Here is a 57,167-nt window from a genome sequence, read left to right on the forward strand (position 1 = left end):
CCAGCGCCTACAGCGAGAAGATCCACGGCGTGAAGACCGAGCCGGGCTTCTTCCTCTCCGGCTGGGGCGCCGACTGGCCGTCCGGCGGCCCCTTCCTGGCGCCGATCTTCGACGGCCGGCAGATCGTCGAGGACGGCTACAACTACAACAGCGCCCAGCTCGACGACCCGGCCGTGAACAAGGAGATCGACGAGATCAACAAGCTCACCGACCTCAAGGCCGCCGCCGCACGCTGGGGCGCCCTGGACAAGAAGATCGGTGAGCAGGCGCTGACCGTGCCGCTGGCGTACCCCGTCTACAAGCGCCTGTACGGCAAGGACGTCAAGAACGTCGTCATCAGCGACTGGACCGGCGTCCTCGACGTCTCGCAGGTCGCGGTCAAGTGACCACCACCGACGTGCTCGCCGCGCCCGGCAGCTCTGGCGGCGGCTGCGCGCCCAGCGCGCCGCCCTCGCCGGCGTCGCCGTGATCGCCCTGCTCGTCCTGGTGGCCGTCGCCGCCCCGCTGCTCGCCGCGCTGGAGGGCCAGGACCCGGACGCGTACCACGCCTCGGCCGTCGACTCCGCCCTCGGCGGCGTCCCGCTCGGCTCCTTCGGAGGCGTGAGCGCCGACCACTGGCTCGGTGTCGAACCCGGTACCGGACGCGACCTGTTCGCCCGGCTGGTGTACGGCGCGCGCATCTCGCTCGGCATCGGCGTCGCCGCCACCGTCGTGCAGATCGCCGTCGGTGTCGCCGTCGGCCTCGCCGCCGGGCTCGGCAACCGCTTCCTGGACAACCTGCTCAGCCGGACCACCGACGTCATGCTGGCGCTGCCCACCCTGGTCTTCTCCATCGCCCTGCTGGCGATCGTGCCGGCCGGCTTCCCCCGTCCGGTGCTGCTGGTCCTCGTCCTCGGCCTGCTGGGCTGGGGCGGCACCTCCCGTATCGTCCGGGCCCAGACGCTGAGCCTGAAGTCCCTCGACTACGTCGCCGCCGCCCGGCTCGGCGGCGCCGGCTGGTGGCGGATCGCCCGCCGCGAACTGCTGCCGTCGCTGGCCGCGCCCGTGGTGACGTACAGCGCGCTGCTGGTGCCCTCCAACATCGCCTCGGAGGCCGGACTGTCCTTCCTCGGCATCGGCGTCAAGCCCCCCACGCCCTCCTGGGGTCAGATGCTCTCCTCCGCGACCACCTGGTACCAGGCCGATCCGACGTACGTGCTGCTGCCCGCAGGCCTGATCTTCGTCACCGTCCTCGCCTTCACCGCGCTCGGCGACGGGGTGCGCACCGCCCTCGACCCGCGGGCGGGCAGTCGCCTGCGGGCCGTGGTGCGCCGCCGGAAGGAGGCGCGGTCGTGACGCTCCTCGCCCGTTTCGCCCTCCGCCGGCTGCTCGCGGCCGCGCTGGTCCTGCTCGTGCTCAGCGTCGCGGTCTACGCGCTCTTCTACGTCCTGCCCGGCGACCCGGCACAACTGGCCTGCGGGCCCAAGTGCACCCCGGACCAGGTCGCCCAGGTCCGCACCCAGCTCGGCCTCGACGACCCCGCCTTCGCGCAGTACGCGCACTTCCTGCACGGCCTGTTCGCCGGTTCCGACATCAGCACCGGCGTCGGCACCGAGCACTGCGGCGCCCCGTGCCTGGGTTTCTCGTACCAGAGCGGCGAGCAGGTCACCGCGCTGCTCGCGCAGCGCCTGCCGGCCACCGCCTCGCTCTCCCTGGGCGCGATGGTGCTGTGGCTGGTCATCGGCGTCGGTACCGGCGTGCTCTCGGCGCTGCGCCACGGCGGGCTCACCGAGCGCCTGCTGACCGCGCTCACCCTCGCCGGCAACGCCGTGCCCGTCTTCATCATCGGCATCCTGCTGATGCTGCTGTTCGTCTCGGTGCTGGGCTGGCTGCCCTTCCCGTCCTACGTCCCGCTGACCGAGGACCCCGAGCAGTGGGCGTGGAACCTGGTGCTGCCCTGGCTCGCCCTCGCCATCCTGGAGAGCGCCAAGTACTCCCGGCTCACCCGCAGCTCGATGCTGGACACGCTCTCCGAGGACCACGTGCGCACCTTCCGTGCCTACGGCGTCAGCGAGCGGTCCATCGTCGGCCGGCACGCGCTGCGCGGCGCCCTGCCGCCGGTCATCGCGCTGACCGCGCTGGACCTGGGGACGATGTTCGGCGGTGCGGTGCTCACCGAGTCGCTCTTCGGCATCCCCGGGCTCGGCAAGAGCCTGGTGGACGCGGTGAAGACCGAGGACCTGCCGGTCGTCGTCGGGCTCGTGCTCGTCACCGGCTTCTTCGTGGTCCTCGCCAACGCCCTCGCGGACGTCCTGTACGCGGTGGCCGACCGACGGGTGGTGCTGGCATGACGTCACCGCTGATCGAGGTCGAGGACCTCACGATCGACTTCCCCACCGGCACGGGCACCGTCCGCGCCGTGGACGGGCTCTCCTTCTCCGTGGCGCGGGGCGGGGCGCTCGGCATCGTCGGCGAGTCCGGCAGCGGCAAGAGCGCCACCGCCTTCACCCTGCTGGGACTGCACCGCGGCAGCGGCGCGCGGATCGGCGGCTCGGTGCGCGTGGCCGGCGTCGACGTCCTGACCGCGGGGGAGAAGGAACTGCGCGGGCTGCGCGGCGGGCTGGCGGCGATGGTGTTCCAGGACCCGCTGTCCTCGCTCGACCCCTACTACGCGATCGGCGACCAGATCGCCGAGGTGTACCGGGTGCACCACCCGCAGGCGTCCCGGCGGGCGGCCCGCGAGCGGGCGGTCGCGGTACTCGACCGGGTCGGCATCGCCGACGCCCCGCGACGGGCCCGCCTGCGGCCGCACGAGTTCAGCGGCGGCATGCGCCAGCGGGCGCTCATCGCCATGGCGCTCGCCTGCGAACCGCGGCTGCTCGTCGCGGACGAACCGACGACGGCGCTGGACGTCACCGTCCAGGCCCAGATCCTCGACCTGCTCGGCGACCTGCGGCAGGAGACCGGGATGGGGCTGCTGCTGGTCACCCACGACCTGGGCGTGGTGGCCGGGAGCGTCGAGGAGGTGCTGGTGATGAAGGACGGCCGCGCCGTGGAGCGCGGACCGGTCGGCAGCGTGCTGGGCGCGCCCCGGCAGACGTACACGCGGGACCTGGTGGCCGCCGTCCCGCGGGTGGGGACGGCGAAGCCGCGTGCCGCCGCCGCGGGCGAGGTGCTGCTCGAAGCCGTCGACGTGCGGCGCGAGTTCGGCCGGCGCGGCGCCAAGGTCGCGGCGGTCGACGGCGTCTCGCTGACCGTGCGCGCGGGCGAGACGCTCGGCGTCGTCGGGGAGAGCGGCAGCGGCAAGACCACGCTGGGGCGGATGCTCGTGGGGCTGCTGGAGCCCACGGGCGGCGAGCTGCGGCGGCCGGGCGCGCGCCCCGGCGCGCCGGGGCTGCAGATGGTGTTCCAGGACCCGGTGTCCTCGCTCAACCCGCGACGCAGCATCGGCGAGTCCATCGCGGACCCGCTGCGCACGGCCGGGGTGCTCGACGACGCCGCGATCGTCGCCCGGGTGCGGGAACTGCTGGAACGGGTCGGGCTCGACCCCGGCTGGTACCACCGCTACCCGCACGAGTTCAGCGGCGGACAGCGCCAGCGGGTCGGCATCGCCCGGGCGCTGGCGCCCGAGCCGCGGCTGATCGTCTGCGACGAGCCGGTGTCCGCACTCGACGTCACGACGCAGGCCCAGGTCATCGCGCTGCTGGGCGACCTGCAGCGGGAACTGGGACTCGCGCTGGTCTTCATCGCCCACGACCTGGCCGTGGTGCGCCAGGTCAGCGACAACGTCGCGGTGATGCGGGCGGGCCGGGTCGTGGAGTACGGGCCCGCCGGGCAGGTCTACGAGGCGCCGGAGCACGAGTACACCAAGGGGCTGCTCGCGGCGGTCCCGGTGCTCGACCCGGAGGAAGCCGCCGCCCGCCGCGCCGCCCGCGGCGCCCTGGCGGCCACTGCCTGAGGCGGCCGGGGCGCGCCCGGCCCGGTCGGACGGGCGCACCCCTGTGCCCCGCCTCGCGCGAGGTCAGGCGGCGTCCTCCGGCTCGGGCCACAGCTCGACGCCGTGCACGTCCACGGCCGCGCGGACGCGCTCCGTTCCCTTGGGGACCATCCGGCGAACGTCTACTCGGTCCCAACGCGCAACGCCGGGGAAAGTCACGTCTCTTCACCCCTTTCGGTGGCACGGCGGACAACCGTCCGTCGTGCCCCCACTTCGCCGGAATACGGTCATCGCGCCCGAACAGACCGGTGCCGAGAGGGGGCAGACGTGCGTATCGCATTACTCGCGGAGGGTGGTTATCCGTACGCCCGGGGTGAGGGGGGCGCCTGGGTCGACCGGCTCGTGCGCGGGCTCACCGGGCACGAGTTCGCGGTGTACGCGCTCGGCCGGAGCGAACGGGCCGAGGCGGCGGGGATGCTGCCGTTGCCGCCCCAGGTACGGCACGTACGCACGCTGCCGTTGTGGGGCCAGGGGCCAGGGCCCGGGGCCGGGCCCGGCAAGGCCCGCCGACGGCGGGCGCAGGCGCTGGAGCGGTACCGGGACCTCGTCGGGGTGCTGGCGGGGGACGCCGGGGCCAATGGTGCGGAGGACCGTTTCGCCTCCGCGCTGTACGGCCTCGCCGAACTCGCCCGCGAGGACGGCGGCGTCCCGGCGCTGCTGCGCTCCGAGCACGCGGTGCGCGTGCTGGAGGAGGTCTGCCGGGCGCCCGGCGCGCGACCCGTGGCCGGGGAGGCCGGCGTGGGCGACCTCCTGCTCGCCGCCGATCAGTTGGAGCGCGTGCTGCGGCCGCTCTCCGCGCCCTGGTACGACGATTTCGGCGACGCCCTCGCCACCTCCGACCTCTGCCACGCCGTGACGGGCGGCACCGCGTTGCTGCCCGCCCTCCTGGCCAAACGGTTCTTCGGCACACCGCTGCTGGTGACCGAGTACGGCGTGCGGCTGCGCGAGACCCTGCTGCTGCACCGCGCCGCGGGCGTGTCCGCCCCCGTACGCGCCCTGCTCGCCGCCTTCCACCGCCACCTCGCCGGCGAGGCGTACCGCCTGGCCGCCCTCGTGACCCCGGGCAACGCCCACGCGCGCCGCTGGCAGGAGCACTGCGGCGCGCACCGGGACCGCGTCCGTACGGTCTACCCCGGCTACCAGGGGTCCGTGCCCGAGCCCCCGGCCGATGCCGAGGGCGACGACCCGGCGCTGGTGTGGGTCGGCCGGGCCGACCCGGGCAAGGACCTGGTCGGGCTGCTGCACGCCTTCGGGGAGGTGCGCAAGAAGGAGCCCGGAGCACGGCTGCGCGTCGTCCTCGCCGGTGAGGGTGACCCCGCGTACCTGGAGCAGTGCCGTTCCCTGGCGGCGCAGCTCTTCCCCGACGAGGCGGCCGACGCCGTCACCGCGGGGGAGAACCCGGTCACCTTCGAGGAGCTCGGCTCGCCGGGCGCCCCGGCGCTGCCCGACGCGTACGCGGCCGGGGACGTGGTGGTCCTCTCCAGCGTCGTCGAGGGATTCCCGGTCACCCTGGTCGAGGCCATGTTCTGCGGCCGGGCGACCGTCTCGACGGACGTCGGCGCCGTACGGGAGGTCATCGGCGGGACCGGTCTGGTCGTGCCGCCGCGCAACCCGAAGGCGCTCGCCGAGGCCTGCGTCGCCCTGCTGTGCGACCCCGAACGCCGGCAGCGGCTCGGCGCCGCCGCCCGCGAACGCGCCCTGGAGCTCTTCACCGTCGAGCGGAACCTGGCGGCGTTCCGCGAGATCTACCTCGACCTGGTCGCCCACGCGCCCGGCCGGCACGCCCCGCTGCGCGATCCCGACGGCATCCCCGTCCCCTTCGGAAGGCCCGCCGAATCCCACGTCCCCGGCCGCTGGACGGCCGCGCCGGCCTGGGCGCTCGCCGCGCGCGAGCCCGCGTACGCCGGAGCCGAGAGGCGGGAGCGCACATGAGCGACGTGCAGGAGACCGAAGCCGGCGCCCGTAGGAGCGGCCCCCGCAAACGCGGCCCCGCCGACCCCGTCCGGGCTCTGATGCACCGTCACCAGGAGTTGTGCGCCGAGGCGGTGGACCCGCTGGAGATCGTGGCGGGACTGGAGGCGCAGGGCGTCACCGACCGCGTCGCGGGGGGCTTCCGGCACCGCGACGTCTTCACCCTCGCCGAGGAGCTCTACGCCCGGGTGCCCCGCGCCATCGCCCCGCCGGCCACGGGTCTGCCCGTGGACCGCCCCGGCCTGCTGCTCACCCTCGCCCCGGGCGCCGTCTGCGCCGCCGCGAGCGGGGCGCTGCGCGTGCTGCCACCGGTCACCGTCGTCGCCGTGGCCGTGCCGCTGCTCCTGCTCGCGCTGCTCGCCGCCCTGCGCCGCGGACCGCTGCGGGCGCCGTACGGCACGGGCCCTGGCGGCGTGGTGTGGAGCTGCTGGCTGGTGGGGTTCGGGCTGTTCGGGCCGCGCGCCGTCGACGGCTTCGCCGGGGGTGTTCTGCCCGCCGCGGACGCCGCGGAGCTGACCGCGCTCGCGCTCTCCCTCGCACCGGCCGTCTGGTGCGCCCACCGCTTCGCGGTGCGTTCCCGCGGGCATCTGCTGCACAGCCGCACCCTGGAGGAGTTCGGCGGCGCCGTGCGGCCGCTGCTGGCGGGCACGCTCGCGCTCTTCCTCGCCTGCGTACTCGTGCTGCTGTGCGCCGCCCGCGCGGTGACAGGCGCCTCGTTCACGGCCGCCGCACTGGCCGCGCCCGCGGCGCTCGCGCTGCTGCTGTTCACCGCCCGCCTGCTCGCGGTGCACGGCCACCCCGACCCGGCCGCCATCGGCACCGGGCTCGCCTGCGCCACCGAGGCCGTGGCCCTCGCCACCGCCCTGCTGGACCGGTTCCCCCTGCCGCCGGCGGCCGTCCCCGCCCTGGCCTGTGCGGCCGCCGCCCTGGCGCTGGCGGCCCACGCCCTGACCACGCTCTCGCGCGCCTCGGCGCACACGGCCGCGGCGGCGCCGCGATGAGCGGGCGGCGGCCGGGTCGGCCCGGCACACCCCGCAGTTCCGAAGAAGAAGCCAAGGAGCGACCCACGATGACCCACCCGCACCCCCGGCCACGGCACGCGCAGCGGAGGCGCTCGCTATGAGAGTCCTCCTCCTGGGCGCCAACGGATTCGTCGGCCGCCACGTGGCCGAGCGACTGCTGGCCGACCCCGCGGTGCAGCTGACCGCGCTCGGCCGCAGCGACGACGCCGACGTGCGCTTCGACCTGTCGTCCGGCAGCCCCGGCGCACTGGCGCGCTTCATGGACGCCGTCCACCCCGGGGTCGTCGTCAACTGCGCGGGCGCCACACGCGGCGGGGCACGCGAACTCACCCGGCACAACACGATCGCCGTCGCCTCCGTGTGCGAGGCCATGCGCCGCAGCGCCACCTCGGCCCGGCTGGTCCAGGTGGGTTGCGCCGCGGAGTACGGGCCCTCGCCCGTGGGCTCCTCGACGGCCGAGGACGCCGTGCCCCGGCCGGGCGGCCCGTACGGGGTCAGCAAACTCGCCGGGACGGAACTGGTGCTCGGCTCCGGGCTCGACGCCGTCGTGCTGCGGGTCTTCACCCCGGTCGGGCCGGGCACGCCCACCGCCTCGCCGATCGGGCGGCTCGCGGAGGCGATGCGCCGGGCCATGCAGACCGGCGACGGCGAGCTGAAACTGACCGGCCTCGGTGTGCAGCGGGACTTCGTGGACGTGCGCGACGTGGCCCGCGCCGTGCACGCGGCCTCGCTCTCCGCCGCCCAGGGCCTGGTCAACATCGGCACGGGCCGCGCAGTGCCGCTGCGCGAGGTGGCCGCGGTCCTGGCCAACGCCGCGGGCTACGCCGGCGCCCTCCACGAGGTCGAGGACCCGCACCTGATGGTGAACGGCAGCGGGCACCCCCACTACCCGGACGGCTGCGGGGCCTGGCAGCAGGCCGACGTCCGCACCGCCCGCGACCGCCTGGGGTGGCGCCCGCGCATCGCTCTTGAGGAATCCCTGGCCGACGTCTGGATGGAGGCGGCATGCCGCGTGTGACACCGAGCGGCCTGCGCAGGCCGATCGACCGCTGTGACGGACTGGGCTTCGGGGTCCCCGCGTACGCGCACCCGCTGGTCGCCCCGGGCGAGTGGGCCGAACTGGCCCGCCCGCAGGCCCCGGTGCACTGGGTGGTGCTCAACGTGGCGCGCGGCCCCGGCGCCCGGATCGACCCGCTCTGCATCGAGGCGTGCGCCCGGCTGCGCGACGCGGCCGTGCCCGTGCTCGGCTACCTGGACACCCGGCACGGGGCGCGGCCCTTCGGCCAACTGGTCGCCGACGCGCACCGCTTCCTCGACTGGTACCGGGTCGACGGCTTCTACCTCGACCGTGCCCCGACCACGAGTTCGGAGCTGTCCGACTGCCGGCGGGTGATCACCACCCTGCGCGCACTGCTGAGCGTGGCGGGCGGCAGCACCGGGCACGTGGTGCTCGGTCACGGCTGCCACCCGTACGAGGGCTATGCCGAGGTCGCCGACCAGCTGGTGACCTTCGCCGGGCCGTGGACGCAGTACCGCTGGTCGGAGGCCCCGGAGTGGACGGCCGCGTACCCGCCGGAGCGCTTCTGTCACCTGGTGCACGGCGTTCCCGCACCACACCTGGAGAACGCCATGCGGATCGCCCGCTGGCAGGGTGCGGCGACCGTCTACTTCACCGACCGCACCGACCACGCGGCCTGGGACGGCCTGCCGGGTTACTGGGACGAGGCGTCGCGCATGCTGCGGCGTCAGCCGCCGCCCAGCATGTGACCAAGAACCGTCTCGCCCCTCGGGACGGCGGTCTCGGAATGAAGAAGGGCGTGGCAGTGTTACGGGAAGAACAACCGTAGTGATCGATCGACAAACGGAGTCCCCGTGTCGCTGCCACCCCTGGTCGAGCCGGCCGCCGAGCTCACCGTCGACGAGGTCCGCAGGTACTCCCGCCACCTGATCATCCCCGATGTGGGGATGGACGGGCAGAAGCGGCTGAAGAACGCGAAGGTGCTCTGTGTGGGCGCCGGCGGTCTCGGCTCGCCCGCCCTGATGTACCTGGCCGCCGCCGGTGTGGGCACGCTCGGCATCGTGGAGTTCGACGAGGTCGACGAGTCCAACCTGCAGCGCCAGATCATCCACAGCCAGGCGGACATCGGCCGCTCCAAGGCGGAGTCCGCCCGCGACAGCGTCAAGGGCATCAACCCCTACGTCGACGTGGTCCTTCACGAGGAGCGGCTCGAGGCCGACAACGTGATGGACATCTTCAGCCAGTACGACCTGATCGTCGACGGCACGGACAACTTCGCGACCCGCTACCTGGTCAACGACGCGTGCGTGCTGCTGAACAAGCCGTACGTATGGGGCTCCATCTACCGTTTCGACGGCCAGGCGTCGGTCTTCTGGTCCGAGCACGGCCCCTGCTACCGCTGCCTCTACCCCGAGCCCCCGCCGCCGGGCATGGTCCCCTCCTGCGCCGAGGGCGGCGTCCTGGGCGTGCTGTGCGCGTCCATCGGCTCCATCCAGGTCACCGAGGCGATCAAGGTCCTCACCGGCACCGGCGAGCCGCTGGTCGGCCGGCTGATGATCTACGACGCCCTGGAGATGCAGTACCGCCAGGTCAAGGTCCGCAAGGACCCGGACTGCGCGGTCTGCGGTGAGAACCCGACCGTCACCGAACTCATCGACTACGAGGCCTTCTGCGGCGTCGTCTCCGAGGAGGCGCAGGAGGCGGCGATGGGGTCGACGATCACTCCCAAGCAGCTCAAGGAGTGGATCGACGACGGCGAGAACATCGACATCATCGACGTCCGCGAGCCCAACGAGTACGAGATCGTCTCCATCCCGGGCGCGCGTCTGGTCCCCAAGAACGAGTTCCTCATGGGCGACGCCCTCCAGGACCTCCCGCAGGACAAGAAGATCGTCCTGCACTGCAAGACCGGTGTCCGCTCCGCCGAGGTCCTCGCCGTCCTGAAGTCCGCGGGCTTCTCCGACGCGGTCCATGTCGGCGGCGGCGTCATCGGCTGGGTCAACACGATCGAGCCGGACAAGCCGGTCTACTGACCTGTGCGAACGAAGGCCCACGGCGCCGACCCGGTTCGGACGCCGTGGGCCTTCGCCGTTGCCGGGGGCCGGACGTCACGGACCCGCCGGTGTGGTCTCGGCGGGCCCGGGCCGGGCCGGGCCCGCGATCCGGGAACGGCCGGGCGCGAGCAAGGACTTCCAGGAGCGGTTCCGCTTGAAGGGCGCCTCGAAGATCCGGGCGAACAGCCACGCCCCCAGCACCGAGGCGGGCAACGCCAGCACGAGGGTGAACCAGAACGTGGGCAGCCCCGGGGAGACGAACCGCGGGGCGACGCGCCGGATGACGGTCATCACGACCGGCAGGTGGACGAGGTAGAGGCTGTACGAGAAGCCGCCGAGTCCGCGGACCGGACGCGCGGTCAGCAGTCGCAGCGGCAAGGCGGGTCTTCCGGTGGCGACCGCGGAGATGAGCATCGTCATGGCGGGCGCGACGGCCAGGTCCACCCAGAAGTAGTGGTCCGCCGTCCAGACCGGGCCCTTGACGGCGGCGAGCGCCGCGACCGGCACGGCGGCCAGAACGGCGAACCAGTGCCACGGCAGGCGCCGGACCCGGGCGGGGGCGACGACGATCCCCGCGCCCGCCAGGCCGGCGGCGAACACCGGGGCCAGATGCGGGGTGAGCCAGTTGTTCCCCTCCACCGGGGTCGCGCCCGGCGCCGTCAGGCCGTGAGCGACGACCGGCAGTGTCACGCCGGCGAGCAGCACGACGGCGCCCAGCCGGCGCCGGACGAGCAGGAGGAGCGGGAAGAGGAGGTAGAGCTCCGCCTCCACGCCGATCGACCAGAACGTGCCGTTCGGTGTCGGCGCGGTGAACACGTCCTGGGCGACGAGCCCGTACACCACGACCGTCGCGCCGGTGGGTGGCCCGAAGTGCGAGGCCGGCACCACGAACGAGGCGATGACCAGGCTCATCGCGAGGGCCGCCCAGTACGGGGGAAGGATGCGCCAGGCCCGGCGGCGCAGGAAACGGCCGGCGCCGCCCAGCCGCCAGCCGTGCCGCGCCGCGGGGATGGCCAGGGAGAACCCGGACAGCACCAGGAAGAAGACGACGGCGAGACGGCCGTACATGAGCCCGTCCAGCCACCAGGGGGCCGAACTGTCGGGATACCCCGGGAACGTGTAGAGCCAGCAGTGGAACAGCAGTACGTACAGTGCGGCCAGGCCGCGCAGTCCCTCGAGGCCCGGCACCTCCCGCCGGCGGTGCGCTGCGCGGTCGCTGCTGACGGTACGGCTCGATTCCACGGGGATCGCTGGGCCCTTTCCTGCGGTGTCGGCGACGCGGTGCCACCCACGGTGACTGATACGTCGCGTTCGGCCGAGCGGTTCAACGGGCCGCACACGCACCCGTCCGGGTCACTCCACGCCGTTACGGATGACGTCCGGGCGGTTGGTGATGATGCCGTCGGCGCCGAGGGCCGCCATGCGGACGGCGGTGGTGAGGTCGTCGACCGTCCACGCGTTCACGCGCAGCGGCTTGCCGTCGGGGCCCTTCTGGCTGTGCACCGCCTGCACGTAGGCGTAGGTGACGTCCTTCTCGTCCGGGTTGATCTGGTCGGCGAAGGCCGCGTACTCCTTCAGGCGGGAGACGGGCGGGCTGCCCAGGAAACCGGTCTCGATGGCCGGGCGCAGCTCGTGGGTGCGGCGCAGGGCGTCGGCGCTGAAGCTCTGGACGACCAGGCGGCCGTTGAGGTGCGCCTGGTCGAGCCAGCCGGCCTTCTGGAGGGCGTCGACGGTCTGCTTCTCGATGCCGGGGTACAGCTCGGGCTGCTTGAGCTCCAGCAGCAGGCCCTGCTGGTCGCGGTCGAGGAGGGCCAGGTACTCCTGGAGGGTGGGGACGCGCTCGCCGCGGAAACGGGGGGCGAACCAGCTGCCGGCGTCGAGCCGGCGGATCTCGGCGAGGGTGAAGTCGGCGACGCGCCAGGGGGCGCGGTCCGGGAAGACCTGCTCGACGTCGGTCGTGCGGTTCAGCGTCGAGTCGTGGATCACGACCAGGGCCCCGTCCTTGGTGCGCTGGACGTCGTTCTCGATCCACTTGATGTGCTGCTCGTGGGCCCGGCGCACGGCCGCCAGGGTGTTCTCGGGGGCCTCGGTGGAGGCGCCCCGGTGGGCGAAGACCGTGGGGGAGGAGGGGGCCGCGGGGGCCGCGTGGGCCGGCATCGTGACCAACGCGGAGGCTCCCAGGAGGGCGGCGGCCGCGGCGGTACGGGCGAGGTGCTGGTGCATGCGTACTCCTCACGACGGCGCGGGACCCCTCCCGACCGAGGGTCGCAGTCCGTACCCGGACACAGCAGTGCACGACATGACAAAAGGGTGATTATCATCAGTCCATTCCCCCGTCAGGGTGGCACGGATGGCGTCCGTCCGCAGGTCGTGGGGAGTGCCCGGGCGGGCGGCGGGCCGTCCGGAGCACCGCTGCGGGCGCCCCGGACATCTCGCCGTCACGGAACGTGAGGTTCTGGCGTGGTCATGGGGGGTCAGCGGTCGCGGCCCTCCACCATCGCCTCCAGCGTGTCCCGGTGCGGGATCAGCGCGTCCGCGTCGGCCGGCATCTCGCGCTCCCCGAAGTGGACCTGGCGGTGGCCGATCCGCAGCATCACGACCGCGTGCCGCAGCGCGGCGTAGGCGAGGTGGAAGCCGAGGTCGCGCGGGGTGTGCCCGGTGAGCTCCGCATAGGTCGCGGCGACGCGGTCGCGGTCGAGGAAGCCGGGCATGCCGGGGAAGCCGGCGGCGACGGTGAGGTCCTGGAAGAAGCGGTGCAGGTGCACCAGCCAGGCCAGGTCGAGTTCACGGGGGCCGGAGGAGGCCATCTCCCAGCCGAGGACGGCCACGGGGCTGAAGTCGGCGTCGTAGACGATGTTCCCGATCCGGGCGTCGCCCCAGCTGAGCACGGACGGCCCGGGGTCGGTGGGCCAGTGCTTCTCCAGCCAGGCGAAGGCGCGCTCGATGACAGGGGAGCGGGGCGCCTTGTCGACGACCCACTCGTAGTAGGCGCGCTGGGCGTCGACGTGCGCGCGCAGTGTCCCCTCGCCGGGAACGGTGTGGAGTTCGGCGAGGACGCGCACCGTCGAACGCTCCAGCCGCGCCCGGTCCTCCTCGGAGGCATCGAAGAGCCAGTTGCCGCCGTGGGTGTAGGGCATGACGTCCGGCGGGACGCGTCCCGGGACGCGCTCCATGACGAAGAAGGGCGCGCCGAGCGGCCCCGGGTCGGGCTCCAGCCACAGCAGCTCGGGCACGGGGACGCGGGTGCGGGCGGCCACTGTCCGGATGACGCGGTACTGCGCGGCCATGTCGTACGTCGGGAAGACGGTGTACGCGTCGGGATCGCCGGCCAGCCGCAGCACGCAGGGGCGGATGCGCTGGCGCGCGGTGCCCGCCGGGTGGGGGACGGCCAGGTCGAACAGGACGGTCTCGCTGGACAGGCCGTTCGTGGAGGGGAGGTGCACGCCGCGGCTGTGGGCGCCGGGGTGCTTCGCGGCCAGCCACTGGTCGAGGCGGCTGCGCAGCAGCCGGGGATCGCGGGTGGTGGTGCGCACCGTTGTCACATGGCCTCCTGACCGGTGAAGCCGCTGGGGGTGTGGCGGCCGAAACCGCCGTGCTCAAAGATGCCGTAGCCGACCCGGCCGTCCCAGGCGAAACGCGCGGCGTGGCCGGTGACTCCGTACGCGGCGGGCGCCATGACCGCCGGATCCGTCAGGTCATACGCACGGCGGCCGAGCCGGCCCCGGCCCTTCCACCGGCCGTGCTGCCAGTCGGGGGCAGCCGGGTAGCCGGCCCCGGCGAGCGGGCAGTCGTGGGCGTCGCGGTCACCGGTCGCGACGTGGCGCGTGGAACGGGCGGTCCGATGGACCGGGTACTCGTCCGGGGGCACGGGTCGAGGCGCGGGCATGCGCCTGATGATGCGTCAGCGACGACCGCCGTGGGAAGGGGGCGTGCCGTACCGTCAGACCTCGCTCCCGGCGGGGCCCGGCTTGTCCCTGGCCCGGCTGGGCTGCACCCGCGGCGGCTCCCCGGGCATCTTGGGGTGGTCCGGCGGGTACGGCATGTCGCCCAGCCCGCGGTCGTGTTCGTCGCGCTCGGCCAGCTCCAGGACGGCGTCCAGGCGGAAGGCGTGCTCCTCCATGCCGGCGTGCACGTCGCCCAGCTCCGCGTACCGTGCGGGCATGGTGGCCAGGTCGAAGTCCCGCGGGTGCACCTGCGGCACCTCCTCCCAGCGCAGCGGCGCGGACACCGGGGCGTGCCGCCCGGGCCGTACGGAGTAGGCGGAGGCGATGGTGCGGTCGCGCGCGGTCTGGTTGTAGTCGACGAAGATCTTCTCGCCGCGCTCCTCCTTCCACCAGGCGCTGGTGACCTGGCCGGGCATCCGCCGTTCCATCTCGCGGGCGATGGCGATGGCGGCCCGCCGCACCACGGTGAACGTCCACGCGGGCTCGATGGGGACGAAGACGTGCAGGCCCCGCCCGCCGGAGGTCTTGGGCCAGCCGCGCAGGCCCAGTTCCTCCAGCAGCCCGCGCAGTTCGCCGGCGACGCGCACCGCGTCGGCGAAGTCGGTGCCGGGCTGCGGGTCGAGGTCGATGCGCAGCTCGTCGGGGTGGTCGAGGTCGCCGCGCCGGACCGGCCAGGGGTGGAAGGTGAGGCAGCCGAGGTTGGCTCCCCAGACGACCGCGGCCGCCTCGGTCGGGCAGATCTCGTCGGCGTGGCGGCCGGAGGGGAAGCGGATGCGGGCGGTGGGGATCCAGTCCGGGGTGTTCCCCGGCGCGCGCTTCTGGAAGAACGACTCGCCCGCGACCCCGTCAGGGTAACGCTCCATCGTCGTCGGCCGGTCGCGCAGCGCCCGCAGGACGCCGTCACCGACCGCGAGGTAGTAGCGGGCCACGTCCAGCTTGGTGAAGCCCGGTTCCGGGAAGTACACCTTCCCCGGGTTCGAGATCCGGACCGTCCGCTCGCCGACGGTCAGCTCGACCGCCTCTGCCATGCCGTCACCGCCTCTCCCGTCCCCGACACGGTAGGCCCGACGGGCGGGCCGCGCCCGTCGGGCGGACAATCGCGGCATGGACCTGCCGGTGATGCCGCCCGTGAAGCCGATGCTCGCCAAGTCCGCCGCCGAGATCCCGCCCGGCATGCTGTACGAGGGCAAGTGGGACGGGTTCCGCGCCATCGTCTTCCGGGACGGCGCCGAGGTGGAGATCGGCAGCCGCACCGGCAAGCCCCTGACCCGCTACTTCCCGGAGGTCGTCGAGGCGGTCCGCGCCGAGCTCCCGCCGCGCGTCGTCGTCGACGGGGAGATCGTCATCGCCCGCGAGGGCCGGCTGGACTTCGACGCCCTGCTGGAACGCATCCACCCCGCCGACTCCCGGGTGCGGCAGCTCGCCGAACGCACCCCCGCCTCCCTCGTCGCCTTCGACCTGCTGGCGCTCGGCGACCGCTCCCTGATGGCGGACCCGCAGACCTGGCGCCGCCAGGCCCTGGTCGACGCGCTCGGCCCGGCACGGGCCCCGGTCCATGTCGCCCCCGCCACCACCGACATCGAACTCGCCCGGCGGTGGTTCGAGCAGTACGAGGGCGCGGGACTGGACGGCGTCGTCGCCAAGCCCACCGACGTCGGCTACCGCCCCGACGAACGCGTCATGGTCAAGGTGAAGCACGAGCGCACCGCCGACTGCGTGCTCGCCGGCTTCCGCCGGCACAAGTCCGGTCCCGTCGTCGGTTCCCTCCTGCTCGGCCTGCACGACGCCGCCGGCCGCCTCCAGCACGTCGGCGTCTGCGCCTCCTTCTCCATGCGCCGCCGCGAGGAACTGGTCGCCGAACTGGAGCCGCTGCGCATGGACTCCGCCGAGGGCCACCCCTGGGCCGACTGGGCCGAGGCAGAGCCGGGCGGCCGCATGCCCGGGGCGCAGAGCCGCTGGAGCGCCGGGAAGGAGCTGTCCTGGATCCCGCTGCGGCCCGAGCGTGTCCTGGAGGTCGCGTACGACCACATGCAGGGCGACCGCTTCCGGCACACCGTCCGGTTCCGCCGCTGGCGGCCCGACCGCGACCCGGCCGGCTGCACCTACGCGCAGCTGGAGGAGCCGGTCGGCTACGACCTCGGCGACGTCCTGCGCTGAGGCCCCGGAACGCGCACCGGGGCCAGCCGCAGCCGCTGCGGCGGCCGCAGCAAGCGCCGCTCCGAGCCGGAGGGCGGTACGGGCTCCTCGGGACCCTCGCCGGCCTCCGTGAAGGCGGCGAACCAGACCACGACGTCCTCGCCGGTGCGCACGGGCAGCGCCGGGAAGCCGTTGGCCGCGTGCTCGGTGCGGTGCACGGCGCGGGCGGACGCCGGGGGCGCGAAGCCGGCGGGGTCGGCGGGGTGGCAGACGGTCGCCACGACCAGCCCGGCGTCGTCCGGCACGCGGTAACCGGGGCCGCGCAACAGCAGGACGTCGTCGGAGTCGACCATGGTCGCGTTGGCCTCCTCGCGGTGCGCCCGCCAGACGGGGCCGTCGTAGAAGGCGTGCAGGGCGCGGGTCCTGGCCGCCATGTCGGGGAAGGCGCGCATCCACACGAAGCGGTCCGGGTCGTCCAGGTCGGTGAAACGGCCGCCGACCCGGATCCCGGCGGCCTCCTGACCGGTGACGAACTCGCGCTCGAACAGCTCGACCAGGGTGTCCCGGGCGCCGGGGTGCAGGGTGTACTGCCGCAGTTCGACGATGTGCGTGGTGTCCATGACCGGGGACCGTAGGCGCGGCCCACTGACATCTGCTGTCAGTGGGTCCGCGTCACAGCGCCTGCCGCCTGGTGAGCTGGGTGAAGGCCAGCCAGCCGGGCAGCACCGGCAGCCAGAAGGTCAGCACCCGGAACAGCAGCACCGCGGAGGTGGCCGTCGCCGAGTCCAGGTGGCCGATGGTGGTCAGACCGGCGATGAGCGCGCCCTCGACCGCGCCCAGTCCGCCCGGGGTGGGGGCGGCCGAGCCCAGCGCGTTGCCCGCGAGGAAGATCACCGCGATCGTCGCGAAGTTCACCTCGCCGTGGAAGGTCCGGATGCTCGCGTCCAGGCACAGCACGAAGGCGAGGGTCAGCAGCAGCGTGCCGCCGATGCCCGTGGTGAGCTTCATCGGCTGTTGCAGCACGTCCAGCATGCGCGGCACCACCCCGGCGAACAGCGCCCGCACCCGCGTGGAGACGAAACGCCGCAGCGGCGGGACGGCGGTGACCACCAGGAAGAGCACACCGGCCGTCAGCAGACCCGCCATCACCGTCCGGGACGGCGACAGGGACGGCGTCTTCTCGGTGCCGGTGATGTAGCCGAACACCAGCAGCAGGCTGATGTGCGAGCCGAGGCCGACCAGCTGTGAGGCCCCCACGCTCGCCACCGCGAGCCCGGGGCGCACGCCGGACTTCTGCAGGTAGCGCGTGTTGAGCGCCACACCGCCGATGGCCGCGGGGGCCACCAGCTTCACGAAGGAGCCGGCGACCTGGGCCAGCGTGGTGCGGACGAAGGACAGCTTCTCCGGCACGAAGCCGGACAGCGCCATCGCCGCCGCGACATAGCTGAGCGCGGAGGCCAGCACGGCCACGATCACCCAGATCCAGTTCGCCTCCGCCAGCAGCGTCGCCGGGTCGATGCTGCTGATCTGGGAGAGCAGGAAGTACGCCGCGAAGGCGCCCGCGATGATGCTGATCAGCGTGCGCGGCCGCACCCGCTCCAGCCTTACGGGCTCCACCGGGGCCTGCGGGCGGATGAGCAGCACTTGGTGGCGGATCCGGGTGAGCAGATCCTCCTCGCGGGCGCCGTCCAGCGCGTCCTCGAGCGCCTTCTTCTCGGCCCGCCGCTCGGCCTTGGTCTCCTTGGTCTCCTTGCCGGCGTCCTTGCCGCCGGCCTCACCGGCTTCCCCGTCCGTCCGTCCGGCCCGGGACGCGGCGAGTACGGCCTCGCGTTCGCGCTGCGCGCGTTCCCGGGCGAGCTGCTTGAGCGTGGCCCGGGTGGTGCGGCTCAGCGCGATCGGCTGCAGCAGCGGCAGGGAGTCGGCGACGGCGTCGGGCCCCAGCACGGCCACGGCGGAGGCCACCGACCGCTCCGGGCCGACGCGCAGCGCCAGGGTGGTGAGCAGTTGCGCCACGTCCATGCGCAGCACGATGTCGCCCGCCGCGATCTCCCCGCCGCGCAGGTCGGTCAGGAAGACGTTGCCGGAACGATCCATCTTCAGCGCCTCACCGACCAGCCTGCGGTGCGCGATCCGCCGCGACTGCAGCGACCGCACCTGCTCCCAGGCGCCGTGCAGCACCTCGTCGGTGATCTCCTCGTCCGACAGCGCGTCCAGCGAGCGCCCGCCCAGGTGCTCGTACACCAGCATCACGGCGTCCGGGCCCAGCTCGGAGGTGGCGATCAGCCGCGGGGCGTGGGCGCCGGCGGCGATGGCGGCGTAGGCGAGCAGCGCCTCCTGCTCCAGCGCCTGGCGCAGCGACTGCAGGCTGCGCCGCTGGGTGATCCCGCGCAGCTGGAGCCGGCGCCACATACGGTAGAAGAAGCCGTGCGCCTGCTGTTCGCGGTCCACGACCGTGACGTCCAGCAGGGGGCCGTCCTCCAGGGTGACCAGATAGCGGCGGCCCCGGTCGGAGTCGGGCGCGTCGGGGAACTCGTCCTCCGCGCGGACCGCCGTCAGCGGGGCGAAGCCGACCCGGCGCAGGCCCGCCATCAGGTTCTGGCCGGTCGGGCGGACGTTCGGCGAGCCGACCCCGTAGAGCGTGCCGTACGCCACGGTCCAGCCGATGAGCACGGTCACGATGATCGAGAACGGTGTCGTGTAGCCGCCCACCAGCACCGCGAAGGAGTCCACGACCAGCACGAACCACAGCGCCACCCGCCAGCGCGGGCGCCGGGCCATGCCGACCGCCGTCATGTAGGCGATCACCGGGGCCAGATAGCCGTGGACGGGGTCGGTGATCCCGCCGCCGGGCGCGTCGCGGGTGAGCGCGTCCCGGATCGCCACCGGTGCCGCGTCCGACACCCACAGGTCGGTCGCGAGCGACACGCCGTGCGCCAGGACCGCGGCCAGCACGCCGTCCGCGATGCGCAGCCCGTCCCGTTTGATCAGCCGTTCCACGGCGAACGCCACGGGCACGATCAGCACGGCCACGGTCGCCAGCAGCCCGGCGATCGTGATCAGCGGCTCGGGCGCGTGCGTCGCGCCCTCGGCGATGTCCTGCTCCACGCCGGAGGTCGTCGCGTGCGCGAAGCCCGCGATCATCAGCAGGATCGCGATGCCGAGGAGCCCGAACAGGAAGCGCATGAGGTCGACGGGCCGGTGCACGCGCGCGGGCAGCAGCGGCTCGTCCCGTGCCACCGGGTCGGTGTGCGGGGCGGTGCCGGTGGCGGGCTCCCCGGCGGCGCCGGGGCCATCGGTGGTGTCGGGGATGCCGGGTTCACCCAAAGTGCCGGGTTCATCCGGGATGTTGTCCCCGGAGCGCGCGGGCACCACCGCCGGCACTCCGGCCAGGGCCCCGGATGTGGCACGGGTCTCACCGCGCGGGGCGTCACCGGACGTGGACACGGCCTGCTCGGCTCGCTCGTCCGGGGTCGCCGGGGTGCCGTCCCCGCGGCCCTCGGAGGCAGCGGGGACCGCGCGAGCGGCTCCGTTCCCGCTCACGTCGTGCTCTCCGGCTGTCTCTTTTTGATCTCGTATCACCAGTCACCGCCCGGACGATGGTGGCACGAGCGGCCCGCGCATGGGCGCAGGAGGGGGCAATTCGCCGTCCCGAGCGCCCCCGCGCGCTCCCGCCGACCGCGACTGTCGGTGCCCTGGGGCACCATGTGACGGATGAGCAAGGACACCGCGCACGACCCGGACGACGGTCCGGACGACGTCCCGGAACTGCCCGCGTACGCGGAGCGCGTGCTGGACGTCGCCGAGCGGATCCCGCCCGGACGGGTCATGACGTACGGCGACGTCGCCGAGTGGCTGGGGGAGGGCGGCCCCCGGCAGGTGGGCCACGTCATGGCGCTGTACGGCGGGGCCGTGCCGTGGTGGCGCGTGGTGCGCGCCGACGGCGGGCTGCTGCCGGGCCACGAGCTGCGCGCCCTGGAGCACTACCGCGCGGAGGGCACCCCGCTGCGCCCGGCCCCGCGGGCCGCGAAGGGCCACATACCGCGCCTCGACATGCGCGAGGCCCGCTGGGACGGCACGGACCCCGCGCCCGGCCCCGGCGGGGACGACTGACGACCGCACGCTCACACCATCCAGCTTCCGCCATCCGGGACCGGTTGATGCGATCGGCCGTCCGGACGGAGTACGGCGCCCCGCGCCCCGGCGCTCCCGCATCCGTACGGGAAGCACGGGACGCGCGGCGGCCCCGGTGACCGGTGGCGTACCGTCGGCACCTGGCCTCCCCCGGCCACCGGCGGTACAGGCCCCCGCACACGCACCCGCACGCACACGGAACCGGCGAACCACGTGACCTCCTCCTCCACACGGCAGACGGACGCCGCCGCACGGCGCTCCGGGGGGACGGTCGGGCCTTCCGGCGGCTACCGGCTGCTACGGACCGCTCCGGAACCGGTGACGCCCCCTGAACTGGACGCCGCACAGCGCGCGGTGGTTGAGCACTCCGGCGGACCGCTGCTCGTCCTGGCCGGTCCCGGCACCGGGAAGACCACCACCCTGGTCGAGGCCGTCGCCGAACGCGTGCGGCGCGGCACGGACCCGGAACGGATCCTCGTCCTCACCTTCAGTCGCAAGGCCGCGGGTGAACTGCGGGACCACATGACCGCCCGGATGGGCGGCGCGGCCGCGCCGCAGGCCACCACCTTCCACTCCTTCTGCTACGCCCTGGTCCGCGCCCACCAGGACCCCGCGCTGTTCGCCGACCCGCTGCGGCTGCTGTCCGGCCCCGAGCAGGACCTGGCGGTGCGCGAGCTCCTGGCGGGCGAGGCCGAACTGGAGCGGCGGGGGCGGACCCGGGTGCGCTGGCCGGACGAGCTGCGCGCGGCCCTGACGACCCGCGGCTTCGCCGACGAGGTGCGGGCCGTGCTGGCCCGCACCCGAGAGCTGGGCCTCGGCCCGCGCGCCCTGGCCGCGTTCGCCGGCCGCACCGGGCGCCCCGACTGGTCGGCGGCGGCCGGCTTCCTCGCCGAGTACCTGGACGTCCTCGACCTCCAGGGCGTCATCGACTACGCCGAACTGGTGCACCGCGCGGTGCTCCTGGCCGGGCGACCCGAGGCGGCCCGGCATCTCGCCGGCGCCTACGAGGCCGTCTACGTCGACGAGTACCAGGACACCGACCCGGCGCAGGTGCGGCTGCTGCAGGCGCTCGCCGGCGGCGGCCGCCACCTGGTGGCCTTCGGTGACCCCGACCAGTCCATCTACGCCTTCCGCGGCGCCGACGTGAACAACATCCTCGGCTTCCCCGAGGCCTTCCGGCACGCCGACGGCCGCCCCGCCGGCGTCCGCGTCCTCACCACGTCCCGCCGCTCCGGCGCCGCCCTGCTGGCGGCGACCCGGCTCCTCACCCGGCGGATGCCGCTGACCCGGCTCCCGGCCGCCGCCGTACGCGCCCACCGCGAACTCACGCCGGTGCGCGACGGGGGCTCGGTCGCCGTCCGCACCTACCCCACGCCCGGCGCCGAACTCGACGGCATCGCCGACGTCCTGCGCCGCGCCCACCTTGAGGACGGCGTCCCCTGGTCCGAGATGGCCGTCCTGGTCCGCGCCGGGTCCCGCTCGCTCCCCGTGCTGCGGCGGGCCCTGACCTCCGCCGGGGTGCCGGTCGACATCGACGGCGACGACCTCCCACTGCGTGACGAGCCGGCCGTGGCCCCGCTCCTGCTGGCCCTGCGGGTCTGCGCCCACGCCGCCCTGCCCGAGACCCCGGAGCCGGGCCTGCGCGTCGAGGACGCGCTCACCCTGCTCGTCTCTCCGCTCGGCGGTATGGACGCCGCCGACCTGCGCCGCCTGGGCCGCGCCCTGCGCGAGGAGGAGCGCGCCGCCGGGGTCGCCGTGCCGCGGCCGTCGGACGAGCTGATCGCGCAGGCGCTGGCGGAGCCCGAGCGGCTGGTGGCGCACGAGCCGTCGTACGCGCGGGGCGCCCAGCGGCTCGGCGGGCTGCTGCGCAAGGGACGCGAACTGCTGGCCGGCGGCGGCACCGCCGAGGAGGCGCTGTGGGAGCTGTGGGACGGCACCCCCTGGCCCGGCCGGCTGGAACGGGCCGCGGCGCGCGGCGGCGCGGCCGGGCGCAACGCCGACCGGGACCTGGACGCGGTGTGCGTGCTCTTCGACACCGCCGCCCGTGCCGAGGAGCGCACCGGCGGCCGTGGCGCGCTGAACTTCCTGGAGGAGCTGTCCGCCCAGGACATCGCCGCCGACGTGCTGACCCGCCGCGCCGTCCGCCCCGACGCCGTACGGCTGATGACCGCCCACCGCTCCAAGGGCCTGGAGTGGCGGCTCGTCGTCGTCGCGGGCGTCCAGGAGGGGCTCTGGCCCGACCTGCGCCGACGCGGCTCGCTGCTGGAGGCCGACCGCATCGGCCGTGACGGCCTCGCGGAGCCGCTCACCCCGGGCGCGCTGCTCGCCGAGGAGCGCCGGCTGTTCTACGTCGCGGCCACCCGGGCCCGCGAGCGGCTCGTCGTGACCGCCGTGAAGGCCGCCGCCGACGACGGCGACCAGCCCTCCCGCTTCCTCACCGAACTCGGCGTCGAGCCCGTCGACGTCACCCAGCGGGTCCGCAGGCCGCTGTCGGTGGCGGCCCTCGTCGCCGAGCTGCGCGCCACGACCGTGGACCCGGCCGCCTCCCCGGCCCTGCGCGAGGCCGCCGCCCGGCGCCTCGCGCGGCTCGCGGCGCTGGAGGACGCCGGCCAGCCGCTGGTCCCCGCCGCCCACCCCGAACGCTGGTGGGGCCTCTACGAGCAGACCCGCTCCGAGGTCCCGCTGCGCGACCGCGACCAGCCGGTCACCCTCTCCGGCAGCGCGCTGGACCAACTGGCCAACACCTGCGCCCTGCAGTGGTTCCTCGGCCGCGAGGTGAAGGCCGAGCCCCCCTCCACGGCGGCCCAGGGCTTCGGCAACGTCCTGCACGTCCTCGCCGACGAGGTCGCCTCCGGCAGCACCCCGGCCGACCTGGACGTGCTCATGGAGCGGCTGGACTCGGTGTGGAACGCGCTGGCCTTCGACGCGCCCTGGAAGTCCCGGCAGGAGAAGGAGAACGCCCGCGCCGCCCTGGAGCGTTTCCTGCGTTGGCACGTCATGGAACGCGGCCGCCAGACCGTCGCCTCCGAGCACGGCTTCGAGGTCACCCTGGAGACCGGGGAGGTGGCCGTCCGCATCCGCGGCAGCATGGACCGCGTCGAGACCGACGCGGACGGCAACGCCTACGTCGTCGACTTCAAGACCGGCAAGGCCAAGCCCACCGCCGCCGAGGTCGAGAGCCACCCGCAGCTCGCCGTCTACCAGCTCGCCGTCCGCGAGGGCGCCGTCGACGAGCTCTTCCACGGCACCCGGCCCGCCCCCGGCGGCGCCGAGCTCGTCCAGCTGCGCATCGGCGCCGCCCGCCGCGACGGCGGCGACACCCAGCCCACCGTCCAGCACCAGGAGGCGCTGAGCGGCGACTGGGCCGACGCCCTGCTCGCCGGCGCGGCCGCGCGCGTCCTCGACGAGCGCTTCACGCCCTCCACCGGCCAGCACTGCGAGAACTGCGCTTTCCGCGCCTCCTGCAGCGGCCGCCCGGAGGGGCGGCACGTCGTGGAGTGACGGGGGCGCGGCTCAGCCGCCCGGAGCCTCGGCGGGCGGTCGGTAGGGAGGAATACGCCCGAGCAGGTGACCCCGGTGGACCGGGTGCGGCTCGGCCCGGTGTCGGTGGCGCCCGATAGCCTCCCCTTTGTGTCGTCCCGCATCACCGGCCCCGAGCAGCTCAAGGAGCTGCTGGGCATCCCGTTCACCCCGGAGCAGCTGGCGTGCATCACCGCGCCGCTCGCCCCGCAGGTGATCGTGGCCGGCGCCGGGTCGGGGAAGACGACCGTGATGGCGGCCCGCGTGGTGTGGCTGGTCGGCACCGGGCAGGTCGCGCCCGAGCAGGTGCTGGGGCTGACGTTCACCAACAAGGCGGCCGGAGAACTGTCGGAGCGGGTGCGCAAGGCCCTCGTCCGGGCCGGCGTGACCGATCCCGACCCGGCCGACCCCGACCACGCGCCGGGCGAGCCGCAGATCTCCACGTACCACGCCTTCGCCGGACAGTTGCTCAAGGAGCACGGGCTGCGCATCGGGCTGGAGCCGACCGCGCGGCTGCTCGCCGACGCGACGCGCTACCAGCTGGCGGCACGCGTCCTGCGGGCCGCGCCCGGCCCCTTCCCGGCGCTCACCAAGGGCATCCCGAACCTGGTCAGCGATCTGCTGGCGCTTGAGGGCGAGCTGGCGGAGCATCTGGTGCCGCCCGAGCGGCTGCTCGCCCACGACCGGGAGTGGCTCCGCGTCCTCGACGGCGTCCGGCTCACCAACGCGGATCTGCGCAGGCTTCCCGACACGGCGCGCGCCCGCATCGACCTGACGGGGCTCGCCGCCGCTTACCGCGCCGAGAAGAAGCAGCGCGACCTGCTCGACTTCGGCGACCAGATCGCCCTGTCGGCGACCCTGGCCCGCACCCGCCCCGAGGTCGGCCGCATCCTGCGCGAGCAGTACGCGGTGGTGCTGCTCGACGAGTACCAGGACACCTCCGTCGCCCAGGGTCTGCTGCTCTCCGCGCTGTTCGGAGACGGCACGGGCCATCCGGTGACCGCGGTCGGCGACCCCTGCCAGGCCATCTACGGCTGGCGCGGTGCCTCGGTGGCCAACCTCGACGACTTCCCGCTCCACTTCGCGCACGCCGACGGGACGCCCGCCCGGCGCCAGTCCCTGTCGGAGAACCGGCGCAGCGGCGGCCGGCTGCTCGACCTCGCCAACGTCCTCGCCACCGAGCTGCGCGAGCGCCACGAGGGCGTCGAGGCGCTGCGCCCCGCGCCCGGCGCGGAGCGGGACGGCGTCGTGCGCTGCGCGTTGCTGCCCACCCAGGAGGAGGAGATCGGCTGGCTCGCCGACTCCATCGCGCACCTGGTCCGCACGGGCACCGCGCCCGGCGAGATCGCCGTGCTGTGCCGGGCGGCCGGTCACTTCGCCGACATCCACGCGGCGCTGGTGGCCCGCGACGTGCCGGTGGAGGTGGTCGGCCTGTCCGGGCTGCTTCACCTGCCGGAGGTCGCCGACCTGGTCGCCGTCTGCGACGTACTGCAGGACCCGACGGCCAACGCCGCCCTCGTCCGGCTGCTCACCGGGCCGCGCTGGCGGATCGGGCCGCGCGACCTGGCCCTGCTCGGACGGCGGGCAAGGCTGCTGGTGCCGGGCCGCGGCGACACCGCGGACCGGCTGGCGGCCGCGGTGGAGGGCGTCGACCCGGCCGAGGTGATCTCGCTCGCCGACGCCGTGGAGACCTTCGTCGACGGCGAGCCCGAGGACCGCCTGCCCTTCTCGGCCGAGGCGCGAGTGCGCTTCGCGCGCCTGGCCACCGAGATACGCGAGCTGCGCCGCTCCCTGGCCGATCCGCTCATGGACGTCCTGCACCGGGTGCTCGCCGTCACCGGCCTGGAGGTCGAGCTCTCCGCCTCCCCGCACGCGCTGGCCGCCCGCCGCAGGGAGACCCTGCACGCCTTCCTGGACATCGCGGCCGGCTTCGCCTCCCTGGACGGCGAGGCCACACTGCTGGCCTTCCTCGGCTTCCTGCGTGCGGCGGCGCAGTACGAGAAGGGCCTGGACAGCTCGCTGCCCGGCGGCGAGAACACGGTGAAGGTGCTCACCGCGCACAAGTCCAAGGGCCTGGAATGGGATGTCGTCGCCGTCCCCGGGCTGGTGCGCAAGGGCTTCCCGAGCGAGCGGGGCCGCGAGTTGTGGCACTTCAACGCCAAGGTGCTGCCGCACGCGCTGCGCGGTGACGCCGCCACCCTCCCCGACGTGGAGGAATGGTCCCGGGCGGGCCTTGCGGGATTCAAGGCGGCCATGGCCGAGCACAACCGGGTCGAGGAGCTCCGCCTCGGCTACGTCACCTTCACCCGGCCCCGCTCCCTGCTGCTCGGCTCCGGCCACTGGTGGGGCCCCAGCCAGAAGCGGCCCTTCGGCCCGTCCGCCTTCCTCGAGGCCCTGCGCACGCACTGCGAGGCGGGCCACGGCGAGGTCGAGCACTGGGCCGAGGAGCCCGGCCCCGAGGACGGCAACCCGGCCCTGGCGCGTACGGCCGAGACACCGTGGCCGCTGCCCCTGGACCCGTCCGCCCTGGCCCGCCGCCGCGAGGCCGCGCGCAGGGTGCTGGCCCACCTGCGGGCCCCGGCCGCGCCTGCGTCGGCGGCCCCGGCCGACCCCGACTGGCCGCCGCCCCCCGAGGACGAGGAGGAGCCGCCGTACGACATCCACGAGGCGTACGGCGATCCCGAAGAAGATCCGTACGGCGAGGAGGACACCGACGGCTGGGAGGACTGGCCGGCCGCCCGGCCCGCCATCCCCGATCAGCCAGGTCCCCGGCCAGGCCCCCCGCCGGGTCCCCCGCGAGGCCCCGCGCCAGGGCCGGCAGCCGCGTCCGGGTACGGCCGGGCGGAGGTCCTGCTCCCCGAGGAGGCGCGCGTCGTCGCGTCCTGGGACCGGGACCTCGACGCCCTCACCGAGGAGCTGCTCCGCTCCCGCGCCGCCGTCCGCGACGTCCCGCTGCCCACCACGCTCAGCGCCTCCGCGCTGCTGCGGCTGGCCGCCGACCCCGACGGCTTCGCCCGCGAGCTGGCCCGCCCCATGCCCCGCCCGCCGCGGCCCGCGGCCCGGCGCGGCACACGCTTCCACGCCTGGGTCGAGTCCCGCTTCGAGGAACTGCCGCTGATCACCCCCGAGGAGCTGCCCGGCATCGAGGGCGACGACGAGATCGCCGACGAACGCGACCTCGCCGCGCTCAAGGAGGCCTTCCTGCGTACCCCGTACGCCGAGCGAACCCCCTACCGGGTCGAGGCGCCGTTCCAGACCGTCCTCGCCGGGAGGGTGATCCGCGGCCGGATCGACGCGGTGTACCGGGAGGGTGACGGCTACGAGATCGTCGACTGGAAGACCGGGCGGGCCGGCAGCGCCGACCCGCTGCAGCTCGCCGTCTACCGGCTCGCCTGGGCCGAGCAGCGCGGCGTGCCGTTGTCGCAGGTCACGGCCGCCTTCTTGCACGTAAGGACGGGAGAGCTGAGCCGGCCCGGGCCGCTGCCCGACCGGGCCGCGCTGGAACGCCTGCTGCTGGGCGAGCCGGACCCCGGGCCGCAGGCCGCGCCCGGTGCCGACGCCGGGGGTTCCGGCGTCGCCCGATAGGCTCAATGCCATGAGCACCACCCCGGACAGCGCCGTCCGCACGTACGTCGAAGCCCATCGCGACACCTTCCTCGGCGACCTCGCCGAGTGGCTGCGCATCCCCTCGGTCTCGGCCGATCCGGAGCGCGCCGCCGACGTACGGCGCAGCGCCGAGTGGCTGGCGGCGAAGCTGAAGGAGACCGGCTTCCCGGTGGCCGAGGTGTGGGAGACCCCAGGTGCCCCGGCGGTCTTCGCCGAGTGGCCCTCCGACGCCGCGGACGCGCCCACGGTGCTGATCTACGGCCACCACGACGTGCAGCCCGCCGCCCTCGAGGACGGCTGGGACGGCGAGCCCTTCGAGCCGCGGATCCGCGACGGCCGGATGTACGGACGGGGCGCCGCCGACGACAAGGGGCAGGTGTTCTTCCACACACTCGGCGTCCGCGCGCACCTGGCCGCCACCGGCCGAACCGCCCCCGCGGTCAGCCTGAAGCTGCTGATCGAGGGCGAGGAGGAGTCCGGCTCCCCGCACTTCACCGACCTCGTCCGCGCCCACGCCGGGCGGCTGGCCTGCGACACCGTGATCGTCTCGGACACCGGCATGTGGGACGAGGACACCCCCACCGTGTGCACCGGCATGCGCGGCCTGGCCGACTGCCAGATCGACCTGTACGGCCCCGACCAGGACATCCACTCCGGCTCCTTCGGCGGCGCCGTTCCCAATCCGGCGACCGAGGCGGCCCGGCTCGCCGCGGCCCTGCACGACGCGGACGGCCGCGTGACGGTCCCCGGCTTCTACGACGGCGTCGTCGAGCTCAGCGAGCGCGAGCGCGAGCTGTTCGCCCGGCTGCCCTTCGACGAGGAGCGCTGGCTGCGCACCGCCAAGTCGCACGCGACGAGCGGCGAGGCCGGCTACTCCACCCTGGAACGGGTCTGGGCCCGGCCGACCGCCGAGGTCAACGGCATCGGCGGCGGCTACCAGGGCCCCGGCGGCAAGACGATCGTGCCGTCCTCGGCCCAGCTCAAGCTGTCCTTCCGGCTGGTGGCCGGGCAGGACACCGACCGGGTGCAGCGGCTGGTCGCCGACTGGGTCGCCGCCCGCGTCCCGGCCGGGATCCGGCACGAGATCACCTTCTGGGGGGCCACCCGCCCCTGCCTGACCCCGCTGGACCATCCGGCGCTGCGTGCGGTGACCCGGGCGATGGGCCGGGCCTTCGGCAAAGAGGTCCTGTTCACGCGCGAGGGGGGTTCGGGCCCGGCGGCCGACCTGCAGGACGTGCTCGATGTCCCCGTCCTGTTCCTGGGAATTTCCGTGCCGTCCGACGGTTGGCACTCGGTGAACGAGAAGGTGGAACTCGACCTTCTGCTCAAGGGCGTGGAGACGTCCGCGTACCTCTGGAGCGAGTTCACGACTCTGTAAGCATCCGCATCCATCCGCGCGCTACGGGGAGTTGACAGTAATCTTGTCCGATACGTCCGGAACCGACACCAACTTCGACGCGACCGCCTTCCCGCCGCCCCTCGCCCGGTCGTCCGGCGTGGACCGCGCCGCCGAGCACCGGCTCGACGAGGCGTGGCTGGCGGCAGCCTGGAGCCACCCGACGACGCGGGTGTTCGTGGTCTGCGGGGGACAGGTCCTGGTCGAGGAGACCCCGGACGGCCGCACCGAGCTGGTCATGATGCCGAGCTTCGAGGCGCCGGAGAGCGAGGTGCACCGCTACTTCCTCGGCATCGACGAGGAGGGGGTGCGCTACTTCGCGCTGCAGAAGGACTCGCTGCCGGGGCGCCTGGACGACGCGGCCCGCCCGGCCGGGCTGCGCGAGGTCGGGGCCCTGCTGTCGGACCGCGACGCGGGCCTGATGGTGCACGCGGTCGCGCTGGAGAACTGGCAGCGCATGCACCGCTTCTGCTCGCGCTGCGGCGAGCGGACCGTGGTGGCGGCCGCGGGTCACATCCGCCGCTGCCCGGCCTGCGGCGCGGAGCACTACCCGCGCACCGACCCGGCGGTGATCATGCTGGTCACCGACGAGGAGGACCGGGCGCTGCTGGGCCGCCAGGTGCACTGGCCGGAGGGGCGCTTCTCGACGCTCGCGGGCTTCGTGGAGCCGGGGGAGTCCCTCGAGCAGGCCGTGGTGCGCGAGGTCGCCGAGGAGGCGGGTGTGACCATCGGCGAGGTGTCGTACGTCTCCAGCCAGCCCTGGCCGTTCCCCTCCAGCCTGATGCTGGGCTTCATGGCGTGCGCCACGTCCGCGGAGATCACTGTGGACGGCGAGGAACTGCACGAGGCGCGCTGGTTCTCCCGCGAGGAGTACCGCAAGGCGATGGAGACCGGGGAGGTGCTGCCCCCGTACGGGATCTCCATCGCCGCGCGGCTGATCGAGCGCTGGTACGGGATGCCGCTGCCGGCGCGCCGCTGAGCGCGGTCCCGTCCGGCCCCGGCCGCGCCCGCGGCGCGGCCGGGCCGGGCCGGCCTCAGCCCGCGAGGGCCTGCTTGACCTGGGCGAGGCTCGGGTTGCTGAGCGCGACCGCTTCGGCGCCGCTCTTGGGGGACACCAGGAGCGTCGGGACGAGCTGGTTGCCGCCGTTGACGCTCTCGACGAACTTCGCCGAGTCCGGGTCCTGCTCGATGTTGACCTCCGTGTAGGCGATGCCCTCACGGTCCAGCTGGCCCTTCAGGCGGCGGCAGTATCCGCACCACGTGGTGCTGTACATCGTCACAGTGCCGGACATCGGTGTTCGCTCCTTCAAGGCTGGTGATGACGTCGATCCCGAGAACGCTAACCCCTCGCCTCGGCATTCCTTGCAATCGTTCGCGGTACGACCATCCCACCTCAGCTGTGGATAACTTTCCCGGCCCTCTCCCGGGACCTGGCAGCATGGCGGGGTGACTGCAGCAACACACTCCCCGCTCTTCCCGGACTTCCCCGCCGTCCCGGACTCGGCGGACGCCGTGCTCGCCGGGCTCGACCCCGAGCAGCGCGCGGTCGCCACCGCCTTGCACGGCCCGGTGTGCGTGCTGGCGGGAGCCGGCACGGGCAAGACGCGCGCGATCACCCACCGGATCGCGTACGGGGTGCGGGCCGGGATACTGCAGCCGGCCAGTGTGCTCGCGGTCACCTTCACCGCCCGTGCGGCGGGGGAGATGCGCGGGCGGCTGCGGCAGCTCGGCGCGGGCGGTGTGCAGGCGCGCACCTTCCATTCCGCGGCGTTGCGCCAGCTGCAGTACTTCTGGCCGCGGGCCGTCGGCGGGGAGATGCCGCGGCTGCTCGAACGCAAGATCCAGCTCGTCGCGGAGGCCGGTGCCCGCTCCCGCATCCGGCTGGACCGCAACGAGCTGCGCGACGTCACCGGCGAGATCGAGTGGGCCAAGGTCACCCAGACCGCCCCCGAGGACTATGCGGCGGCCGCCGCCAAGTCCACCCGGGACGTGCCCCGCGACCCCGCCGAGATCGCCCGGATCTACACGACCTACGAGCAGCTCAAGCGCGACCGCGGCGCGATCGACTTCGAGGACGTGCTGTTGCTCACCGTCGGCGTCCTGGAGGACCGGCCGGACGTCGCCGACGCGGTCCGCTCCCAGTACCAGCACTTCGTCGTCGACGAGTACCAGGACGTCAGCCCGCTGCAGCAGCGCCTGCTGGACCTGTGGCTCGGCGGCCGGGACAGCGTCTGCGTGGTCGGTGACGCCTCGCAGACCATCTACTCCTTCACCGGCGCCACCCCGGAGTTCCTGCTCGGGTTCCGCAGCCGGCACCCGCAGGCCACGGTGGTCAAGCTGGTCCGCGACTACCGTTCCACCCCCCAGGTGGTGCACCTGGCCAACGGGCTGCTGTCCCAGGCCCGGGGCCAGGCCGCCCAGCACCGCCTGGAGCTGGTCTCGCAGCGCGAGGCCGGCCCCGAGCCGGTCTACACCGAGTACCCCGACGAGCCCGCCGAGGCCGAGGGCACCGCCCGGCGGATCCGCGAGCTGATCGACGACGGCGTGCGGCCCAGCGAGATCGCCGTGCTCTACCGGGTGAACGCCCAGTCCGAGGTCTACGAGCAGGCGCTCGCCGACGCCGGTGTGCCCTACCAGCTGCGCGGCGCCGAGCGCTTCTTCGAGCGCCCCGAGGTCCGGGAGGCCGGGATGCTGCTGCGCGGCGCCGCGCGGGCGGGCGGCGGCTCCGACCCGGGCCTGGACGACGCGGACCTGCCCGCGCACGTGCGGGCGGTGCTCGGCAGTCGCGGCTGGTCCACCGAGCCCCCGGCCGGATCGGGCGCGGTCCGTGACCGCTGGGAGTCGCTGGCGGCCCTGGTGCGGCTCGCCGAGGACTTCTCCCGGGCCCGGCCGCAGGCCTCGCTCGCGGACTTCGTCGCCGAGCTGGACGAACGCGCCGGCGCCCAGCACGCCCCGACCGTCGAGGGCGTGACCCTGGCCTCCCTGCACGCGGCCAAGGGCCTGGAGTGGGACGCGGTGTTCCTGGTCGGCCTGACCGAGGGCACCATGCCGATCACCTACGCCAAGACCGACGAGCAGGTCGAGGAGGAGCGCCGGCTGCTCTACGTGGGCGTCACCCGCGCCCGGTTCCACCTCGCCCTGTCGTGGGCGCTGTCCCGCTCGCCCGGGGGGCGCGGCGGCAGGCGGCCCTCGCGCTTCCTGGACGGGCTGCGGCCGGGTTCGGCGGCCCGGGGCAGGGCGGGCGGCCGTTCGGCCGCCGCGGGGGGCGTGGAGCGCGGCTCGGGCGGCAGGAAGCGGCGCGGGCCGGTGCAGTGCCGTGTGTGCGGCCGCACCCTGTCCGACGCGGGCGAGATCAAGCTGATGCGCTGTGAGGACTGCCCCTCCGACATGGACGAGGCGCTGTACGAGCGGCTGCGCGAGTGGCGGGTGGAGCAGGCGAAGGCACTGGGCCAGCCGGCCTACTGCGTCTTCACCGACAAGACGCTGCTGGCGATCGCGGAGGTACGGCCCACCACGGAGGGGGAGTTGTCCGTCATCTCCGGGGTGGGGGCCCGCAAACTGGACAAGTTCGGTGCCGACGTCCTGGCGCTGTGCACGGGTCGGGAGCCCGGCGGTGAGGCCGGTGACGAAGCTGTTGCAGAAGAGCCCGGAAAATAGTTTGCGCGCCCCGAGGAAATCCCCATAGCCTGCGTGAGCGCGGACGGCGCGGCTCTGTGAAGGACCTTCCCGGAGCGGTGCGATCCGTGATGTACTGACCCAGCACCACCTGTCAGACCAGCCCGACGAGACGCCGAGAGGAGGCGAGACCAGTGATCAGCTTCATGACGAAAATGACCGATCGTCCGGTCGTCGCCGCCTGCTCCCTTGGTGCCTCGCTCCGTGGCACCGGTCTGTCCAGCCGCCTGTCCGGCGGTCTGCCCACCACCGCTCTCTCCATTCGGGAGCGCGGCGGCGAGCGACCGACGCAGGCGCCGGCGGTGGCAGTAATGGCTGAGGCTCAGGCCTATGCCTTTGCGGCGACCAATGGTGCCGGAAACCAGAAGCAGCAGCACCCGAAGTGGGCCCTCCGCGGGCTCGAACCCTGGAGTGATCCAGTCTGATCGACGATCAGGCCGGCGCCTTCAGGGCCGCGGAATCCCAGACCGGGATCCGCGGCCCTTCTGTTTTCCCCACCCCCCGACAAACAGATGAGGAACGAAGCGATCGTGCATCTCACCTCGCACGCACCGTCCGTACCCGCCCCAGTTCGCCCGCCTGACCCGGAGGTCCCCTTGCTGCCCCTCACCGAGCTCGACGACGAGATCGACCGCCTCGGCGTCCCCGTCCCGTGCCGGACCTACGACCCGGAGGTCTTCTTCGCCGAGTCCCCGGCCGATGTCGAGTACGCCAAGTCGCTGTGCCAGACCTGCCCGGTCCGCGAGGCCTGCCTCGCCGGTGCGAAGGACCGCCGTGAGCCCTGGGGTGTCTGGGGTGGAGAGCTCTTCGTCCAGGGCGTCGTGGTGCCGCGCAAGCGTCCCCGTGGCCGCCCGCGCAAGAACGCGGTTGTGGCATGAAGCGTCCAGCCGTCGGAACGATCGACCGTCCCCTCACGCACGACCCCAAGAAGCAGGCCCCGATGAACCCGTCCGTCACCGAACGCCCCGCCCCGCCGTCCGACGCTCCCGCTGAGCGTCAGAACAGGAACCTCGAAATGCAACTCATGCCAGAAGCCCTGGCCCGTGCCCATATGCAAGAGCGCCTCTACGAGGCCGAGCACGAACGGATGGCCCTGCGCGTGCTCAACGCCCGGCGCCTGCAGCGCCGCGCCGAACGCGCTTCGCTCCGCGCCCGCCGGGCGCTGGCGATGGCCGTGATGCAGTAGCGCTCGCACATCGGCAACGACACACAACCGCGGGGCCGGTCGATTTCGACCGGCCCCGCGGTATCGTCACGAAGTGGACCAGAAGACTCAATTCGAACGGGTCGGGACTGCTCCCACGACGACGACGTGCGCCCGGTGCGGGGCCGTCGCCGAGGGACTCCCCCTCACCTGGACCTGCTCCGTCGAGAACGGCAGCCGCGTGTACTTCTGCGACGACTGCGCCCGCACCAACATCCGCAGTATCGAGGGCCGGCTGGACTCCTCCTGGTGGTAGGGCCGGCCCGGCCGCCCTGCGCCTAGGCCGAGGCGTCCTCGGTCTCGGGCAGCGGGGCCGGCTCCTCCCCGGAGAAGCCCGGCAGCCACTGGAGCAGCTCGTCCCGCAGCCTGACCGTGGCCGCCAGCTGGCACAGCACCCCGATGGTGCTGAGCGTCACCCGGTGGATGAGCAGGTACGAGGGCGGCAAATTGAGCTGCTTGCCCAGCTGGTGTGCGGGTGAGCGCGGGTCGGCGATCCGCGCCGCCTGCGCGCGCATCCAGCCGCGCGCGAAGGTGAACTCGTCCACCGCCGCGGGCTCGATGATCGGCCGCAGGTAGTCCAGCACGGCGTCGGGGTCGAGTGCGATCGTCGGCTTGACGAAGCCCTCCTGGCGGAGCATGGAGTGCACCGACTCCGCGTCGTCCGCCAGCGCCAGCCGCAGCGCCGTTCCTATCGGCAGCGGCAGACCCTCGGGGAGGCGGTCCACCGTGCCGAAGTCCAGCACACCCAGCCGCCAGCCCTCCGCCGGGCCGTCGTCGACCAGCAGCCGGAAGTTGCCCGGGTGGGGATCGGCGTGGAGCAGCCCGGTGCGGGCCGGACCTGCGAAGAGGAAGTGCGCCAGCAACTGACCCGCGCGGTCGCGCATCTCCGCCGTGCCCCGCGAGATCACCTCCGCCAGCGGCACCCCGTCCATCCACTCCGTGACCAGCACCTGGTTCGTGCGGTGCACCACATCCGGCACCACCACGTCCGGGTCGTCGGCGAACTCCACCGCGTGGGCGTGCTGCGCCTGGGCCTCCAGCTCGTAGTCCAGCTCCTCCGAGACCCGGTCGCGCAGCTCCGAGATCAGCGGCTTGATGTCCATGCCGGGGATGAGCGGCCCGAACAGCTTGGCCACCCGGCCGAGTTGGTTGAGGTCCGACAGCAGGGCGTCCCCCGCGCCGGGGTACTGGACCTTCACCGCGACCTCGCGGCCGTCGTGCCACACGGCCCGGTGCACCTGGCCGATCGAGGCGGCCGCCGCCGGCTGGTCCTCGAACTCGGTGAAGAACTCGCGCCAGTCCTCGCCGAGGCGCTCGGCCAGCACGGCGTGCACGGTGCGCGCGGGCATCGGCGGCGCCGCGTCCTGCAGCTTGGTGAGGGCGGCGCGGTAGGGGCCCGCGACCTCCTCGGGCAGGGCTGCCTCGAAGACCGACAGGGCCTGCCCGAACTTCATGGCACCGCCCTTCAGCTCGCCGAGGACCTTGAAGAGCTGTTCGGCCGTCCGCTCCTGCAACTCGACGGCGACCTCTTCCGCGGGGCGCCCGCCGAGCCGCTTGCCCAGTCCCAGTGTCGCCCGCCCGGCGAATCCCAGTGGGAGCGCCGCCAACTTGGCGGTGCGGGTCACCGCTTTGCGCGGAAGATCAGACATGCGCCCCCTCTTTCCCGATCGGTCACGTCGTCATTGTCCCCCGCCCCTCCCGAAGCATGGCACCGACCGTGTCACAAACCTCCGGCGTCGTCGGTCGCTCCGGCAGCCGCGGCGTGCGCACCGCACCCGCATCTGCGGTCCCCGGGCACCGGCCGCACGTCCGTCGTCAGCCGGGCGAGGCCCATCTCGACGCGACCGCCGCAGCTCGGCGGCCGGCCACCGTCGACGAAGGCCAGGGCGTGGGCCGCGGCGAGCCCCGCGACCATGGTCGCCAGCGCGACGTCGCAGGCGGGGACCCCGCCCCGGCCGGAACGCAGCTGCGCCAGCACCCTGGGCCAGGCCGCGTCGGCGTCCGCCATCCGCAGCCCCAGGCATCCCGCGCACCCCGTACTCCCCGGCACCACCAGGGGACCCACCACCCCCCGGCCTTCCAGCACCCCCGCGTACAGATGGGGGATCCCGGCGGCCATCAGCGGCTCGGCCTCCTGCGCGTCGGGGGCGTAGGCGGCCAGGCCGTCGCGCGGCGCGACCACCACCAGCGACAGCGCGGGCTCCGGCGCAGCGGACGGCCCCCGGCGGCCCACGGCCGACGCGCGCGGATCGGGTGCCGCCCTGCGCACCAGCCCGCGCGCCGCCGCGTCCCGGCGCTCGCCGATGTGCTCGGCGGGGATGCCGCCCGGCGCGGTGTCCCAGGGCTCGACCCGGCCGCCGTCGCGCACGTCGACCCGGCCCACCCCCGCCGCGGACAGGACCGCCGCGAGCGTGGCGCCGACCCGGCCCGCCCCGGCCACCCGCACCCGTGCGGCCCGCCGCCGGCCCATCCGGTCCGCCGCACCGCCGGGGTCGGAGTGCACCACGGACAGTGCCGCCAGGTCGGGGCGGAGCCGGTCCAGCGCGGCCGAGTGGTGCCGTATCGTCTCGGAGAGCTCGGCGTGCGCCGTCGCGTCGTCCAGCACACCGCCCTCGGCCAGCAGCCCGAGCAGCCGCCGGGCCTGCGGGGGCCGCAGCCCCAGCGATTCGGCCTCGCGGGCGAGCGGACCGAGTCCGCGCGTACCGTCGAGCAGGTCGAGGAAGGCGGCGGCCGCGCCGTCCACCGGGTCCAGGACGACCGCGTGCGCGGGGTCGACGCCGAATTGCAGACTTTCCCGGCTGCGCCAACTGCGGCGCATCGCCGGCTTGAGCATGGGACGCATCGCCACCCCCGTGGGCTCAGTTCCCGATCGAGAGATCGTTCCGATTCCGTGTCAGCCCAGCATGCCCGGAATCCGCGGACGGGCCGTGAAAGTTATCCACAGGTCCTGCGAATGATCACTCGATATGACCGCCACCCGGCATCTTCCCGCCCCCCTTTTTCACCCGGGACCCCCGGGGGCGGGACTTCCCGGACCCGGTGCGGGTAACGTCGGGGCGTGTCCGCCGACCCCGCCCAGAGCCTTTCCGGCCAGCCCCCGCGCGCCCCCCGGACCAGCGCGGTGGAAGTGCGCCGAAGCGCCCGACGACGCCGGACGGTCTCGGCGTACCGTGAGGGCGACGTCACCGTGGTCCTCATCCCCGCCCGGATGTCCGTCGCCGAGGAGAAGCGCTGGGTCACGGTCATGCTCGACAAGCTCGCCGCCCAGGAGAGCCGCCGCCGGCTCGGCGACGACGAGCTGGCCGCCCGTGCCGCGCAACTGTCCGCGCAGTACCTCGGTGGCCGCGCGATACCGCGAAGCGTGCGCTGGGTCACCAACCAGAACTCCCGCTGGGGCTCGTGCACACCGGCCGAGGGCAGCATCCGCCTGTCCCACCGGCTCCAGGGCATGCCCGAGTACGTCGTCGACTATGTGCTCCTCCATGAACTCACCCACCTCCTGGTGCCCGGCCACGGTCCGGACTTCTGGAAGCTGCTGGAGTCCTACCCCCGCACCGAACGCGCGCGCGGGTACCTCGAGGGCGTCGTCGCCGCGGCCCGCCTGCCGCACCCGCCCACGGCACGCGAGGAATAACAGGGGAATAGCCCCTGTCACGGCCAGCGGTTAGCCTGGCGCAACGCAACAAGTACGTACGGATGGGGGGACGGTCCTTAGCAATGGCCAGGGAATTCCAGCGCGGCCACAAGGCCAAGATCAGTGACCTGACCGCAGGGACGGATCTGTACATCGGCGTACAGATCAGCGGCCCCGGTCTCGGCTTCGACATCAGCTGCTTCGGGCTGGACGCCGGGGAACAGCTCTCCGACGACCGGTACTTCATCTTCTACAACCAGCCCAAGTCGCCCGAGGAGGCGATCCAGCAACTGGGGGCGCAGGCCGGGGACACCGAGTCCTTCCGGGTGACGCTGGACCGGATCCCCGCGCAGATCCAGAAGCTGAGCTTCACGGCGACGATCGACGGCGCCGGGCAGATGTCGCAGATCGGCCCGGGCTACGTCAGGATCGTCGCCGGGGGCGAGGAGGTCGCCCGCTACTCCTTCACGGGCGGCGAGTTCAGCACCGAACGCGCGGTCATGCTCGCCGACCTCTACCTCAAGGACGTCTGGCGCTTCGCCGCCGTCGGCCAGGGCTTCGACGGCGGACTGGACGCCCTGCTGAAGAACTTCGGCGGCGAGGTCGCCGAGGAGCAGCAGACCGCGCAGCAGACCGCCGCGGCACCGGGCTTCGCGCCTCCGGCGGGCCCCGCGCCCGGCTTCGCGGCCCCGGCGGCCTCCGCTCCGCCCTCCCCGCCGCAGCCCGCACCGGCCTTCGGCGCTCCGCCCTCCCCGGCTCCGGCCCCCACTCCGGCCCCCGCGCCCGTGCACGCCGCCCCCACCATGGGAGCGCCGATGACCGCGCCGCCGCAGGCGCCCCCCGGCCAGCCGCCGTTCGGCCAGGTCCCGCCGCCGCAGGCCCCTCCGGGTCAGGTTCCCGGCCAGATGCCAGGCCAGCCGCCCTTCGGCCAGCCCCCGTTCAACCAGCCCGCGCCGGGCCAGGCGCCGTACGGCCAGCCCGTCCCCGGCCAGCCGATGCCGGGTCAGGGCATGCCCGGCCAGCCCGCCTTCGGCCAGCCGCCGCAGGCCCCGCACGCCGGCCAGATCCCGCAGACCCCGGGCGCCGGTCTGGCGGCCGCGATGCAGAAGTACCGCGAGCTGCCCACCGGACAGCGCTGGACCCAGCAGAACCCGAAGCTGATGCGCGCCGACCTCGCGCAGGCCGGCGGCCAGCCCGTGCTCGCTCGCCAGGGCAGCATGGTGCTGTACCAGGGCAAGGTCGAGTTCGGCTACAAGGGCGCCGGTTTCACCGGGCGCATCGTCGGCAACATGACCGGCCAGGAGATGCAGCTGATGCGCTGCACCGGCCGCGGCCAGGTCTTCTTCGCCGAGGAAGCGTCCTACCTGCACCCGATCGAGCTCCAGGGGGACGCCATCTGCGTCTCCGCCGAGAACGTGCTCGCCTTCGACGAGTCCCTCCAGCACGAGGTGCGCCGCATCGAGGGCCACGGCATCCCGGGCGGCGCCCTGTTCACCATGCAGTTCCAGGGCACGGGCACGGTCGTGGTCAAGACCCACGGCACCCCGGTGGTGCTGCCGGTCACCCCGACCACATACGCCGACAGCAACGCGATCGTCGCCTGGTCGGCGGCCTCGCAGGTGGTGCTTTCCAGCCAGGTGCGGCTGCGCAGGAACGCCTACCCGGGACACAGCGGGGAGACCGTGAACCTCCAGTTCCGGGGCGCCCCCGGCAACTTCATCATCGTCCAGCCGTACGAGGTCTGAGGGGAGCCCGTCATGGACCAGTCACTGATCTCCGGGTACGCCCCGGCACCGGTCACCGCCCGCATGGAGAACCACGGCAGCAGCATGCTGAAGGTGGCCATGAGCAGCGGTCAGGACCTTTACGCGCGCACCGGCTCGATGGTCGCCTACGAGGGCTTCGTCCAGTACGAGCCCAACCCGCCCGCCGTGCGCCAGATGGCCTCGCAGTGGCTCACCGGCGAGGGCGCACCGATCATGAAGTGCTCCGGCGACGGACTGCTCTACCTCGCCGACTACGGAGCCGACGTCGTCTGCGTGTACCTCAACAACGAGGCGCTGTCGGTCAACGGCAGCAATCTGCTCGCCTTCGACGCCCATCTGCAGTGGGGCGTGGAGCGGGTGAAGGGCCTGGCCAAGTTCGCCGGCCAGGGCCTGTTCAACGTCGGGATCTCGGGCACCGGATGGGTGGCCGTCACCTCGCGCGGCACCCCGGTCGTGGTCGACTGCGGCCGCGGCGAGGACGAGACCTATGTCGACCCGGACGCGCTCGTGGCCTGGTCGAGCGGGCTGAAGACGAAGGCGAAACGCAGCTTCAAGGCGTCGGCCCTCATCGGGCGCGGCAGCGGTGAGGCGTTCCAGATCGGCTTCTCCGGTCAGGGCTTCGTCGTCGTACAGCCCAGTGAGGACAGCACCGACCGCCTCCGAGTCCGGGGCTGAGGGGGAGCAGACACCATGCAGAGCCCGCTTTTCGGCTACACCGAGGTCCAGACCGAGGACCAGTACGCACTCCAGAACCCCTATCTGCTGCGGGTCAAGCTCGACGGCCGTACCGACTGCCTGGCCCGCAAGGGCGCGATGGTCGCCTACCAGGGCCTGATCGAGTTCGACGGCGAGTACCAGAGCCACGCCCAGCGCAACGCCCGTCGACGCACCGGTGAGGGCCTGGACCTGATGCGCTGCTCCGGGCAGGGAACCGTCTACCTCGCCAACCTCGCCCAGCACATCCACGTCGTCGACGTGGATCAGGAGGGCCTGACCGTGGACGGCGCCTATGTGCTGGCGCTCGACTCCGGGCTGCACTGGGAGGTCATCTCCGTCGACAGCCAGTTCGGCATCTCCGGCAGCGGCGCCTACAACCTCAACATCTCGGGGCACGGCAAGGTCGCGCTGATGACCTCGGGCAAGCCGCTGCTGATGCCGGTCACCCCGGACAAGTACGTCTCCGCCGACTCCGACGCGGTCGTCGCGTGGTCGTCCTCGCTCCGGGTGCAGATGCAGGCGCAGACCAGTTCTTCGGGCGTCTGGCGGCGGCGCGGCAACACCGGCGAGGGCTGGGAGCTCAACTTCCTCGGCCAGGGCTACGTCCTGGTGCAGCCCAGCGAACTGATGCCGCCGCAGAACGCCCAGCTCGGCGGCGGCGTCGCCGCCCAGTACGGCTTCGGCCAGCAGGGCGCGCACGGCATGAACCAGGGCAACATCTTCAGCAACCGCTGAGCGCCCGCCGCCGGTCCCGCCCCGCGCGCCGCCTCAGAGCAGCGCGCGGGTGCGGGCCAGCAGCGTCCGGACGGAACCGTCCGCGACGTCGGCGACCTCCTCGTAGGTGAACCACTTCAGGTCGAGCGACTCCTCGCTGATCTCCGCCACCGCGTCGGGCGGCGCGACGGCCGCGTACTGCACGTCGAGGTGCCAGGCGCACGGCGTCGGGTGCCGGTCGAGGTTGACCGGCCCGGGACGCAGCAGGGTCAGTCCGCGGATGCCCGACTCCTCGACGCCTTCGCGCAGTGCGGCGGCGGCCAGCGAGGTGTCCTCCGGCTCGCAGTGACCGCCCATCTGCAGCCACATCCCGAGCTTCTTGTGCAGGGTCAGCAGCACCCGGCCGTGCTCCGGGTCCACCACCAGGGCGCTGCCCGTGATGTGTCCCTCGGCGCAGGACTTCCACATACCGTCCGGGTGCGCCTCCAGGTGGGCCAGGTAGGTCTCACGGAGCCGTTCCTGTCCCTTGTCGGGCGCGGACCAGTCCTTCAGGACGCGTACGGCGTCGTCGTGCAGGCTCACTTCTCGTCGTCGCCCTTGCCCTCGTCGGTGCCGTCGGGCTTGTCCCCGTCCCGCCGGACGTCCTGCGCAGGGCCGCCTGCGGCCTCGCCGAGGATCTTGTCGAGCTCGGAGAAGTCCAGCTGCTCGCGGTGGACGAAGCCGTCGGGGTCGTCCAGGTCGGCGGCGGTCGGCAGCATGTCGGGGTGGGCCCACAGCCCGTCGCGCCCGTCGACGCCGCGCGCGTCGGTGAGCGAGGCCCACAGCCGGGAGGCGTCCCGCAGCCGGCGGGGCCGCAGCTCCAGGCCGATCAGCGTGGCGAAGGTCTGCTCCGCGGGTCCGCCGCTCGCCCGGCGCCGCCGCAGCGTCTCGCGCAGCGCCCCGGCCGACGGCAGGTGCGGGGCGGCCGCCGCGTGCACGACCGCGTCCACCCAGCCCTCGACGAGGGCGAGTGCCGTCTCCAGACGGGCCAGCGCCGCCTTCTGCGCCGGGGTGTCCTCGGGCTGGAACATGCCCTGCTGCAGGGCGTCCTGGAGCGCCTCGGGGTTCGCCGGGTCGAGCTGGCCGACCGCGTCCTCCAGCTTCGCGGTGTCCACCTTGATACCGCGGGCGTACCCCTCGACGGCGCCGAACAGGTGTGCCCGCAGCCACGGCACGTGAGCGAACAGCCGCTGGTGCGCCGCCTCGCGCAGCGCCAGGTAGAGCCGGACCTCGTCCTGCGGCACGCTCAGGCCCTCGCCGAAGACCTCCACGTTGACGGGGAGCAGCGCGGCCTTGCCGGCCGGGCCGAGCGGCAGGCCGATGTCGGTCGAGCCCACGACCTCACCCGCCAGGGTGCCCAGCGCCTGCCCGATCTGCGTGCCGAACATCGCGCCGCCCATGGAGCGCATCATGCCGAGCAGCGGGCCGGCCATGGCCTGCATCTCCTCGGGCAGCACATCGCCCATCGCCGTGCCGACGCGCTCGGCGACCGGGTCGACCAGCTCCTTCCACACCGGCAGCGTCGCCTCGACCCACTCGGCGCGGCTCCACGCCACGGCCGAGCCGGCGCCGGAGGGCATCGACGTCACGCCGTCGAGCCACAGGTCCGCCAGCCGCAGCGCCTCCTGGACCTTCGCCCGGTCCGCGGGGCCCACGCTGGCGTCCTTCGAACCCCCGGGGGTGCCCTGGGCCACCGTCTGCCGGGCGATGTCCTTGGCCATGTCCCAGTTCACCGGGCCGCCCTCGTACGAGAGCATCTGCCCCAGCTGCTGGAAGGCCGCGCCCAGGTCGTTGGGGTTCAGCGAACCGAACATGGCGGCGAAGGGGTTGTCCCCGCCGGGGCCACCGAAGGGATTCCCGCCGCCGAAACCGAAGGGACCGGCCGGGCCCCGGGAGCCGCCGCCGGAACCGCCCGGCTTCTTGCCGTCGTCCCCTTCCTCGGGCTCCTCGGGAGGGACTCCGAATCCGAATGGGATGTCGCTCACGGTTTCCTCGGCTCTGTGTGTTGTGGGCTGTACCTCCAGCCTAGACACCCGTCAGGCAGGATGGCTGCGTACGGACCGCGGTTGCGGACCGCGCACCCGGTACCAGAGACAACCGTGGGAGACACCTGGTGAGTTCCCCAGAACCGACCGTTCGCCCAGAGCGGAGCGGCGGCAGGGCCCACGCCGGACCTGTGGTCGCCGTCACCGGCGCCGCCTCCGGTGTCGGCCTGCGGCTGGCCCTGCGGCTGGCCGAATCCGACCAGGTCAAGAAGGTCGTGGCGATCGACGAACGCCGCGGTGACGTCCCCGGCGCCCAGTGGGCGGTGCTCGACGTACGGGACCCGGCGATCGCCGAGCGGCTGCGCGGCGTGGACGTCGTCGTCCACCTCGCGCTCGACCTGGACCTGGAGTCCGACCCCAAGGCGCGCAGCGCCTTCAACGTGCGCGGCACGCAGACGGTGCTCACCGCGGCGGCCGCCGCGGGCGTGCGGCGTGTGGTGCTGTGCACCTCGGCCATGGTCTACGGCGCCCAACCGGACAACGACATCCCGCTCGCCGAGGACGCGCCGCTGCGCGCGACCGCGGAGGCGTCCTTCGTGGGCGACCTGCTGGAGATCGAGCGGCTCGGCAAGCGCGCCCCGCGCGCCCACCCCGGCCTCAATGTGACGGTCCTGCGCCCGGCCGTGCTGGTCGGCGGCACCGACACCGCGCTCACCCGCTACTTCGAGTCGCCGCGACTTCTGGTGGTGGGCGGCAGCCGCCCCTGCTGGCAGTTCTGCCACGTGGAGGACCTGGTGACGGCACTGGAGCACGCGGCGCTGGAGAAGGTCGACGGCGAGATGGCCGTGGGGTGCGACGGCTGGCTGGAGCAGGAGGAGGTCGAGGAGCTCTCGGGGATCCGCCGCATGGAACTGCCGCCCGCGGTGGCGCTCGGCGCGGCCTCCCGGCTGCACCGGCTCGGGCTGACCCCCTCCCCGGCGGGCGACCTGGCGTACACGATGCACCCGTGGGTGGTCAGCGGCAGCCGGCTGCACGAGTCGGGCTGGCGGCCGAAGTGGACCAACGAGGAGGTGCTGGCCGTCCTGCTGGAGGAGGTCGCCGGCCGCAACTCCGTCGTCGGGCGGCGCCTGGGGCGCAAGGACGCGGCCACGCTCGGCGCGGCGGGTGCGACGGTCGCCCTGGTGGGCACGGCGGCTATGGTGCGGCGGGCGCGCAGACGCCGCGGTGTCTGAGCGTCGTCACGCGAACTCGCTCCGGAACGGGGTTTTCGCATGGCGGGAGATGGGGCAGCATGAGCGGCATGGCACAGACGAACGACGAACCCCTCCGGCTCATCGCGATCCGGGACACGGAACTGTCCGTGGACGAGGTCTTCCGCGCCGTCGGGCACGACTCCGCAGGAGGCACCGCGCTGTTCGTCGGCACGGTACGTGACCACGACGGTCCCTCGGACGCCGGGGTGACCGGGCTCGGCTACTCCGCGCACCCGAGCGCGGAGGCCGAACTGCGGCGGGTCGCGGAGAAGGTCGCCGCGGACTTCCCGGTCAAGGCGCTGGCCGCCGTCCACCGGGTGGGCGAACTGCGGGTCGGCGACCTCGCGGTCGTCGTCGCCGTCTCCTGCCCGCACCGGGCCGAGGCCTTCGCCGCCTGCCGGCGGCTGATCGACGACCTCAAGCGCGAGGTTCCCATCTGGAAGCACCAGGCCTTCGCCGACGGGACCGAGGAGTGGGTCGGCGCCTGCGCCCACTGACCTCCGCGCCCGGTTCCCACCGGCCTGCCCACTGGGTGGCCCACCTGCGGTTGCGTAACCTGCGACCCGCTCTGAACGTTGTAGCAGCAGAAGATTAGTCTGCTCATAGTTCTTGATCGGCATGCGCGTCCAGGAGGCCGAAGTGGCAGCGCTCGCATGGTTGCTCATCCCGCTGGTCGCCGCGATCGCCGCGGCCGTCTGGGGAAGCTGGGCGGCGCGTACGCGCTCCACCGGGGACGGCGCCTCGCTCGCGGACTACGAGCGCTTCCGCGAGGCCATGCAGCGCACCGGATCGGGCGGACCGGCCTGAGGCCCCACGGGGCGGCTGGCGGCTCCGTACCGTACTGTCGTTCCATGCCACGCCGCACCGCGACGCTGCTCGCATCAACCCTGACCTTGATAGCGCTGCTGTGCGGCGCGCTCCTGTGGCCCGTCCCGTACGCGGAGATGTCGCCGGGTCCGACGGTGAACACGCTCGGGTCGCACGACGGGGCTCCGGTGCTGCAGATCTCGGGGCACAAGACGTACCCGACCAGCGGTCATCTCAACATGACCACGGTGCGGGTGACGAGCGCGGACTACTCGATGAACCTGGTCGAGGCGGTCGTCGGCTGGCTGGCGCACGACCAGAAGGTCGTCGAGCACGACACGCTCTACCCCAAGGGGCAGACGGCCGAGCAGGCCGACCAGGAGAACGCCGAGGAGTTCACCCAGTCCCAGGACAGCGCGAAGGTCGCGGCGCTCGACGAGCTCGGCATACCCGTCGGGTCCCGCGTGATCGTCGCCGCCGTGGTCAAGGGCGCCCCCGCCGAGGGCGAGCTGCACGCCGGCGACATGATCAAGGCCGTGGACGGCCGGCCGGTCAAGGCGGCGGGTGACGTCGCGGAGCTGGTCACCAAGCACCAGCCGGGGCAGAAGGTGGTCTTCACCGTCGTGCCCAAGGGCGCGAAGGGCGACGCCACCCAGGACGTGACGATCACGACCGCGAAGTCGGACGACGGCGGCGAGGCCAGGGCGGTCGTGGGCATCCAGGCCGGCGTCGAGCACACCTTCCCGTTCAAGATCGACATCAAGCTGGCGGACGTCGGCGGCCCGAGCGCCGGCCTGATGTTCGCGCTGGGCATCGTCGACAAGCTCACCCCGGAGGACCTCACCGGCGGCAAGTTCGTCGCGGGCACCGGCACGATCGACGACGAGGGCAAGGTCGGCCCCATCGGCGGGATAGACATGAAGACCATCGGCGCGCGGCAGAAGGGCGCCGAGTACTTCCTGACCCCCGCGGACAACTGCGCGGAGGCGGCGGCCGACACCCCGAGCGGCCTCACCCTGGTGAAGGTGAAGACCATCGACGACGCCCTGGACGCGCTCGAGGACATCCGCGAGGGCAGGACATCGGCGCTGCCCTCCTGCACCACGGGCTGAGCCCGGACGCATCCGTACGGCCGAACGGCCCCGGGGACTTCCCCGGGGCCGTCGGCGTCAGTCCTCGAAGGTCGCCGCCAGGGCCTCGGCGAGCCCCGGCACCAGCCCGGAGCCGGTCAGTACCTCGGTGGGGGAGTCCTTCTCTCGCAGCCGCACCGCCGACTCCCGGGACCCGTCCCGCAGCACGCCCACGGTCATGCGGACCTCCTGACGGTCGGGGTGCTCGGCGACCCATCGGGCCAGCGCGGCGTCGTCCAGCCCCTGCGGGATGGACTCCTCCGCGGACGGCGGCAGCATCAGCCGCTCCACGGTGAGCGCGCAGCCGCTGACGACGTCGGGCCAGGCGATGGTGGCGAGGAACTCGTCCAGCGCGGCACCCGGCGGCAGCTCGTCCTGCTCGATCGGGGTCAGCCCCGCGGCTGCCTCGGCGCCGAGGCCGAGCTCCTCGGCCAGTTTCGGCTCCTGCGCGCGCAGCGCCGCGGTGTCGACGAGGGCGAACAGCCGGGCGGGCTGGTCCCAGCCCAGGCCGGAGGCGTAGCCGTCGATTTCCAGGACGGCACGGGTGAGCGGGTTCGCGGCGAGCGGCGCACCCTCGGACGTGATGTTGGACATGCTCAATATCCTGCCTGTTCTGTGACCCGCATCCCCAATCGGGAGCCTTGGGGAACTGAGTAAACGCTGAGTAAGTTGCATCAGTGGGCGCCGGGACGGCGTCCGACGGAGACCGACACTTCGAGGTGCGCACCTTGGTATTCCAGATGCCGGACCGTGGCGGGGGTCCGCACGGGCCACGGATCAGAGTGGGCCGCCCTTCGCGGCGGGCCCGGACACTGCTCATGACCTTGGGCGTACTGGCCGTGCTGGCCATGGCCTTCGTCATGTTCTCGGGCTTCTGGACCGACTGGCTCTGGTACCGCTCCGTCCACTATTCCTCGGTGTTCACCACCACGCTGTGGACCAAGATCGGCCTGTTCTTCGTCTTCGGTCTGCTGATGGCCGCGGCCGTGGGCGTCAACGTGTACCTCGCGCACCGGCTCCGGCCGCCACTGAGCGCGATGTCGGTGGAACAGCAGAGCCTCGACCGCTACCGGATGGGCATCGCCCCCTACAAGAAGTGGGTGCTGCTCACCGTCTGCGCGCTCGTGGGGCTGATCGCCGGGGCGTCCGCCTCCAGCCAGTGGCGCACATGGCTGCTGTGGACGAACTCGACGTCGTTCGGCACCAAGGACCCGCAGTTCCATGTGGACATCGCCTTCTACGCCTTCGACCTGCCCTGGTACCGCTTCCTGCTGAGCTTCGGCTTCGCGGCGGTCGTGCTGTCGCTCCTGGCGGCGGCGCTGGTGCACTACCTGTACGGCGGCCTGCGGCTCACCTCCCCGGGCGGCCGGGCGACGGCGGCGGCGACCGGGCACCTGTCGGTGCTGCTGGGCCTGTTCGTCACCCTGAAGGCGGTCGCGTACTGGCTGGACCGCTACTCACTGGCGGTGAAGTCCGGCAACCTCAGGTCGGGCGACTGGACGGGCCTGCGCTACGTCGACGCCAACGCCTACCTGCCGGCCAAGACGATCCTGTTCGCCATCGCCATCATCTGCGCGCTGCTGTTCTTCGCCACCCTGTGGCGGCGGACCTGGTCGCTGCCGCTGATCGGCTTCGGCCTGATGGTGCTGTCGGCGATCCTGATCGGCGGCCTGTACCCGGCGATCGTGCAGAAGTTCCAGGTGCAGCCCAACGAGGCCGCCAAGGAGCAGCCGTACATCCAGAAGAACATCGACGCCACGCGTGAGGCGTACGGCATCGCGGGTACCGAGGGGTCCTCCTACACCGGCACCAACCCGGTCGACGACGGCAACCGGCAGCAGCTGCGGGCGGCCTCGGACACCACCGCGTCCATCCGGCTGCTCGACCCCAACGTGGTCTCCCCGACGTTCCAGCAGCTGCAGAAGGTGAAGGGCTACTACGCCTTCCCCTCCACGCTCGACGTCGACCGGTACACGTTGGACGGCAAGGAGCAGGACACCGTGGTCGGCCTCCGCGAGCTGAACCTCGCGGGCATCCCGCAGCACAGCTGGATCAACGACCACTTCAAGTACACCCACGGCTACGGCGTGGTCGCCGCGAAGGGCACCACCGCGACCGAGGGCGGCGAGAAGACCGGCGGCGAGCCGGTGTTCACCGAGTACGACCTGCCCACCAAGGGCATGCTCGGACGGTACGAGCAGCGGATCTACTACGGCGAGGAGACCAAGCAGTGGTCCATCGTCGGCGACAAGACCACCCCGGAGATCGACTACACCAACGACTACGGTGAGAGGACCTACACCTACACCGGCAACAGCGGCGTCGCGCTGAAGAACCCTGTGACCCGGCTCGCGTACGCGGTGTCCTTCGGTGAGCCGCAGATCTTCTACTCCGGCGCCGTCGGCGACGACTCCCGCATCCTGTACAACCGCACCCCCAAGGAGCGGGTCGAGGCGGTCGCGCCCTGGCTGACGATCGACGGGGACTCGTACCCGGCGGTGGTCGACCACCGCGTGGTGTGGATCGTCGACGCTTACACGACGAGCAACGGCTACCCGTACTCCTCGCGCACCACGCTCGGCGACACCACCGCGGACTCGCTGACCGACGGGCAGCGCGCGGTGCTGGCCCAGCAGAACCAGGTCAACTACATCCGCAACTCGGTGAAGGCGACCGTGGACGCCTTCACCGGCCGTGTGACGCTGTACCAGTGGGATTCGAAGGACCCGGTGCTGAAGACCTGGATGAAGGCCTTCCCGAACACGGTGCAGCCGAAGAGCAAGATCAGTGACGATCTGATGGCGCATCTGCGCTACCCGCAGGACCTGTTCAAGGTGCAGCGCCAGCTGCTGACGCGCTACCACGTCACCAAGGCGTCGACCTTCTACAGCGGCAGCGAGGTGTGGCAGGTCCCCAACGACCCCGCCGCCAAGACGGGCAAGGCGGTGCCGCCGTACTACCTGAGCCTGCGGATGCCGGAGCAGAGCGGCCAGACATTCTCGCTGACGTCCACGTACACGCTCAACCGGCGTGACAACCTGGGCGCCTTCATGGCCGTCAACGCGGACGCCACAAGCAAGGACTACGGCACGATCCGGTTGCTCACCCTGCCGTCCAACACCCAGGTGTACGGACCACAGCAGGTGCAGGCCCAGTTCAACTCCGACCCGGCCGTGGCGGAGAAGATCAAGCTGCTCAGCGGCGGCGGCGGTTCGACGATCGAGTACGGCAACCTGCTGACCATCCCGCTGGAGGGCGGACTGCTCTACGTGGAGCCCGTCTACCTGCGTGGCGCCGACCTCAACTACCCGCTGCTGAAGAAGGTGCTGGTCTGGTACGGCGGGCGGGTCGAGTTCGAGGACACCCTCGGCGAGGCGCTCAACGCGCTCTTCGGCACCGCCTCGGGCGGCACCACGCCGCCACCGGCGACGGGCGGGGGCGGGGGCACCGAGCCGCCGGCCGCCGGCAACCCGACGGTCGCCCAGGCCCTTGAGGACGCCCAGGAGGCGTACGACGCGGGCCAGAAGGCGCTCAAGGAGGGCGACTGGGGTGCCTACGGCCAGGCGCAGAAGGATCTGGCCGACGCGCTGAAGCGGGCCCAGAAGGCGGAGCAGCAGGCACAGAAGACGGGCTGAGGGAGTCCACCCCGCGTCGTGATACGGTTGGTGCACCGACGCGGGGTGGAGCAGCTCGGTAGCTCGCTGGGCTCATAACCCAGAGGTCGCAGGTTCAAATCCTGTCCCCGCTACTGTTGGAAAGGGCCCGGAGTCAATAGACTCCGGGCCCTTTCACTTGTACGGGGGAACTGGTAGTGCTGAGGTTTCGGCCGGCATCATGTCGGGAAGTCGACAAAACGCTGTAGTGACCTACGAAGTGACCAACTGGGATTCGGCCGAGCTGTGCAGGTTTGCCGCATACCAGGTGTACTGCGGGTACGGGTGATGCGACGATGGACCTCATGGGGGATGGTGCAAGGCTGCTGAACACTCGTCAGATCCGGGATCCCGGGTCCACGGGTCGGACGACCGTGCCCGCGGCCGCGGCCGCGCTCGTGCCGGCCGTCGCCGACCTGCTGCCCGGCCCGCGGGTGGGCGGTCTCGACGAGGAGCGCCTCATCGAGTCCGAACTCCCGGACCAGGAGACCCTGGAGGCCCGCGAGGAGGCCGAACTCGAGGCGCGCCACCGGCGGGCCGCCGAGCACGGCGACATCGGGGCCATGAGCGTCCTGGGCACCATGCTGCTGCGCCGCGGCGACCTCGAGGGCGCCGAGCCCCATCTGCGCGGTGCCGCCGCCGGAGGGGACCGTCCCGCCGCCAACAACCTGGGCCTGCTGCTGCACCAGCGCGGTTACGCCGACGAGGCCGCCGCCTGGTGGCGCATCGCGGCGGTCGCCGGTTCAGCCGCGGCCGCCCACGCGCTCGGCCGGCACTTCCGCGAGCGCGGCGACGAGCCCGCCGCCGAGTACTGGCTGCGCCAGGCCGCCGAGTCCGGGCACACCCTGGGCGCCTACGCCCTCGCCGACCTCCTGGACCACCGGCGAGACGTCGGCGCCGAGCGCTGGTTCCACGCCGCCGCCGAGCACGGCCACCGCGAGGCCGCCTACCGGCTCGCCGGCATCTGCGCCGAGCGCGGCGAGGAGCGCGAGGCCGAGCAGTGGTACCGGCAGGCCGCCGCCCGCCGGCACCGCAGGGCAGCCCTGCGCCTCGGCACGCTCCTGGAGGAGCGCGGCGAGTTCGAGGAGGCGAAGCGCTGGTATCTGACCGCCGCCCGCGACGGGGAGCCGCGCGCCGCCTGCGCGCTCGGCTTCCTGCTGCGCGACGCCGGTGACGTCGACGGCGCGGCCACCTGGTGGCGGCGCGCCGCCAACGCCGGCGACGGCAACGCCGCCAACGCACTGGGCGCGCTGCACGCGCAGGAGGGCGAGACCCAGACCGCCGAGCGGTGGTACCGGGCCGCGCTGGAGGCGGGGGACATCAACGGCGCCTTCAACCTCGGTCTGCTGTGCGCCGGCCAGGGCCGCACGGCCCAGGCCGAGCAGTGGTACCGCAAGGCCGCCTACACCGGCCACCGCGAGGCCGCCAACGCGCTCGCCGTGCTCCTGCTGCAGCGCGGCGACGCGGCGGGCGCCGAGCCGTGGTTCTCCAAGGCCGCGGAGGCGGGCAGCGTGGACGCAGCCTTCAACCTCGGCATCCTGTACGCCGGGCGGAGCGATGACGCCACCGCGCGGCGCTGGTACGAGCGGGCAGCGGGCAGCGGGCACGGCGAGGCGGCGCTCCAGGTGGCCATCGCCCTGCAGAAGGAGGGCGACACACACGGCGCCGAGCGCCACCTGCGCTGCGCCGCGGGCGGCGGCAGCCCGGAGGGTGCCTTCCGGCTCGGCGCGCTGCTGGACGCCCAGGGCACGCAGGAGGCCGCCGCCGAGGCCGAGGAGTGGTACGCCCGCGCCGCCGGCCAGGGGCACCGCCGTGCCCAGGTACGCCTGGGCATGTGCGCCGCCAAGCGCGGAGACGTCGTCGAGGCGGCCCGCTGGTACCGGGAGGCCGCCGAGGGCGGCAGCCGCAACGGGGCCTTCAACCTCGGGCTGCTCCTCGCCCGTGAGGGCGCGGAGCCGGAGGCGGCCCTGTGGTGGACCCGTGCCGCCGACGCGGGGCATGGACGCGCCGCGCTGCGGCTGGCGCTGCTGGCCGCACGGCACGGACAGCTCGCGGACGCCCAGGCGTGGTGCGCCCGCGCGGTGGAGTGCGGCCCCGCCGAGGTGGCCGAGCGGGCGGCCCGGCTGACCGACGCCCTGGAGCACGAGCTCTCCGCCTGAGAAGCGATTTGCGCTGCTCAGGGCCGGGAGGTTAATCTAGGGACACAACGACGCGGGGTGGAGCAGCTCGGTAGCTCGCTGGGCTCATAACCCAGAGGTCGCAGGTTCAAATCCTGTCCCCGCTACTGAAGAGAAGGCCCGGAAGCCATGGCTTCCGGGCCTTCTCGTATGCGTTGGGTACAGGCCGGGCATGGATCGGGCAAAAGGGAGAGGGCGATCCTGGGCCGGCCGGCGCCGGTGCGCGATCCTGAGGACAGACGCTCAGGCGGCGCGAGGAGGCGGGGTTGCTGCGCAGGCGGCGTAAGCGGCGGCCGACGGAACTCAGGGATGTGACGCGGTGGGGTCGCCTGTGCGCGGCCGCGGACGCCGACGGGCTGCTCCGTGAGCTGTGGGACGCCGCCGGCGACGAGGACGCCGCCTACGACCGTGCGGCGGCGCTGAAGGCACTGGCCGCGGCCCCGCCCCGGCTGTGGCTGCTGCTGGACCGGGCCGCCCGGGTGCGGGAGGGCACCGCCCTGGCGCCAGGCGCCGGTGAACCCCTGCGCCTGCTGCTGGCCGCGATGGACCGGGACGGCCGCACCCGGCAGGCCGCCGTGGAGGAGCTGGCGGTGCACGGCGGACCACTGGTGGCGTCCGCCCTCGCGCTGCGGACGGCGGACTGGGTGGACCAGGTCCGCGACCGTGCCATGGCGGCGCTGCTGCGCCGTACCGCCCCGGACGAGGCGGCCGCGGCCGTACGGCTGCTGCTGAGGCTGCGCGGACGGAGCCGGGCGGCGCACACCCCCGAGGCGTACCGCGGGGTGCTGGCGGCGCCCGAGGCCCGGCGGGCGGTGCGTGCGCTGGCGGCCGACGCGGACCCGCTGACCCGGCGGTTCGGGGTGGAGCTGGCCCTGGAACTGGGCGAGTTCGTACGCGGGGACCTGGTGCGCACGGCCCTGCGCGACCCGGATCAGGTGTGCCGCAGGCTGTGCGCCGAGCGGCTGCTGCAGATGGACCCGGACCAGGCGGGGCGGCTGCTGTGGGCGCGTTCGGCGGCCGTGCGGGAGCTGGCGGTCGCGGCGCTGCCGGACGACGTGCCCGCGGCCCGGCTGACCGCGCCGCTGGCCGACCCGTCGCGGATCGTCCGCGCCCAGGCCCGCTGGCGGCTGTACAGCAGAGGCGAACCCCCGGCGCTGGCCTACCGCAGGCAACTGCTGCGCTGCGGCCCGCAGAGCCCGCCGCGGCTGGTGGCCGGGCTGGTGACGGGGCTGGGGGAGTGCGGGGACGCCTCGGACGCGTCGCTGCTGCTGCGGCTGGCGCGTGAGGCGCGCACTCCGTGGCCGCCGGCCGTGCGCCGGGCCGCGGTGCGCGCTGCGGGCCGGCTCGTCCCGCGCGAGGCCTTGCTGCGCCGGTTGGCACCGCTGGCGGTGGACCCGGACCCCGGCGTGGCCAGGGAGGCATTCGAGGCGCTCTCCAAGGTCGCCGGCCAGGTGCCGGTGGAGACGGTGTGGGTGGGCCGCACCCGGCCGGAGCCGGGGGTGCGGAAGGCCGCGGAACGCGTGCGGCGGGCGGCGCAGCGTCAGGCGCAGGCGGGGCACAGGCCCCGGTAGGTGACCTCCACCCCGGAGACCGCGAACCCGAAGCGCTCCGTGCCGGGCAGGTCCGCCAGCGGGTCGCCGTGCGGGTGGACGTCCCGGACGGTGCCGCAGCCGGAGCACACCAGGTGCTGGTGCGGGCGGTGGGCGTTCGGGTCGTAACGCTTGGCGCGGCCGTCGGTGGCGACCTCTATGACCTCGCCGAGCGACACCAGTTCGCCCAGGGTGTTGTAGACGGTCGCGCGAGAGATCTCGGGCAGTCGCGCCGCCGCCCGGGCGTGCACCTCGTCGGCGGTCAGGTGGACGTGGTCGCCGTCCAGGACCTCGGCCACGACGCGCCGCTGCGCGGTCATCCGCCATCCGCGGCCGCGCAGTCGTTCCAGCAGGTCACTCATTCCATTTCACCTATCAGTGGGATGCGAACAGCTTAACAGTGACAGTCCGTGTTCCGACCAGGTACTACTTTGGTGCTCTTCTTGACTTGGACTGTGTCCATTGTAGGATCGCTTCCGGCGCAAGCCACGGCACAGCACCAACCCCAGGGAGAGGCACGTGACGGTTCAGGAGACCGGCCCGCTGACGACGGAGGCGGGCGCCCCGGTCGCGGACAACCAGAACAGCGAGACCGCGGGCCTCGGAGGACCGGTCCTGATCCAGGACCAGCAACTGCTGGAGAAACTCGCCCGCTTCAACCGCGAGCGCATACCGGAGCGCGTGGTGCACGCCCGCGGCGCCGGCGCCTACGGCACCTTCACCGTGACCGCGGACGTGACGCGGTACACGCGGGCGAAGTTCCTCTCCGAGGTCGGCAAGCGGACGGAGACCTTCCTGCGGTTCTCCACCGTGGCCGGCAGCCTCGGCGCGGCGGACGCGGTGCGTGACCCCAGGGGCTTCGCGCTGAAGTTCTACACCGAGGAGGGCAACTACGACCTCGTCGGCAACAACACCCCGGTGTTCTTCATCAGGGACGCCATCAAGTTCCCCGACTTCATCCACACCCAGAAGCGCGACCCGTACACCGGCTCCCAGGAGGCGGACAACGTCTGGGACTTCTGGAGCCTGTCCCCGGAGTCGACGCACCAGGTGACGTGGCTGTTCGGCGACCGCGGAATCCCCGCCGGCTACCGCCACATGAACGGCTACGGCTCGCACACCTACCAGTGGACCAACGAGGCCGGCGAGGTCTTCTGGGTCAAGTACCACTTCAAGACCGACCAGGGGATCAGGAACCTCACCCAGGAGGAGGCCGGCCGCCTCGCCGGTGAGGACCCCGACTCCCACCAGCGTGACCTGCGCGAGGCCATCGAGCGCGGCGAGTTCCCCAGCTGGACCGTGCAGGTGCAGATCATGCCCGCGGCCGAGGCGGCGACCTACCGCTTCAACCCGTTCGACCTCACCAAGGTGTGGCCGCACGAGGACTACCCGCCGATCGAGATCGGCAGGCTGGAGCTCAACCGCAACCCGCAGAACATCTTCGCCGAGGTCGAGCAGTCGATCTTCTCCCCGGCGCACTTCGTGCCCGGCATCGGCCCGTCCCCGGACAAGATGCTGCAGGGCCGGCTCTTCGCCTACGGCGACGCCCACCGCTACCGCGTCGGCATCAACGCCGACCATCTGCCGGTGAACCGCCCGCACGCGACCGAGGCGCGCACCCACGGTCGCGACGGCGCCCTGTACGACGGCCGACACGGCGGGGCCAGGAACTACGAGCCGAACAGCTTCGGCGGCCCGGCCCAGACCGACCGCCCGCTCTGGTCGGCCACCGCCGTCGCCGGGTACACCGGCAACCACGAGGCGCCCTCGCACGCCGAGGACGACGACTTCGTGCAGGCGGGCAACCTCTACCGGCTGATGTCGCAGGAGGAGAGGGAGCGCCTGGTCGCCAACCTCTCCGGTGCCATCGCCAAGGTGTCGCGCGACGACATCGCCGAGCGTGCGATCGGCAACTTCCGCCGTGCCGACGAGGACTTCGGCAAGCGGCTGGAGGCCGCCGTCCAGGCCCTGCGCGGCTGACCGGCGTCCGTCCCTCCCGCAGTCCCGGAGGGGGCCGGGTGCGTCCAGGCACCCGGCCCCCTCCGATCCATGTGCAGGCCGTCAGCCGGCCAGGGCGTGCGCCGGCTGCCAGCAGCGCACGATGTCGCGTACGGAGACCATGCCGACCGGGTTGCGGTCGTCCAGCACCACCAGGTGCCGGAAGCCGCCGCGCACCATCGCGGCGGCCGCCTCTTCGAGGGTCCACTGGGGCGCGGCGAAGACCACGTCCGTGGTGGTGTGGGCGGCGGCGAGTTCGTGGTCCGGGTCGAGCCCCGCACCGATGGCGTTGAGGATGTCGCGCTCGGTCAGGATGCCGAGACCGCAGGTGTCGGGATCGAGTACCACCGCCGCGCCCACCCGTCGGGCGGACATCAGCCGGGCGGCCTGGCGGAGGGTGTGAGCGGGACCGACCGTGAGAACGACCGTGCTCATGGCGTCGCGTACGAGCATGGGATACCCCTCGGGCTGCGTCGTGGCCGTCTTGAGAACCGTTTCACAAATGCACAAGCTCACGCATTCTCATGTTCACATGCGCTGCGGTCCGCAGCAAGGGGCGTGCGGAGGGTGATCGGTAGTGTGAGGGGTCGGTCGGTTACGGGCGGTTCAGGAAGGCGAGCATGTCCTCGTGCAGCAGCCCGTTGGAGGCCGCCGCGTTCCCGCCGTACGGTCCCTCGGTCCCGTCCAGGCTGGTGAAGCGCCCACCGGCCTCGCGCACGATCACCTCGTTCGCCGCCATGTCCCACAGGCTCAGTTCGGGCTCGGCGCAGATGTCCACCGCGCCCTCGGCGACCATCATGTACGGCCAGAAGTCGCCGTACGCGCGCGTCCGCCAGCAGGAGCGGGTCAGGTCGAGGAAGCCGTCCAGCCGGCCCTGCTCCTCCCAGCCGCTCAGCGAGGAGTAGGCGAAGGAGGCGTCCTCCAGCCGGCTCACCTGGGACACCCGCAGCCGCGTGGCCGAGGCCAGGCTGCGACCGGTGTACGCCCCGCCGTCCTTCACCGCCCACCAGCGGCGCCCCAGGGCGGGCGCGGACACCACGCCTACCACGCCCTGGTCGCCCCGCTCCCCGCGCACCATCAGCGCGATCAGGGTGGCCCACACGGGAACCCCGCGGACGTAGTTCTTGGTGCCGTCGATCGGGTCGATGATCCAGCGCCGTGGGCCGCTGCCCTCCGTGCCGTACTCCTCGCCGAGCACGGCGTCGCGCGGTCTGGCCCGGCCCAGCTGACTGCGGATCAGCTCCTCGGCGCGCTTGTCGGCCTCGCTGACCGGCGTCATGTCGGGCTTGGTCTCGACCTTGAGGTCCAGGGACTTGAAGCGCTCCATGGTGGCGGCGTCGGCGGCGTCGGCAAGGATGTGCGCGAGGCGCAGATCATCGTTGAAGTCCGGCATGAGGCGAACAGTATCGATCGTGGGAGGTCGAGGTCACGCAGGGTGCGCGGGGAGGGTTGACACGGACCGACGGCGCGTCAATTCTGGCCCCACAGCCCTCTGAGACCGCTCGTTAGGGTCGAGGCCGCTTGAGACCGCTTGGAGGCGATCGTGCCGACAGCGCGTGAATCACTCCTGGACGCGGCGTTGTCCGCACTGGGCGACCGTTCCTGGGCGACGATCAGGATGGTCGACGTCGCGGCCACCGCCGGGGTGTCGCGGCAGACCCTCTACAACGAGTTCGGCACCAAGGAGGGGCTCGCGCGGGCCCTGGCGCGGCGGGAGACGGAGGGCTTCCTGGCGGGTGTGGAGCGCGCCCTGGACACCGCCGGACGGCAGGGCGCCGACGTCGGCGACTGCTTCGCCGCCGCGACCGCCTGGACCCTGCACAGCGCCCGCCGCAGCCGGCTGGTGCGCGCGGTGCTCACCGGCTGCCGCGGGGACCGGGTCCCCGCGGCAGCCGTCGTGCCGGTGCCGCTGCCCCGGCTGCCGGGCCGGCGGCTGCGCAAGGACGACGCCCCGCTGGCCCCGGCCGAACTCCTCGACGACTTCCGGGCACGCGCCGTGACCGTGCTGGGGCGGCGCTTCCCCACGCTCGACCGGGCCGAGGCCGACTGGGCC

Annotated in this window: 47 protein-coding genes, 2 tRNA genes and 2 pseudogenes (2 of these 51 only partly in view); 35 read left to right on the forward strand and 16 right to left on the reverse strand. The window is 73.3% G+C overall.

What is annotated here, in order from left to right; genetic code table 11:
• The 9 genes and pseudogenes from AC3EUJ_RS08265 to moeZ all read left to right on the forward strand — a co-directional run.
• Positions 1–386: the end of an ABC transporter substrate-binding protein gene (locus tag AC3EUJ_RS08265; protein WP_431960360.1), read on the forward strand. Its footprint begins 1,327 nt before the window's first position; only the last 386 of its 1,713 coding nucleotides appear in the window; its start codon lies beyond the left edge, outside the window; the stop codon is at positions 384–386.
• 22 nt (positions 387–408) lie between these two features.
• Positions 409–1,335, forward strand: a pseudogene (locus AC3EUJ_RS08270) (ABC transporter permease); the annotation flags it as partial.
• Entirely contained in the window at positions 1,332–2,330 is a 999-nt protein-coding gene (locus AC3EUJ_RS08275; RefSeq protein ID WP_431960361.1) for an ABC transporter permease, read from the forward strand. The pseudogene AC3EUJ_RS08270 and the gene AC3EUJ_RS08275, both read left to right, overlap by 4 nt.
• Positions 2,327–3,937 (forward strand): dipeptide ABC transporter ATP-binding protein, encoded by a 1,611-nt coding sequence (locus AC3EUJ_RS08280; RefSeq protein ID WP_431960362.1) that lies wholly within the window; start codon positions 2,327–2,329, stop codon positions 3,935–3,937. The genes AC3EUJ_RS08275 and AC3EUJ_RS08280 overlap by 4 nt, the downstream gene beginning before the upstream one ends.
• Positions 3,938–4,243: 306 nt before the next feature.
• Positions 4,244–5,908: a GT4 family glycosyltransferase PelF gene (gene pelF, locus AC3EUJ_RS08285; RefSeq protein ID WP_431960363.1), complete on the forward strand. Its 1,665-nt coding sequence runs from the start codon at positions 4,244–4,246 to the stop codon at positions 5,906–5,908.
• Positions 5,905–6,948, forward strand: coding sequence for a hypothetical protein (locus AC3EUJ_RS08290; RefSeq protein WP_431960364.1), 1,044 nt, complete (start codon positions 5,905–5,907; stop codon positions 6,946–6,948). Before pelF ends, AC3EUJ_RS08290 begins: the two co-directional genes overlap by 4 nt.
• 118 nt (positions 6,949–7,066) lie before the next feature.
• Positions 7,067–7,987: an NAD-dependent epimerase/dehydratase family protein gene (locus tag AC3EUJ_RS08295; RefSeq protein ID WP_431960365.1), complete on the forward strand. Its 921-nt coding sequence runs from the start codon at positions 7,067–7,069 to the stop codon at positions 7,985–7,987.
• Entirely contained in the window at positions 7,975–8,736 is a 762-nt protein-coding gene (locus AC3EUJ_RS08300) for a spherulation-specific family 4 protein (protein WP_431960366.1), read from the forward strand. The genes AC3EUJ_RS08295 and AC3EUJ_RS08300 overlap by 13 nt, the downstream gene beginning before the upstream one ends.
• A gap of 105 nt (positions 8,737–8,841) precedes the next feature.
• Positions 8,842–10,020 (forward strand): adenylyltransferase/sulfurtransferase MoeZ, encoded by a 1,179-nt coding sequence (gene moeZ, locus AC3EUJ_RS08305; protein ID WP_431960367.1) that lies wholly within the window; start codon positions 8,842–8,844, stop codon positions 10,018–10,020.
• Positions 10,021–10,095: 75 nt separating this feature from the next.
• Here the strand turns inward: moeZ and AC3EUJ_RS08310 are convergent, their stop codons facing one another.
• From AC3EUJ_RS08310 to ligD, 5 genes and pseudogenes are all read right to left on the reverse strand, one after another.
• Complete coding sequence (locus AC3EUJ_RS08310; RefSeq protein WP_431960368.1) at positions 10,096–11,283, reverse strand: acyltransferase family protein; 1,188 nt, start codon at positions 11,281–11,283, stop codon at positions 10,096–10,098.
• Between the two features lie 111 nt (positions 11,284–11,394).
• On the reverse strand, positions 11,395–12,264 hold the full coding sequence (locus AC3EUJ_RS08315; RefSeq protein WP_431960369.1) for a glycerophosphodiester phosphodiesterase: 870 nt from the start codon (positions 12,262–12,264) through the stop codon (positions 11,395–11,397).
• A gap of 251 nt (positions 12,265–12,515) precedes the next feature.
• The gene (locus tag AC3EUJ_RS08320; protein ID WP_431960370.1) at positions 12,516–13,583 is read right to left on the reverse strand and encodes a phosphotransferase family protein; all 1,068 of its coding nucleotides are present in this window, start codon (positions 13,581–13,583) and stop codon (positions 12,516–12,518) included.
• Positions 13,580–13,828, reverse strand: a pseudogene (locus AC3EUJ_RS08325) (hypothetical protein); the annotation flags it as partial. The pseudogene AC3EUJ_RS08325 and the gene AC3EUJ_RS08320, both read right to left, overlap by 4 nt.
• Before the next feature lie 153 nt (positions 13,829–13,981).
• Positions 13,982–15,013 carry a non-homologous end-joining DNA ligase gene (gene ligD / locus AC3EUJ_RS08330; protein ID WP_431960371.1) on the reverse strand — a complete coding sequence of 344 codons (1,032 nt, stop codon included), beginning with the start codon at positions 15,011–15,013 and terminating at the stop codon, positions 13,982–13,984.
• Positions 15,014–15,089: 76 nt separating this feature from the next.
• Here ligD and AC3EUJ_RS08335 point away from each other — a divergent pair, with 76 nt between their 5' ends.
• The gene (locus AC3EUJ_RS08335; protein WP_431960372.1) at positions 15,090–16,142 is read left to right on the forward strand and encodes an ATP-dependent DNA ligase; all 1,053 of its coding nucleotides are present in this window, start codon (positions 15,090–15,092) and stop codon (positions 16,140–16,142) included.
• Here the strand turns inward: AC3EUJ_RS08335 and AC3EUJ_RS08340 are convergent.
• Both AC3EUJ_RS08340 and AC3EUJ_RS08345 read right to left on the reverse strand, forming a co-directional pair.
• Positions 16,115–16,741 (reverse strand): NIPSNAP family protein, encoded by a 627-nt coding sequence (locus tag AC3EUJ_RS08340; RefSeq protein WP_431960374.1) that lies wholly within the window; start codon positions 16,739–16,741, stop codon positions 16,115–16,117. The genes AC3EUJ_RS08335 and AC3EUJ_RS08340 overlap by 28 nt on opposite strands.
• A gap of 52 nt (positions 16,742–16,793) precedes the next feature.
• On the reverse strand, positions 16,794–19,661 hold the full coding sequence (locus AC3EUJ_RS08345) for a lysylphosphatidylglycerol synthase domain-containing protein (protein ID WP_431960375.1): 2,868 nt from the start codon (positions 19,659–19,661) through the stop codon (positions 16,794–16,796).
• A 171-nt stretch (positions 19,662–19,832) separates the two neighbouring features.
• Between AC3EUJ_RS08345 and AC3EUJ_RS08350 the strand changes: the two genes are divergently transcribed.
• The 5 genes from AC3EUJ_RS08350 to nudC all read left to right on the forward strand — a co-directional run bounded on the left by AC3EUJ_RS08350 (position 19,833) and on the right by nudC (position 29,752).
• A complete protein-coding gene (locus tag AC3EUJ_RS08350) occupies positions 19,833–20,231 on the forward strand; it encodes an MGMT family protein (protein WP_431960377.1) in 399 nt (132 codons plus the stop codon).
• A gap of 234 nt (positions 20,232–20,465) precedes the next feature.
• Positions 20,466–23,753, forward strand: a complete 3,288-nt coding sequence (locus AC3EUJ_RS08355) for an ATP-dependent helicase (RefSeq protein ID WP_431960378.1) — start codon at positions 20,466–20,468, stop codon at positions 23,751–23,753.
• A 129-nt stretch (positions 23,754–23,882) separates the two neighbouring features.
• The gene (locus AC3EUJ_RS08360; RefSeq protein WP_431960379.1) at positions 23,883–27,356 is read left to right on the forward strand and encodes an ATP-dependent helicase; all 3,474 of its coding nucleotides are present in this window, start codon (positions 23,883–23,885) and stop codon (positions 27,354–27,356) included.
• 10 nt (positions 27,357–27,366) lie between these two features.
• The gene (locus tag AC3EUJ_RS08365; protein ID WP_431960380.1) at positions 27,367–28,755 is read left to right on the forward strand and encodes a dipeptidase; all 1,389 of its coding nucleotides are present in this window, start codon (positions 27,367–27,369) and stop codon (positions 28,753–28,755) included.
• Positions 28,756–28,798: 43 nt separating this feature from the next.
• The gene (gene nudC / locus AC3EUJ_RS08370) at positions 28,799–29,752 is read left to right on the forward strand and encodes an NAD(+) diphosphatase (RefSeq protein WP_431960381.1); all 954 of its coding nucleotides are present in this window, start codon (positions 28,799–28,801) and stop codon (positions 29,750–29,752) included.
• 55 nt (positions 29,753–29,807) lie between these two features.
• On the opposite strand, the gene AC3EUJ_RS08375 is transcribed toward nudC, so the two are convergent.
• Positions 29,808–30,065, reverse strand: coding sequence for a mycoredoxin (locus AC3EUJ_RS08375; protein WP_431960382.1), 258 nt, complete (start codon positions 30,063–30,065; stop codon positions 29,808–29,810).
• Between the two features lie 154 nt (positions 30,066–30,219).
• Here AC3EUJ_RS08375 and AC3EUJ_RS08380 point away from each other — a divergent pair, with 154 nt between their 5' ends.
• The 5 genes from AC3EUJ_RS08380 (at position 30,220) to AC3EUJ_RS08400 (ending at position 33,908) form a co-directional block, all read left to right on the forward strand.
• Complete coding sequence (locus AC3EUJ_RS08380) at positions 30,220–32,430, forward strand: ATP-dependent DNA helicase UvrD2 (protein ID WP_431960383.1); 2,211 nt, start codon at positions 30,220–30,222, stop codon at positions 32,428–32,430.
• Positions 32,431–32,594: 164 nt separating this feature from the next.
• On the forward strand, positions 32,595–32,873 hold the full coding sequence (locus AC3EUJ_RS08385; RefSeq protein WP_431960444.1) for a hypothetical protein: 279 nt from the start codon (positions 32,595–32,597) through the stop codon (positions 32,871–32,873).
• 105 nt (positions 32,874–32,978) lie between these two features.
• Positions 32,979–33,326 carry a WhiB family transcriptional regulator gene (locus AC3EUJ_RS08390; protein WP_431960384.1) on the forward strand — a complete coding sequence of 116 codons (348 nt, stop codon included), beginning with the start codon at positions 32,979–32,981 and terminating at the stop codon, positions 33,324–33,326.
• Entirely contained in the window at positions 33,323–33,634 is a 312-nt protein-coding gene (locus AC3EUJ_RS08395) for a hypothetical protein (RefSeq protein WP_391577641.1), read from the forward strand. Before AC3EUJ_RS08390 ends, AC3EUJ_RS08395 begins: the two co-directional genes overlap by 4 nt.
• 73 nt (positions 33,635–33,707) lie before the next feature.
• On the forward strand, positions 33,708–33,908 hold the full coding sequence (locus tag AC3EUJ_RS08400) for a hypothetical protein (protein ID WP_326572546.1): 201 nt from the start codon (positions 33,708–33,710) through the stop codon (positions 33,906–33,908).
• Between the two features lie 22 nt (positions 33,909–33,930).
• On the opposite strand, the gene AC3EUJ_RS08405 is transcribed toward AC3EUJ_RS08400, so the two are convergent.
• Together AC3EUJ_RS08405 and AC3EUJ_RS08410 are read right to left on the reverse strand one after the other, a co-directional pair.
• On the reverse strand, positions 33,931–35,301 hold the full coding sequence (locus AC3EUJ_RS08405; protein ID WP_431960385.1) for an ABC1 kinase family protein: 1,371 nt from the start codon (positions 35,299–35,301) through the stop codon (positions 33,931–33,933).
• 71 nt (positions 35,302–35,372) lie between these two features.
• Positions 35,373–36,494 (reverse strand): TOMM precursor leader peptide-binding protein, encoded by a 1,122-nt coding sequence (locus AC3EUJ_RS08410; protein ID WP_431960445.1) that lies wholly within the window; start codon positions 36,492–36,494, stop codon positions 35,373–35,375.
• Positions 36,495–36,710: 216 nt separating this feature from the next.
• Here AC3EUJ_RS08410 and AC3EUJ_RS08415 point away from each other — a divergent pair, with 216 nt between their 5' ends.
• The 4 genes from AC3EUJ_RS08415 to AC3EUJ_RS08430 all read left to right on the forward strand — a co-directional run bounded on the left by AC3EUJ_RS08415 (position 36,711) and on the right by AC3EUJ_RS08430 (position 40,504).
• Entirely contained in the window at positions 36,711–37,286 is a 576-nt protein-coding gene (locus AC3EUJ_RS08415) for a M48 metallopeptidase family protein (RefSeq protein WP_431960386.1), read from the forward strand.
• An 83-nt stretch (positions 37,287–37,369) separates the two neighbouring features.
• Positions 37,370–39,031 carry a TerD family protein gene (locus AC3EUJ_RS08420; RefSeq protein ID WP_431960387.1) on the forward strand — a complete coding sequence of 554 codons (1,662 nt, stop codon included), beginning with the start codon at positions 37,370–37,372 and terminating at the stop codon, positions 39,029–39,031.
• A 12-nt stretch (positions 39,032–39,043) separates the two neighbouring features.
• A complete protein-coding gene (locus AC3EUJ_RS08425) occupies positions 39,044–39,727 on the forward strand; it encodes an AIM24 family protein (protein ID WP_431960388.1) in 684 nt (227 codons plus the stop codon).
• Positions 39,728–39,742: 15 nt separating this feature from the next.
• Positions 39,743–40,504: an AIM24 family protein gene (locus AC3EUJ_RS08430; RefSeq protein ID WP_431960389.1), complete on the forward strand. Its 762-nt coding sequence runs from the start codon at positions 39,743–39,745 to the stop codon at positions 40,502–40,504.
• Positions 40,505–40,537: 33 nt separating this feature from the next.
• On the opposite strand, the gene AC3EUJ_RS08435 is transcribed toward AC3EUJ_RS08430, so the two are convergent.
• Both AC3EUJ_RS08435 and AC3EUJ_RS08440 read right to left on the reverse strand, forming a co-directional pair.
• A complete protein-coding gene (locus AC3EUJ_RS08435; RefSeq protein ID WP_431960390.1) occupies positions 40,538–41,065 on the reverse strand; it encodes an NUDIX hydrolase in 528 nt (175 codons plus the stop codon).
• On the reverse strand, positions 41,062–42,507 hold the full coding sequence (locus tag AC3EUJ_RS08440; RefSeq protein ID WP_431960391.1) for a zinc-dependent metalloprotease: 1,446 nt from the start codon (positions 42,505–42,507) through the stop codon (positions 41,062–41,064). Before AC3EUJ_RS08440 ends, AC3EUJ_RS08435 begins: the two co-directional genes overlap by 4 nt.
• A 128-nt stretch (positions 42,508–42,635) precedes the next feature.
• On the opposite strand from AC3EUJ_RS08440, the gene AC3EUJ_RS08445 reads away from it, so the two are divergent.
• The 4 genes from AC3EUJ_RS08445 to AC3EUJ_RS08460 all read left to right on the forward strand — a co-directional run bounded on the left by AC3EUJ_RS08445 (position 42,636) and on the right by AC3EUJ_RS08460 (position 45,679).
• On the forward strand, positions 42,636–43,739 hold the full coding sequence (locus AC3EUJ_RS08445; RefSeq protein WP_431960392.1) for an SDR family oxidoreductase: 1,104 nt from the start codon (positions 42,636–42,638) through the stop codon (positions 43,737–43,739).
• A 59-nt stretch (positions 43,740–43,798) separates the two neighbouring features.
• Positions 43,799–44,257, forward strand: a complete 459-nt coding sequence (locus tag AC3EUJ_RS08450) for a molybdenum cofactor biosynthesis protein MoaE (RefSeq protein ID WP_431960393.1) — start codon at positions 43,799–43,801, stop codon at positions 44,255–44,257.
• Between the two features lie 142 nt (positions 44,258–44,399).
• Positions 44,400–44,567 (forward strand): hypothetical protein, encoded by a 168-nt coding sequence (locus tag AC3EUJ_RS08455; RefSeq protein ID WP_179279782.1) that lies wholly within the window; start codon positions 44,400–44,402, stop codon positions 44,565–44,567.
• Positions 44,568–44,611: 44 nt separating this feature from the next.
• Positions 44,612–45,679 (forward strand): YlbL family protein, encoded by a 1,068-nt coding sequence (locus tag AC3EUJ_RS08460; RefSeq protein WP_431960395.1) that lies wholly within the window; start codon positions 44,612–44,614, stop codon positions 45,677–45,679.
• Positions 45,680–45,736: 57 nt separating this feature from the next.
• Here AC3EUJ_RS08460 and AC3EUJ_RS08465 read toward each other — a convergent pair whose 3' ends face one another.
• Positions 45,737–46,291 carry a PPA1309 family protein gene (locus tag AC3EUJ_RS08465; RefSeq protein WP_431960396.1) on the reverse strand — a complete coding sequence of 185 codons (555 nt, stop codon included), beginning with the start codon at positions 46,289–46,291 and terminating at the stop codon, positions 45,737–45,739.
• 146 nt (positions 46,292–46,437) lie between these two features.
• On the opposite strand from AC3EUJ_RS08465, the gene AC3EUJ_RS08470 reads away from it, so the two are divergent.
• The 5 genes from AC3EUJ_RS08470 to AC3EUJ_RS08490 all read left to right on the forward strand — a co-directional run bounded on the left by AC3EUJ_RS08470 (position 46,438) and on the right by AC3EUJ_RS08490 (position 53,098).
• Complete coding sequence (locus tag AC3EUJ_RS08470) at positions 46,438–49,332, forward strand: UPF0182 family membrane protein (RefSeq protein ID WP_431960446.1); 2,895 nt, start codon at positions 46,438–46,440, stop codon at positions 49,330–49,332.
• A 39-nt stretch (positions 49,333–49,371) separates the two neighbouring features.
• Positions 49,372–49,445, forward strand: a tRNA-Met gene (locus tag AC3EUJ_RS08475).
• A 201-nt stretch (positions 49,446–49,646) separates the two neighbouring features.
• Positions 49,647–51,509, forward strand: coding sequence for a tetratricopeptide repeat protein (locus AC3EUJ_RS08480; protein WP_431960397.1), 1,863 nt, complete (start codon positions 49,647–49,649; stop codon positions 51,507–51,509).
• A 51-nt stretch (positions 51,510–51,560) separates the two neighbouring features.
• Positions 51,561–51,634 (forward strand) — tRNA-Met (locus AC3EUJ_RS08485).
• 204 nt (positions 51,635–51,838) lie between these two features.
• A complete protein-coding gene (locus AC3EUJ_RS08490; RefSeq protein ID WP_431960398.1) occupies positions 51,839–53,098 on the forward strand; it encodes a HEAT repeat domain-containing protein in 1,260 nt (419 codons plus the stop codon).
• Here AC3EUJ_RS08490 and AC3EUJ_RS08495 read toward each other — a convergent pair.
• Positions 53,068–53,478 carry a Fur family transcriptional regulator gene (locus tag AC3EUJ_RS08495; protein WP_431960399.1) on the reverse strand — a complete coding sequence of 137 codons (411 nt, stop codon included), beginning with the start codon at positions 53,476–53,478 and terminating at the stop codon, positions 53,068–53,070. The two genes, AC3EUJ_RS08490 and AC3EUJ_RS08495, sit on opposite strands and share 31 nt — an antisense overlap.
• A gap of 157 nt (positions 53,479–53,635) precedes the next feature.
• On the opposite strand from AC3EUJ_RS08495, the gene AC3EUJ_RS08500 reads away from it, so the two are divergent.
• Complete coding sequence (locus tag AC3EUJ_RS08500) at positions 53,636–55,096, forward strand: catalase (protein ID WP_431960400.1); 1,461 nt, start codon at positions 53,636–53,638, stop codon at positions 55,094–55,096.
• Between the two features lie 81 nt (positions 55,097–55,177).
• Here AC3EUJ_RS08500 and AC3EUJ_RS08505 read toward each other — a convergent pair whose 3' ends face one another.
• Positions 55,178–55,567 (reverse strand): CBS domain-containing protein, encoded by a 390-nt coding sequence (locus tag AC3EUJ_RS08505; protein WP_431960401.1) that lies wholly within the window; start codon positions 55,565–55,567, stop codon positions 55,178–55,180.
• A gap of 142 nt (positions 55,568–55,709) precedes the next feature.
• Complete coding sequence (gene hisN, locus AC3EUJ_RS08510) at positions 55,710–56,507, reverse strand: histidinol-phosphatase (protein WP_431960402.1); 798 nt, start codon at positions 56,505–56,507, stop codon at positions 55,710–55,712.
• A 150-nt stretch (positions 56,508–56,657) separates the two neighbouring features.
• Here hisN and AC3EUJ_RS08515 point away from each other — a divergent pair, with 150 nt between their 5' ends.
• Positions 56,658–57,167, forward strand: partial view of a TetR/AcrR family transcriptional regulator gene (locus tag AC3EUJ_RS08515; RefSeq protein WP_431960404.1) — the 5' portion only. It continues 117 nt past the right edge of the window; only the first 510 of its 627 coding nucleotides appear in the window; its start codon is at positions 56,658–56,660; its stop codon lies off the right edge, out of view.

It is taken from the genome of Actinacidiphila sp. bgisy160 (assembly GCF_057707815.1).

What these genes read in the sequence shown, in the direction of transcription:
- AC3EUJ_RS08280 (WP_431960362.1), top strand. Translation starts at nt 2,327, where the DNA reads ATGACGTCACCGCTGATCGAGGTCGAGGACCTCACGATCGACTTCCCC.
- AC3EUJ_RS08290 (WP_431960364.1), top strand. Translation starts at nt 5,905, where the DNA reads ATGAGCGACGTGCAGGAGACCGAAGCCGGCGCCCGTAGGAGCGGCCCC.
- AC3EUJ_RS08295 (WP_431960365.1), top strand. Translation starts at nt 7,067, where the DNA reads ATGAGAGTCCTCCTCCTGGGCGCCAACGGATTCGTCGGCCGCCACGTG.
- AC3EUJ_RS08300 (WP_431960366.1), top strand. Translation starts at nt 7,975, where the DNA reads ATGCCGCGTGTGACACCGAGCGGCCTGCGCAGGCCGATCGACCGCTGT.
- AC3EUJ_RS08315 (WP_431960369.1), bottom strand. Translation starts at nt 12,264, where the DNA reads ATGCACCAGCACCTCGCCCGTACCGCCGCGGCCGCCGCCCTCCTGGGA.
- ligD (WP_431960371.1), bottom strand. Translation starts at nt 15,013, where the DNA reads ATGGCAGAGGCGGTCGAGCTGACCGTCGGCGAGCGGACGGTCCGGATC.
- AC3EUJ_RS08335 (WP_431960372.1), top strand. Translation starts at nt 15,090, where the DNA reads ATGGACCTGCCGGTGATGCCGCCCGTGAAGCCGATGCTCGCCAAGTCC.
- AC3EUJ_RS08340 (WP_431960374.1), bottom strand. Translation starts at nt 16,741, where the DNA reads ATGGACACCACGCACATCGTCGAACTGCGGCAGTACACCCTGCACCCC.
- AC3EUJ_RS08350 (WP_431960377.1), top strand. Translation starts at nt 19,833, where the DNA reads ATGAGCAAGGACACCGCGCACGACCCGGACGACGGTCCGGACGACGTC.
- AC3EUJ_RS08365 (WP_431960380.1), top strand. Translation starts at nt 27,367, where the DNA reads ATGAGCACCACCCCGGACAGCGCCGTCCGCACGTACGTCGAAGCCCAT.
- AC3EUJ_RS08375 (WP_431960382.1), bottom strand. Translation starts at nt 30,065, where the DNA reads ATGTCCGGCACTGTGACGATGTACAGCACCACGTGGTGCGGATACTGC.
- AC3EUJ_RS08385 (WP_431960444.1), top strand. Translation starts at nt 32,595, where the DNA reads ATGACGAAAATGACCGATCGTCCGGTCGTCGCCGCCTGCTCCCTTGGT.
- AC3EUJ_RS08395 (WP_391577641.1), top strand. Translation starts at nt 33,323, where the DNA reads ATGAAGCGTCCAGCCGTCGGAACGATCGACCGTCCCCTCACGCACGAC.
- AC3EUJ_RS08405 (WP_431960385.1), bottom strand. Translation starts at nt 35,301, where the DNA reads ATGTCTGATCTTCCGCGCAAAGCGGTGACCCGCACCGCCAAGTTGGCG.
- AC3EUJ_RS08410 (WP_431960445.1), bottom strand. Translation starts at nt 36,494, where the DNA reads ATGCGTCCCATGCTCAAGCCGGCGATGCGCCGCAGTTGGCGCAGCCGG.
- AC3EUJ_RS08420 (WP_431960387.1), top strand. Translation starts at nt 37,370, where the DNA reads ATGGCCAGGGAATTCCAGCGCGGCCACAAGGCCAAGATCAGTGACCTG.
- AC3EUJ_RS08425 (WP_431960388.1), top strand. Translation starts at nt 39,044, where the DNA reads ATGGACCAGTCACTGATCTCCGGGTACGCCCCGGCACCGGTCACCGCC.
- AC3EUJ_RS08430 (WP_431960389.1), top strand. Translation starts at nt 39,743, where the DNA reads ATGCAGAGCCCGCTTTTCGGCTACACCGAGGTCCAGACCGAGGACCAG.
- AC3EUJ_RS08450 (WP_431960393.1), top strand. Translation starts at nt 43,799, where the DNA reads ATGAGCGGCATGGCACAGACGAACGACGAACCCCTCCGGCTCATCGCG.
- AC3EUJ_RS08460 (WP_431960395.1), top strand. Translation starts at nt 44,612, where the DNA reads ATGCCACGCCGCACCGCGACGCTGCTCGCATCAACCCTGACCTTGATA.
- AC3EUJ_RS08465 (WP_431960396.1), bottom strand. Translation starts at nt 46,291, where the DNA reads ATGTCCAACATCACGTCCGAGGGTGCGCCGCTCGCCGCGAACCCGCTC.
- AC3EUJ_RS08470 (WP_431960446.1), top strand. Translation starts at nt 46,438, where the DNA reads ATGCCGGACCGTGGCGGGGGTCCGCACGGGCCACGGATCAGAGTGGGC.
- AC3EUJ_RS08480 (WP_431960397.1), top strand. Translation starts at nt 49,647, where the DNA reads ATGGACCTCATGGGGGATGGTGCAAGGCTGCTGAACACTCGTCAGATC.
- AC3EUJ_RS08495 (WP_431960399.1), bottom strand. Translation starts at nt 53,478, where the DNA reads ATGAGTGACCTGCTGGAACGACTGCGCGGCCGCGGATGGCGGATGACC.
- AC3EUJ_RS08505 (WP_431960401.1), bottom strand. Translation starts at nt 55,567, where the DNA reads ATGCTCGTACGCGACGCCATGAGCACGGTCGTTCTCACGGTCGGTCCC.
- hisN (WP_431960402.1), bottom strand. Translation starts at nt 56,507, where the DNA reads ATGCCGGACTTCAACGATGATCTGCGCCTCGCGCACATCCTTGCCGAC.